Genomic DNA, 52,410 nt, shown 5'->3' on the forward strand with positions numbered 1-52,410 from the left:
ACTTGCCGGTGGTCGGTCGCGTTCCCTTCGATCAGGCCTTCACCCGGGCCATGGTGCAGGGGAAGACGCTGCCGGAATTCGACGGCACCGGGCCGACGGGTGCTCACCTGAAGCAGGTATGGGAACGGATCTTGATGACACCGGCCATGAGGGCCGAACAATGATAACGGAAAGGAGAAAGTGACTGACATGGAAAAAGGAAGAATCGCCATCCCTTCGATGGAAGCGGGTGGTCTCGACGGCAAACGGGCGGGGCATTTTGGCCATTGTGACACCTTTACCCTGGTGGACGTGAAGGATGGCGTCATCGAAAAGATTTCCACCATCCCCAACCAGAATCACGTTCAGGGCGGCTGCATGGTGCCGGTGAACCTGCTGGCGGAAAATCAGGTCAATGCCCTGATCGTGGGCGGCATTGGTATGCGTCCGCTCATGGGATTCCGTCAGGTAGGCATCGATGTCTACCACGACGACCGGCGGCAGGATATCCGGCCGGTGGTGGAAGACCTGATATCGGGACGCCTGACCATGATTGCCGACGATCAGGTCTGTGGTGGCGGCGGACACTGAGTGTACGTCCATGGCAGAGGTCGCCGTTTTTCTTCACACCCGAAACGGTGAATGCTAAACCTACGGACGTAGACGATAAACCCTCAAAGAGGGAGGAAATTCGATGAAAATTGCCGTTACATCCACGGGAAAGGATTTGGATTCCCCCATGGATCCGCGTTTTGGCCGGGCGGCCTATATTCTCATTGTCGACGCCGACACGTTGACGGTCGAGGTCCTGGACAACACCGAAAACGTCAACGCCTTCAAGGGCGCCGGGATTCAAGCCGCCACCATGATCAGTGACAAAAAGGCCGACGTTCTGCTCACCGGTTACTGCGGCCCCAATGCATTCAAGGTTCTAAACGCCGCGCGGATCAAAGTCGGTGGTGATGTGAGCGGTTCGGTTCGTGAAGTGGTGGCGGCCTTTACGGATGGAAAAGTCAAGCTGACGTCCGAACCCAATGCCGAAGGGCATTGGTAGCCCCTGCCACCGCGCCCTACCGGAGGCACCGACCACTTTGGTCTGAAAGCGGCGGATGCCGCCGGCAAGAGTAGGAACTGATCGGCGTGCCCGGCGCCGGCTATGGCCGAGGCCAGGGGGTCGGCCAGGGCGGCACCCTCGACCAACCGGTATATCCGCCTGGTCAATATTCCATCAAACACGCCAATCGGGTTTGCCGGGCGTTCCGTCGACTCTTTTGTGATCCAAGTCAATTTTCCCTGCCATGCTTTTTCCCGCGTTGGAAGACAACTATTTGACGGTAGTGCTTCTTTGCACTATTTTAGTCGATACCGACCCAAAAAATGACCCATGACCAGCGTTTTATAAACCCCTCGTTCCCGGCGGTGGTTTTGTCCGTGGATGGCATGCCCGCTGCCTGTGCGGCCGGATTCGGGGCGATCGATGCGATACCGGAAAAACGGCCGGTCGTCCGTGAGGCGATCCGGGCCACACGAAAGGCGTCACCATGAGTGTCCTGAGAAAGCCCCGACGAACGACCCAGAGCCAGCCGGTGATCGAGGGAGCCGGCGTTCATCTCAAGCGGGCCTTCGGCCACAGCGAAGCTCCCGGATTCGATCCGTTTCTGTTGCTTGACGATTTCCGTTCTTCTCGTCCCGAACATTATCTCAAGGGTTTTCCCTGGCACCCCCACCGGGGCATGGAGACCATTACTTACATGTTTGACGGCTCCGTGGCGCATGGTGACAGCATGGGCAACACGGGAACCATCGGACCGGGAGACGTGCAGTGGATGACTGCCGGCAGCGGCATCGTCCATCAGGAAATGCCCCGGGGCGACGCCATGGGCAAAATGGGAGGATTTCAACTGTGGGCCAATCTTCCTGCTACGCACAAAATGATGGCCCCGCGCTATCAGGAAATTCCGGCCCGTCAGATTCCCGAGGTAATTTTGGACGGCGGAATTCGCGTCAGGGTGGTCTGCGGCCGGGTGGGTGATGTGAAAGGGCCGGTCACCGACATCGTCATCGACCCCCAATATCTGGACGTGTCCATGCCGCCGAACACCCGTTTCAGCCATGCCGTCACTCCGGGATACACGCTTTTTGCGTATGTCGTGGCGGGTCGAGGCGGTTTTGCCGAGACGGTTGACACCCCGGCTCTGGAGAACGGCACCCTGGTGGCCTTTGCAGACGGCGATCGTGTCGCGGCAGCCACCGGCGACGATGCTTTCCGGTTCCTGATGGTCTCCGGCAGGCCCATCGGGGAACCGGTGGCCTGGCAGGGGCCCATTGTCATGAACACCCGGGTGGAACTGGAGCTGGCGTTTCAGGAATACCGGGATGGCTCGTTCATCAGGCACAGCGCCGGGAGCCCCCAATGATCGACGCGTCCGAACGAAGCAACGATGTCCGGGTGGAAAGCTGGTGCGAGCTGTGCGAACGACTCTACGACAACTCCTGGCAGGACGCGCTCTTGCGCTTCCGATCCAACTATGCCTTCAGGGGGCTTTCGGACACGGCCTACGACCTGAAGACCAGTTTCATGCGGCGATGCGGCGCCCACTCGCATTTAGAGTACCACCTGCTGCGTAATTTCAGCAAGTATGCCGAGATGCCCTGGACCGGTGAAAACGCCTCGAACTGGCGCTGGATGACTGTGGCCCAGCACCACGGGCTGCCCACCCGTCTGCTGGACTGGACCTATTCCCCGTTTGTGGCAGCCCATTTCGCCACGGCGGACACGGATCATTTCGACTGCGACGGCGCCATCTGGTTTGCCGACTACGTCAAGATCAACAAGATGCTGCCCCATCCGCTTTCTGACGAACTGGTCAACGTCGGGGCCAATGCCTTCACCCTGGAGATGCTTGAACATGCCTTGGGCGACATCAAGGGTTTCGACGCCCTGGGCGATGATTTGGTGCTGTTTTTCGAGCCGCCGTCCATCGATGCCCGCATCGTCAACCAGTTCGCCTTTTTTTCGGTCATGTCCAGTCCCACCGCGCAGCTGGATCTGTGGCTGGAGCAGCATCCGGATATTTGCGGCCGGATCATCATCCCCAGGGAACTCAAGTGGGAGATCCGCGACAAGCTTGACCAGGCCAACATTACCGAACGCACCCTGTTTCCCGGACTGGACGGCCTGGCTCTGTGGCTTAAGCGCCAGTACACCCCCCGGACCTGAAAGTGTTCACACTTATAGCCAAAGGAGATACGCAGGATGACATCTGAAACCTTCAACGCGTTGGTCGTCGAGGCCGGCGAAGACAAAACCTATGTGCGGCAAATCCAAAAGAGAACGGTCGGTGACCTGCCCGACGGGGATGTGCTCATTCGGGTGAACTACTCCTCTTTGAATTACAAGGACGCCCTGTCGGCCATCGGCAACAAAGGCGTCACCCGCAGCTACCCCCACACGCCGGGCATCGACGCCGCGGGCACGGTTGCCGACAGCCGGGTAGATGCGTTCAAAAAGGGGGACAAGGTGCTGGTGACCGGCTACGACCTGGGCATGAACACCTCGGGCGGATTCGGCCAGTACGTGCGGGTGCCGGCCGGCTGGGTGGTGCCGCTGCCCGAGGGCCTCACCCTGAAAGAGAGCATGATCTTCGGCACGGCCGGTTTTACCGCCGGCATGGGCATTCTTTTTCTCACCGAACGGGTCAAGCCCGAAGACGGCCCGGTGCTGGTCACCGGCGCCACCGGCGGGGTGGGCAGCATTGCCGTGGCCGTGCTGGCCAAGCTGGGATTTACGGTGGCGGCCGTCACCGGCAAGACGGCCGAAGCGGCATTTCTCAGCGGCATCGGCGCGTCGCAGATCGTATCCCGGGAGGAGGCCGCCGACACCAGCGGCCGGCCGCTGCTCAAGGCCCAGTGGGCCGGTGTGGTGGACACCGTGGGCGGGGAGATCCTGGCCACGGCCATCAAATCCACGCAGCCCTGGGGCACCGTCACCTGCTGCGGCAACGTGGCCTCGCCGAACCTTTCGTTGACCGTCTTTCCCTTCATCCTGCGCGGCGTCCGGCTGATCGGCATCGACTCCCAGAACTGCCCCATGGATGTCCGGCTGAACGTGTGGAAACACCTGGCCAGCGCCTGGAAGGTCGAGGGCCTGTCGGACCTGTGCAAGGAGATCGGCCTGAACGGACTGAATGAAAACATCGACCTGATCCTGAAAGGTCTGCAGAAGGGACGCGTGGTGGTCGATCTGGGTGAATGACCTACCCGTTCAGCTCCCCCCATGCCTATATGGGACATTTTTCAAGGCGGAGGCTTTCAATATCCGTTTGACAATCCGTTGATATCGTCATTAAATGAAGTGAATTACCTTTAAGTCCGGCAACCGGTCATCCTATCCATCGATCTCATTTAGCGCCGTTTCCTCTCAATTGCCGGTAAATCAAATTGCAGCTCATCCACAACGAACGATTGCACGCGTCTTCACCCCACAGGAAAAAGGAGGCTCCCATGAGTGTCAAAGTCCTTATCACCCGCACGGTTCCCGGAGACAAAGGCAGGCAAATGCTTCAGCTGTTCAGGGAGATGCGTTCGCTGGCCACGGCCCAGCCCGGCTACATCTCCGGCGAAACGATGAAAAGCAACGACCGTCCCGATGTGTTCCTGGTCATCAGCACCTGGGAATCTGCCTCGGATTGGGAAAAATGGCTGCTGAGCAAGGAGAGACAGGCAATCCAGGAGAAGATGGATGCCTTGCTAGGCGGCAAGACCCACTATGAGATGTTTCACTACGGCTTACGGGAGTGATGGCGGTCTCGACGATTAGGCATCCTTCTCATCCGTCGGTGATTTCTCCGTAGTGACCACATCGATTTCGCTGCGAAGTGTCCGGTGCACCGGGCAGCGGTCGGCAATTTCCATCAGCCGCTGTCGCTGTTTCGCCGTTAGGGACCCGGTCATATCGATCACCCGTTCGATACGATCGAGCTTGCCCGTCCGGGTCTCGCCGTCGCGGCAGTGTACCGCATTGACCTTGCGGTGCACCAGTGATACCGTGACCGTCTCCAGCGGCCATTCTTTCCGATCGGCAACCATCCGCAGGGTGATGGCCGTGCAGGCACCCAGCCCCGCCGCCAGCAGATCGTAGGGCGACGGTCCGGTATCGGTCCCCCCCATATCGGCCGGCTCATCGGCAACCAAACGGTGGCTGCCGGCCGTGATTTCGGTCCGGTAACCGTTCCTGCCGATGCGGGTGACCACCCGGTGCTCACCCGCCGGGGGCCGGTCCGCTGTCTTCTCCCTGGCATCGATATACCTGGCGGCCCATCCGGCAATCACACTGCCCGCATACTCGGCATCCGCCGGCCGGCCCAGCATGTGGTCGGCGGTGTCCAGCGAGATGAAGCTCTTCGGGTGCTTCGCCGCCTGGTAGATCCGGGCCGCATTGTCGATGCCGACCACCTCGTCCACAGGCGAGTGCAGGACCAGCAGGGCACGATTCAGCTTCGGCAGCACCTCCATCATGTCCGCCCGGTCCAGGTCTTCCAGAAACTGGCGCTTGATTCGAAACGGCCGGCCGGCCAGTGTCACCGACGCCTCCCCGCTTTTTTCTATTTCCTCGCGGGCATTGCCCAGCAGATGCTGGACATGCGCCGGGTCGAACGGCGAACCGATGGTCGCCACCGCCTTTACGCCGGGCAGATGACCGGCGGCCTTGAGGCAGGCGGTGCCGCCGAAGGAGTGACCGACAAGGATTTTCGGCGCTGCGTATTGCGCCTCCAGATATCCGGCGGCAGTGATCAGGTCGGCTACGTTGCTGGAGAAGGTCGTATCCGAAAAATCGCCTTCACTGTCTCCCAGGCCGGTAAAGTCGAACCGCAGCACGGCGATACCCCTGCGCGTCAAGGCATGGCTGACAGCCGCCACGGCCTTGGTGTGTTTGCTGCAGGTAAAGCAGTGGGCAAAAATCGCATAGGCGTCCGGGGCTGCCCCCAACGGCAGATCCAGCCGCCCGGAAAGGGTCTCGCCGTCGACATTTTGAAAAGTGAGCGTCTTGAATTTCATAGGTTATCCATTGCCTTGTATTCATGCAGATGAAGCGGGATCAACCTCTGCAAGCCAATTAACAGGAAACAAAACGTTGCCTGAACCAAATCTTAGGCAAATAACAAATTACACAAGGACAGAAGTCAACAGCTGATAGTGATTTTGATTTCCTATTTATAGAACGGACTTCAAAATTAAGCTACCATTGACGAACTCGTAAACACTTGTTTTCCAGACGGATTCGCAAGAAGTCCGAGATCAAGGCTTGCAAATCCCGAGAAATGAGGAGTACTTATGGTACTTTGCAGTGACGAGGGATGAAGCGTAACGCAGATATCGGACTTCTTACGAATCCGTCACTAGTCGCTCTGGATCCATCGGGTCACCTCATCCACCTGCGTCATTTCGAAAAAATCCATGCGGATACCGCTGAACAGGCTGAAAATGCCCACCCATGTATCCTTCCAGAACCGGTCGCACACGACGGCCACCTTGTCGATGGCGTGGTCGTAAATCCTCAGGAATCGCAGGTCATCGTAAAAATCCTCGGCACTATTGAATGAAGGATAGTGACGCATGACCAGCACCAGGCGAACACGGCCCAGTTCATTCACCGCTTGGTCCATATCCTTACAGATTGCCTTGTATCGGGCCGCGCGGATCTCCGACCGGACGTCGAGGGTCAGCACGTTTCCTGCACGGGTAAACGCTGAAAACTGCATGGCGAGTCTCCCTTGTTTCGTTATTACTGCATTATAATCACACTTAATGGCGTTGTAACATCCTCAGCCGTCTTCCGACCGGACGTCGGTGACAGGCAACCCGGTGCTTGCGAATCCTGAAAAAACGGTTACAATGGTTATTTTATAGTGAGTGACTGGCCAGAAACGAGTTAACCTTTATCACAAGGAACCCATTTGATGCCGGATAGCAGCAGCAAAAGCTCGTCCCAACCCGTGGTCCTGCATTTCACACGCACCAACGGCCCGGTGGACGATGCCATCGACGGGTTGATTGCGCAGGTGGGCGACGTCGCCCACCCGGACATCGTGCGCGAAATCATCCTGGCGGGGCTTAAGGCCGGTCAGGAGAACGGCGGTCGCGCCGACCTGAAGCTGATGAACTCATCCATGAAGGAGATGCGCTTTACCGCCAAAGTCTTCAGTCCCTACCGAAAGGTACGCAAAGTGACCGTGTTCGGCTCGGCCCGGACCCGGTCCGATACGCCCTTGTATCGCATGGCCACGGATCTGGGGAAAAAGCTGGCCGATGCCGGGTTCATGGTGATTACCGGCGGCGGTCCCGGGATCATGCAGGCGACCAACGAAGGGGCCGGTCCGGAACACTCCTTCGGCGTCAATATCCGCCTGCCCTTCGAACAGAAGCCCAATCCCGTGCTGGTGGGCAATCCCCGCCACATCACCTACAAATATTTTTTCAACCGCAAGGTGGCCTTTTTAAAGGAGGCCGACGCGGTGGTCCTGTTCCCTGGCGGCTTCGGCACCCTGGATGAGGCCATGGAGTCAATTACCCTGCTGCAGACCGGCAAACTCTATCCACTGCCCCTGTTTTGCATCGACGAACCGGACGGGACGTACTGGGATCATCTGTTCAGTTTCCTTGACAACGAACTCTCCGGCCACGGCTACATCTCACATGACGACTTCGGCCTGATCGAGCGGGTGACCCGTCCCGAGGATGCCGTGGCCCGGATCCGTCATTTTTACTCGCGGTATCACAGCCTGCGCTACGTGGACGACCAGTTGGTCATGCGCATGTCCACGCCGCTGGACCCAGAACATGTGGACGCGCTGGAAAAAGCGTTCGCTGACCTATTAATTCCCGGAGGCAAGATGCATCTGTCCGGCCCCCTTGACGATGAAATCAACGAACCGGAACTGGCTCATCTGTCCCGGTTGGTGGTGGATTTCAACAAGCGGGATTTCGGACGGCTGCGACAGCTGGTGGATGCCATCAACGATTTGTAAGCGGGGAAGAGAGCGCCGGGATGCATATTCCATCTCCGGCCGCAGCGATGGTCAATTCTTGCCGAGACCCCAACTGTTAAAAAATTGCAGCATGAGGAGCGATTCAGGCATGTTCGAGAACACCGTGTGGAAAAGAATGTGGATAACCCTGGCGGTTGGCATGATGCTGGCCGGTTGCGCGTCGGTAAAAGTGGATCGAATGGACGTCGACCAGACCGTGGATCTGAGCGGCCGCTGGAACGACACGGATTCCCGATTGGTGTCCGAAGAGATGATCAGCGACGTCCTTTCCCGGCCCTGGATCGACCGCTACCGGGCCGGCACGGGCAAGGACCCGGTGGTGATCGTGGGTTCGGTGCGCAACCGCAGTGACGAACACATCAACACCCAGACATTCGTCAAGGACCTGGAACGCGCCCTGATCAATGCCGGCGAAGTGGAATTTGTCGCCGGCAGCAGCCAGCGCACAGAGGTTCGCGAGGAAAGAAAGGACCAGGCGGCCAACGCCTCCGAAGCAACAGCCAAAGCGGAGGGCGAAGAGCTCGGTGCCGATTTCATGCTTCAGGGGTCCATCAACACCATCTCCGACCGGGTCGAAGGCAAGGAGGTCAAGTACTACCAGGTCAACCTGGAATTGATCGACATCCAGAGCCAACGCAAGGCGTGGATCGGCGAGAAAAAAATCAAGAAGCTGGTCAAGCGCAGCCGCTTCGGTTTTTGAGTCGGACACCATCTTTGCAGGCCCGTATGCCCTATCTGCTGCCCATCGTCATGATCTGCCTGATCGTCTCCGGCTGTGCTGGCGGCAATGTTTATTCCCGGCTGGACCACAATCTGGCAAGCGGTGACTGCCCGGCGGCGATTGCCCTCATCGACGAAAGCGATGGTGCATACGGCAGCAACCAGCGGCTGATCTACCTGCTGGATGCGGCCATGGTAAACATGCAGTGCGGGAACCTCGATGCAGCCCAAGCCCACTTTCGCAGAGCCGAGGACCTAGCCGAGCGACTATGGACCGAGAGCATCTCCCGCAATGCGCTTTCCCTGGTGACCAACGACAGCCTCCTGGCTTACGCCGGCGAGGATTTCGAGCGGGTGATGATTCACCTGATGTCCGCCATCGGCTTCCTGCAGGCCGGCCAACCTGACGAGGCCCTCGTGGAAGCCCGGCGGTTGGATACGCTGCTGGCGATTTTCAACGACAAATACGAAAAGAAGAACGTTTACAAGGAGGATGCGTTCGCCCGATACCTGAGCGGCATCCTTCACGAGGCGGACGGCGCCTGGGACGAGGCCTTCATCGACTACCGCCGGGCCGTTGCGGTCTACCGGGAGGACTACCGGGCATACGGCACGGCCCTGCCGGAAATGCTGATGGCGGACCTGGTGCGGGCGGCGTGGGCCGTTGACCGCATGGCGGACATCGAAGGCCTGGTTTCCGCCGATCAAAACCGCCAGTCGCGCCGCTTTGACGACGCACCGGACCAGGCCAAGCTGGTGTTCATCACATTCGCCGGGTATGCGCCCCAGAAAGTTCAGGACATGGTGGTGATCCCGACCCCCCATGGCCCCGTCGGCGTTGCCTTTCCGCGAATGGTGGTCACACTGCCCCGCTGCAGCCAGGGTCGCCTGAATCTTTATGGCCCCGACCAATTCTTCGAGTCGGACCTGGTGCTGGTGGAGGACATCAACCGCATCGCCGTCAAGAATCTCGAGGACCGCAAGGGACGAATCCTGGCCAAGGCGATCGCCAGGGCCGCAGCCAAACAGGTGGCCATACACAGCATCGCCCGATCTAGCGACAACCGCAACGATCAGCGGACCATCGAGGCGATCCTGAACCTGGTCAATATCCTGCTGGTGGAACGGGCGGATACCCGCAGCTGGCGAACCCTGCCCGGCCGGATTTACATGACCCGGATGGCTGTCCCCGCCGGCGAGTATACGGTCGAACTCGAGGCATGCGGCGCAACCTGGTCCGACTTCGATGCCCTGATCGTGGAGCCGGGAACCACCCGGTACCTGTTCCGGGACCTTCGCTACCCGGTTCCGCCACGGGTTGAACCGCGATAGCGAGCGCATTCCTCGCCGCTTGCGGCGGGGTCAGCGAGCGAACTGAAAATAGACTTCATTCCTTACGGTGAACCCTCCCTGCGGCTTGCCGCGGGGAGGGTTCAATCGACACAATAGCGGCGCTTTCTCGATCACAGCCGCCCATGGGAGAATACCGATGAAACGACTGCAACGGATGGTCCTTACCCTGGTCATGCTGGCGGCCGCCGGTTGTGCGGGATCGACACCTGACGAAATAAAACCGGAGGCGGAATCGTTTCCCGACGACCGGTTCCTGACCGCCGAGGCTGCCGGGGCCACCGAAGGGGAGGCCAAACGGGCGGCAATGGCCGAACTGGCCGCTATTTTCGAGTCCCGGGTCTATGCCCGGACCGTCCAGCAGGCCACCTCGTGGATGGGGGAGGGCCTGCCGGAGCAGTTTGACAGGCAGGTGGAACAGACGGTTCGCATCCATACCGACGTTCAGTTGAAAGGCGCCCGCATCGGCAGCGTCCGGCCGGATGACGCCGGCGGCGGATTCCGGGCACTTGCCGTATTGGACCGACGGCAGGCGGTGGGTCGGTGGCAGCGTGAGTTGGCGGAAACCCGGCTGACCATTGACGGCCAGATGGAAGCGCTTGCCGGCGTCAAGGGACGGCTTTCGCGGCTGGCGGCCCTGAACCGCATCACCGCACTGATGGTTCGCCAGGCGGTCATCGAAAACCGGCTTTCGGTTCTGGGACGTCCGGTGATGCCTGGCCTCGACGATCGCTCGGACATTATCGCCCAGCGCGAACGCATGGCCCGTGACGTTTCCTTGCATGTTCAGCTGGAAGGCAATCCGGCGCCGCCTTTCACCCGGCGTCTCAATGCCCTGCTGTCCGGCGATGGCTACACGCTTACGCCCTACCGGGATGAAGCGGCCGGCCTGATCACCGGAACGGTCCGTGTGGAGCCCCTGGACCTGGGCAATCCGGATGTACGGTTCATCAGGGCCATGGCCGACGTTCAACTGCTGGATATGGACACCGACGGGCAGATTGCCAGCTTCGACGAAAGCGTCAGAAAAGGCCATGTGAACGAAGGTGAAGCGGCCCGCCGGGCCGTGGAAGGCGTGGCGGAGCAGGTTGAACACAAGCTTGTGCGTGCCCTCAGCACCCTGGGTGTGGCGGCCGAATAACCGCCGGCTCAAGAGCGTCGACAACCGAAATCAAACCTATTTTGCAGGAGGCATCATGAAACGAACACTGATCGTCCTGACTATGCTGTGCCTGGCCCTGGTGCTGGTCCTGGCAGGCTGCGGCAAGAAGGTGAAGAAGATCGACAACGAACGCTTCGAAAAAGAGTACGAGTATGCGCCGGATTGGGTATTGGCTCAGACCAGCGGCAACGGATTTCATGCCGTGGGATCGGCCCGCATCGGCAAGGGCGGCATCCAGTTCGCCCGCACCGAGGCACTGGCCAACGCCCGCAGTGAACTGGCCCGGCAGGTGTCGGTCAAGGTCCGGGGGCTGGTGAATACCTTTGCCCAGCAGACGGGTCTCGGCGACGACCAGACCATGGATGCCTTTTCCAAGCAAGTCTCCAAACTGGTCACCGACGAGACGCTGGCCGGTTCCCGGGAAAAGGACACGTGGATTTCCCCCAGCGAAGATATCTATGTGCTGGCTGTTCTGGAAACCGTGGAGGTAAAGGAGAGCATCCGACGGCAGGTGATCTCCGGCTATCAGCAGGACAGCGCCAAATGGCAGGAGTTCAAAGCCAAAAACGGCAATGAGGAACTCGACGCAGAGATCGAAAAGGCCTTCGGTGGGGGAAAGTGACCGGCCGGATGCCAAATAGCCGTTGGTTTTTTTTGATTAATCGGATAAATCAGCAATTATGACTGCAACCGCCAAACCCATCCTGGTTACCGGCGGCACCGGCTATGTGGGCGGACGGCTCATTCCGCGCCTGCTGGCCGGCGACCACCGGGTGCGCGCCATGGCCCGCTCCCCCGAGCGGCTGCGATGCCGGCCCTGGGGCGGCCATGAAAATTTGGAAATTGCCGCCGGTGACGCCCTGGACCGGAATGCGTTCATCCGGGCCGCCAAGGGCTGCGGGACGGCCTATTACCTGATCCATTCCATGAATGCCCACAAGGGGCGTTTTGCCGACGCGGATCGAACGGCGGCAGAAAACATGGTTGCGGCTGCCCAACAACACCAGTTGTCCCGCATCATCTACCTGGGCGGCCTGGGCGAGCCGGATCACGAGGCCCTGAGTCACCACCTCCAATCGCGGCACGAAGTGGAACGAATCCTTCAATTGGGCCCCGCAACGGTCACCAACCTGCGGGCGGCCATGATCCTGGGCTCGGGCAGTGCTTCCTTCGAAATGCTGCGCTATTTGACGGATCGCCTGCCGGTGATGATCACCCCCCGCTGGGTCCAGACGCCCTGCCAGCCCATCGCCATCGGCAACGTGCTGGATTACCTGGAGGGCTGCCTGGCGGTTCCCGAAACGGCCGGCCAGACCTTCGATATCGGCGGACCGGATGTGCTTAGCTACCGGGACATCATTCAGATGTATGCCCGGGAGGCCGGCTTAGGGCGGCGCCTGATCATTCCCGTTCCCGTGCTGACCCCCTGGCTCAGCGCCAAGTGGGTTCATCTGGTGACCCCGGTGCCGGCTGCCATCGCCCAACCCCTGGCCGAGGGATTGAGCATTCCGGTCGTCTGCCGGGACCATCGCATCCGGGACCTGGTGCCGGTCCATCTCATGGATACCCGGCAGACCATCCGCAAGGCGCTGGACCGGATCCGCCAGGAACAGGTCGACACCTGCTGGTTTGACGGCGGCGGCAGTCTGCCACCCGAGTGGACCACCTGCGGGGATGCCAATTATGCCGGCGGAACGGTGCTGGGCGGCGCCCACCGAATCGTCCTGGCGGGTGACCCGGAAACGGTCTGGCCGACGGTTCAGGCCGTCGGCGGAAAGAATGGCTGGTATTTCGCCGACAGCCTGTGGCGGCTGCGGGGCTTAATGGACCGCCTGGCCGGAGGTCCCGGCCTGCGGCGGGGACGCCGCCACCCCACGGACCTGCGCGTGGGCGACGGACTGGATTTCTGGCGGGTCGTCGCCGTGGACGCACCCCATCGCCTGTTGCTGCTGGCCGAAATGAAGACGCCGGGGGACGCCCTGCTGGAGTTCGTGATTACCTCTCAAGGCCAGGGCCGGGTGGAATTGAAGATGGTGTCGCGCTTCCTGCCCCGCGGTCTGGCCGGCATTCTCTATTGGTACGCCCTGCTGCCTACGCACCGCTGGCTGTTCGAAGGCATGCTGCGCGCCGTTGCCGAAAAAACCGCCCTGCCTGTCATCGATGGCCCTGAAAAAGCCCCTTTGGCCTCCCCCCTGGAATGCCGCCTGTAGCACCCATCTTTCAAAATAGTCGGGTTGTCCATGATGACGTCATGAAACCGCTATGCCCACCCACAACCTGGCGGTATGCGCCTCATTGTCGAGATGGGTGCGAATCAGGCTGACGTTGGCGGCGTGGGGAAAATGCTGAGCAGTTTGCACTGGGTCAGGCGACGGTGAATGCGGAATCCCATTTTGGTATGCATGCGGATGGATGCATGCCAATTGCTGTACATGCCTGCAACCATATGGCTGCCACCCTGATCGCGAACAGCCGCCATCAGCGAACCCAATAAGAACGAACCAACGCCCCGTCCGGCAAATTGGGGATGAACGAAAATGTAGACCAGGTAGGACCATCCGGGAGGCAGTTTGAGGGTATACCAGAGCGCGAGTCTGAAATCGGTGAAGGTTGCCCAGGCAAATGCACAGATGCGCTCGTCCTGCTCTAAAACCAGGCAGCGATCTCCCCTGCGCAGCGAGGCCTCCATGAAATCGGTCTCTTTCACAAACCCCTGCAGGGCGTTGATCGCCATCAGGTCATCCGTGCCGGCCCATCGCATGTGCAGTTCCGCCGGCAGGCTGCCGGTCTGGATCGGTTCGTGCAGATCCCTGACCAGTTCTAGCCACTCCTCGCAGGTTTGCATCTTCTTGGCGAGCTGTCTGATGGATTCCCTGAACGGCATGGGAGCGGCGTCCTCCTTTTCGGTCAACTCATGAAATAGGCTCTCCATCTGGAGAGGTTTCCCCTGAAGCGATCCATTCTCGAAGGGACGGCCGTGGGGTCGCCGGTCGATGGCCAGGCCAGGCTTTTCCAGTATTTTCGATGTACCTGTTTAACCCGCCAAAGGACGTAAGCGGTTTTTTTGGGATTCACGGATGCAATGGCATTTTGAATATCGGTCCTCTGCCGGCCGGCCATCTCTCTTAACACCTCGCGCACCGAATCCCTGAGCGCTTCCAGGTTATATCCACCTTCCAGCGTCATCACCAGTTTTCCTTGGCAGCACGCGTCGGCGATGTCCATAAGGATGCGGGTCATGCCGGCAAAACCTGACGGGGTCACTTTCATCCCCCCGAGGGGGTCGTTAAAATGGATGTCGAAACCGGCGCTGACCAGGATGATATCCGGTTTGAACTCCAGGGCGATGGGCTTTAACAACCGTTCGAAAATCATCAGATACTCGCCGTCGCCGAAGCCGGGCAAAAGCGGGACATTCACGGTAAAACCTTTTCCCTTGCCTTTGCCGATCTCGCGCAGACTTCCGCTGTGGGGATAGGTAAAGGCCTGGTGGGTGGAGAAAAAGAGCACCGTCGGATCGCCTTCGAAGCAGTGCTGGGTGCCGTTGCCGTGATGCAGGTCCCAATCCACGACCAGGACGCGTGCCAATCCCAGTTTACTTTGGGCGAAGTGGGCGGCGACGGCCACATTGTTGTACAGGCAGAAGCCCCTGGCTGCGGTCCGTTCGGCATGGTGCCCCGGAGGACGGACCAGGGCGAAGGCGTTGTCCACCCGCCCGTCATGGACGGCTTCGATCGCCCGGCACAGCCCCCCGGCTGCCAGTTGGGCCACTTCGTTGGATAAGGAGGAGGTGCGGGTGTCCTCGTCCAGGTAGACGGATCCGCGCCCCGACGTGGCTTCCAGGCGACGGATGTAATCCGCCGAATGGACGCGCTGAAGCTCGTCCTTTTCAGCCATTCTCGGCAAGATGTCCATAAAACAGCCGCTCAGATCAGGCTCCAGAAGCAGGGCATTGAGCACATCCAGCCGTTCAGGGCATTCCGGTTCACCCGGCCCCATGCAGTGTCCGGCATAGCGCGGATCTTTGAGGATGCCGGTACGTTTTTTGACCACCGGTCCGCTATTCCTTTTTTCGCTTTCGGCAGCCGCGTCAAATTCAATCATGGTGCAATCGTCCCAATGTGGATAGATTCGAAATGCGCGTATATGACCGGCCAGCTCTTAACAAATGGAACACGGATCTCGTCACATCCTGTTGACAGTACGGGACTAAAATAGGGTTGGCATGGCAAGCCTGTCAATGGCGGATGCGCCGGACAAGGAAAACGGCGCTGGCCGCGCCGATGCCGATTGATCGAAATCGACACTGGCGTTATTGTGGCGTTGTTTTGATTTAACTGTGCGCGCTGAGACCGAAAGCACCGCGATTACCATTTTGGGGGATATCCGCAGCCACTTGTGGTATGTTCATCGAAAAGGAGAAAACATGCAATCGGAAAAAAAACTGAAGGCTCAAAAGAAAATTGATCAGGCGTCGGCCAAACTCAAACAAATCGAAGCCGTGAAGGTTAAGGTCGCCACGGAGAGGGTCAAGGCCACGGAAAGGCTGCAGGATTTCAAAGCAAAACTGCCACGTTTGCTGGCCCGAAGAGCCTTGGCGCAGGCCACCGATGGTGAAATATCGGCCATCAAGCGGGAGATTATGGACCTGGAAGCCCTTTTGGATGACCTCCCCCTAACGCTTCAGGGGCTTGATGAGTTGGAGCGACCCATTCGCAACGGCATGCGGGCGCCTCGCCGGCTGTTGTCGACGGCCGGCGGACAGCAGCATCGTCGTGATGAACTCGAGGTCACTGGATAGTGGTGTTCGTGCTAAAAGGGACACGATTGTCCTTCATACGTGGTTGAGTCTTCAACACGATCATCCTGTAAGCTTGCCAACCGCTCGAATCCCTGCCAAAGAGAAGTCAGCGATATGCCGGGCCAGCCGATCGATCAACTTGGGGTCAATCGTCCGGCCCAGCATGTATTCGACATCGCTGTGCTTGATGGTCACGAACATTCGGCACTGATTGACAATGCTCAACTCGCAGAGCCGAATGGTTAGATCCTCTGCTCCCGGCCCGATGATGTTGCGTAGAATATCGTGAAGCTTGCGCCTGCGGGGCTCGATGGTTTCATGCCACGCACCCTGAATCAATCCGGTGGGATTGACCATTTCCATCAAGTAGAGACGACTGAACCGACCCACATTGCCCGTTGCAGTAAAATTCTTGATAAGTTCATGGATATATTGGCGTAAACGGTCTTGGGAAGAACCGGCAGCGGATTCGAAAAAGAGCGCTACTTCAGCGTTTTCCAGGGCGTGCTGCCAGACCTCCCTGTACAAGCTTTTTTTATTTCCGAAATAATAATTCACCGCTGCCACGTTGGCGCCCGCCCGTTTACAAATATCCGCCACCTTGGCAGCGCGATATCCCTTTTCCGCGAACACCTCACCGGCCGCGTTCAACAGCCTCAATCGCGTTTCCTTGCCGTCTTCTCTTTTAGCCATCCCGTTTTCCCCGGTTCCATGCAAAAAGGCTGTCAGTTAAATTGATCTGGCCTTATGGCAAGGGTTATGTAAACGATTGAATTAATCCTTCGCTTGTGGTATTTTCTCGAACTTAAAAAATGATTTAAAATATACATTTTAACTTGTCAAATTCTAATTGTACAGCGCTAAGGAGATCATTCATGCATACGCACCAGAAAGAAGGATCGAATAGAGTGCGCCCGCTACCTATGAATAAAGATGCCAATCCAACAGACGCTGAGCGACGAGCGTCCACTGCACGCCTGTATACAAAACCGATGCTGACCGGTGCTCACAGCCATATATTATTTATATTGCTTACGATTATTTTACTTTCATCTATGATTTCATTCGTTGCCCTTGCCGCTTCACCAGGTTCTGGAAGTGGGCTGCTCCCGATGGTGACCGTAGTGCCGGTTGCCATTCAGGATATCAATCCGCCGACTGAATACATCGGTCACGTCGAGGCGATTCAGGCGGTGGACTTGAGGGCCCGGGTCGTTGGATTCCTGGAGCAGATAAATTTCAAGGAAGGCGACAAGGTGCCTTCCGGAAAATTGCTTTTCGCGATTGAACAGGCGCCTTATCTGGCCCAGGTGGCTGTCGACAAAGCCCAGCTGGCCCAAGCCGAGGCGGAACTGACCCGAGCCGACCAGCATTTGAAGCGTCTTCGGTCGGCGCTTTCGGCGAGCGTTCCGGCCATGGACCTTGACGATGCCGTCGCCGCTCAACTGCGTGCCGAGGCTCAGATAGCAATGGCTCAGGCAAGCTTGAACCGCTCGCTGCTCGACCTGGGCTATACCACCATTAAAGCACCCATCAGCGGACGCATCGGACGGACCGCCTATACCCGCGGCAACTTGGTCGGACCGACATCCAATCCATTGGCGCGGATCGTTCAGGTGGATCCTATCCGCGTGGTTTACTCGATCAGTGACAACAATCTTGCCGCCATCCAAATGGCCATGAACGATGCGGATGAAGGCCGGCAGAGCCCCGCCCTGGTTCCCCGGATCCGTCTGGCCAACGGCACCATTCTCGATACGACAGGCCGAATCGATTTTGTAGACAACGAGATGGATCCCGCCACCGGCACCATTGCGATACGGGCTGAATTCGACAATCCGAAGGGGCATTTGATTCCCGGCCAGTATGTCAGCGTACTGGTCACCTTGACCGAACCCAAGCTGCTTCCGGTAGTACCCCAGGCGGCCGTCTTGGTAAACCAGCAAGGACGCTACGTGCTGGTTGTCGACAGTGAGAACATCGCCCGTGTCCGCCCGATTGTCATCGGTCAAGCTGTCGGATCGATGTGGGCGGTGGAATCCGGTTTGAAAGCCGATGAACGGGTGGTTGTTGAGGGGATTCAGAAGGTAAAACCGGATGCGCCGGTGCAAATCAGTCCCGGCGGGGCACAGGAGAGCTAAGCGATGATTTCGAGTATTTTTATCAACCGGCCCCGCCTGGCGGCAGTCGTGTCGATTTTTATTACGCTGGCCGGACTGATTGCCTTGCTGAACATCCCTGTCGCCCAGTATCCCCAGATCACGCCACCGGAGATCAGGGTTACGGCCACCTATCCCGGCGCCAGCGCCGAAGTCCTGGCCGATACCGTGGGTGCACCCATCGAAAAGGAAGTCAACGGCGTTGAAAACATGCTCTATATGTCATCCTCTTGTTCCAATGCCGGTACTTATACCCTGAGCGTTACCTTCGCAGTGGGCACCGACCCCGATATCGACCAGGTCAACCTGCAAAACCGGGTGCAGCTGGCGACTGCAAAACTTCCACAAGCAGTGGTGGAGCAGGGCGTCAATGTCCGCAGGCGGTCTGCCGATATGATGGCGGCAATCAGTTTCTATTCGCCGGGCAAGAGCCAGGATATGCTCTTTCTGAGCAATTATGTCAGCAATAACGTTAAGGACAGCCTGGTGCGGCTGGAAGGCGTCAGCGATGTCTTTGTCTTCGGAGAGAAGGAGTACAGCCTGCGTATCTGGATGGACCCCGCGCGCCTGACGGCCTTGGGATTGACTGCAGAGGACGTGATGGATGCCGTTCGCAGCCAGAACACTCAGGCCTCGGTGGGTGCTGTCGGGAAAGAACCGGTGGACCTCGGTCAGCAGGTTCAATTTACCCTTCGCGCCAAGGGTCGGCTGACTGACGTTGAAGAGTTCGAAGATATCGTCATCCGCGGCAACAGGCAGGGAGGTATTGTGCGGGTGAAGGACATCGCCCGGGTTGAACTGGCCTCGAAAGACTACGGCAGCCAGTCGGCTTTAAACGGTGCCCCTGCAGTGACCATAGCCGTCTACCAGTCCACCGAAGCCAATGCCCTGGATACAATGGCGGCGGTGAAAGCCGAACTCAATCGGCTTGAAGAACGGATGCCCCAAGATATGGAATACCGGGTGATCCTCGATACCACCAAATACGTCTCGGCGGCCATCGATGAGATCGTCATGACCCTGGGGCTTGTGTCTGTTCTGGTCATTGGTGTCGTCTTTGTCTTTCTGCAGAACTGGCGGGCGACCCTGATTCCGGCGCTGACCATACCGGTGTCCCTGATCGGGACCTTTGCGGTATTACTGGTATTGGGATACAGTGCCAACACCATTTCTCTGTTTGCCCTGATCATGGCCATCGGCCTGGTGGTGGATGACGCCATCCTGGTGGTTGAGAATGTGTATCGCGTCATGCATGAAGAAGGCCTTGACGCCAAACCGGCGGCCATCAAGGCCATGAGACAGGTCACCGGACCGATAATCGCAACGACGCTGGTGCTCTTCGCTGTCTTTATCCCTGTCGGGTTCATGCCCGGCATCACCGGACAGCTTTATCGGCAGTTCGCGGTGACCATGTGCACATCGGTTCTGCTCTCGGCGATCTGTGCCCTGACGCTGAGTCCGGCGATGTGTGCCACGGTGCTCCTTCCGCCCAGACCCCATCTTCGCGGCCCGTTCGCCTGGTTCAACCGCACGCTCGATCTGGCCAGGCGAGGTTATGTCGCCGGCTCCGCCCTGCTAATCCGGCGGCTTACGATAGCCCTGCTGCTTCTTATGGCCATTTTCGGCAGTACCGGGTTTCTTTTTACCCATAGCCCGAACAGTTTTCTGCCGGAGGAGGACCAGGGCTATTTCTTCATGAACATCCAGCTGCCTGAAGCCGCCTCGCTTTTTCGTACCAATACGGTGATGCAACGGGCAACCGACGATATCAAAGGGATCGACGGGGTTGAAAACGTTATTGGTGTTTCGGGTTTCAGTCTGCTGAGCGGTAACGCCGACAATGTGGGATTCGCCATCGCCATCCTCAAGCCCTGGGAAGATCGAAAACGCCCCGACCTGCAGCTGGATTCGATCGTCGGGCAGGCTCAAGGGAAATTATCCGCCATTTCAACCGCCAGCAGCTTTGCATTCGCACCGCCCCCCATTCGTGGACTGGGCAGCAGCGGCGGTTTTGATTTCCGTCTTCAGGCCCGGGAGGGGCAGAGTCCTCAGGACCTGTTCGGTGTGGCCATGTCCATGATGATAGCGGCCAATCAGGACCCGGTGCTGAAACGTGTTTTCACCACCTACACGGCCAACACGCCGCAGATATTTCTGAATATCGATCGAACCCGGGCCGAATACATGGGCGTGCCGGTCGGCAGGATTTTTTCCACCTTGCGCGCCCAACTGGGTTCAGCCTATGTGAATGATTTCAACCTGAAGGGCAGAACCTACCAGGTCAAGGTCCAGGCAGAAGCCCCTTTCCGTGATTCGACAGCAGATATCGAGCGTCTTTACGTGCGCAGCAACAATGGAAAAATGGTTCCCCTCAAGGCCCTGCTGACCATGGAACAGATTCTCGGCCCTCAGCTCGTCAGCCGTTACAACCAATTTCCCAGCGCCCAATTCAACGGCAATGCGGCGCCGGGTTTTTCCTCCAGCCAGGCCATGGCAGCCATGGAGCAAGTGGCTTCCACGACCCTGCCGCCTGGCTTCAGTTACGACTGGTCATCCATGTCTTTTCAGGAGCGCGAAGCGGGCGGCCAGGTGGTTTGGCTGTTTGCCCTGGCATTGATTTTTTCCTACCTTTTCCTGGTCGGCCAGTACGAGAGCTGGAATCTTCCCCTTGCAATCATCGTCTCCATTCCGGTGGCGACCATGGGGGCCTTGGCCGGGCTTTGGTTTTTGCATATGCCGCTTTCCATCTATGCCCAGATCGGCCTGGTGCTGCTGGTTGGGCTGGCCGCTAAAAATGCCATTTTGATCGTCGAGTTTGCCCATGATCGCCGAAGGGAGGGGCTTTCGGTGGTTGATGCCGCCGTGGATGGCGGTCGAATCCGTTTCCGGCCCGTCCTGATGACATCGTTAACCTTCATTCTCGGCGTCGTCCCCATGATTATCGCCACGGGCGCCGGAGCAGGCAGCCGTCGGGCGATCGGCACAACCGTCTTCTCCGGCATGCTGGCTTCAACCGTGCTCGGAATATTTCTGATACCGGTGCTGTATTATGTCTTTCAGTCATTGCGCGAAAAGGGCAATGCCTGGCGGCAACGGCACAGGAAAAAAGAGGCAACCGAATCGATCGAAAAATACGAGCAACCGACCACATAGGGCGAGAAAATCATGAAGGATCCCAATCGAAACAGCGCCGAACCAGCCATGATCGCCAAACGCTCCAGAAGGATGCGTTGGCCGTCGATTGCCATGGGACTGATCTTGATCGGTTGTGCGGCGGTGGGTCCGGACTATACACCGATCAAACCCGATGGGCCGGAAACATGGAATGCCGAAATGGCCGGCGGGCTCACCTCCAACCCACCGGATCCCGACACGCTTGCCGGCTGGTGGACGATATTTAACGACCCTGAACTGTCCAGCCTCGAAGAACGGGCGGTCAACGGAAATCTTGAATTACAGACCGCACGATCCCGTATCCGGGAGGCCAGGGCGTTAAGGGGTGTCAGCCAGGCCAGGCTGTTCCCTACCGTGGGAGCCAATGCAGCGGTGTCAAAAATACGCAGCAATGAATCCGGTGGCACCGGGTCCGAGTTCGAATATTACTCAGCCGGTTTCGATGCCGGTTGGGAACTGGATATCTTCGGTGGGCTGAGACGATCCATCGAAGCATCCCAGGCCGATCTAGAAGCCAGCCAGGTGAATTTGCACAACGTGATGATCAGCCTCATGGCTGAAGTGGCTTTGAACTACGTGGATGTGCGCATCTACCAGGCCCAGCTGACACTCACCCGAGCCAATATCAAAACGCAGGAAGAAACCTATTCCCTCAACCAGTCACGAAACCAGGCAGGTATCATCGATGAGCTTGCCGTTCAGGAATCCCTTCGCATCCTGGAGAGTTCCCGGTCCCAGATCCCATCCATAGAGACGAGGTTGTCAGCGGCAAAAAATCGCCTGGCCGTGCTGCTGGGCAAGCAACCCGGTGAATTCGCCCAAGAGCTGGCCGGGGAGAAGGCAATACCGGCCCTTCCGGCAACCCTTGCTGTTGGGATACCGGCCGAGACCCTGAGGCGTCGTCCGGATATCCGTTTCGCTGAGCGACGTGTTGCGGCCCAGACTGCAAGGATCGGCGCGGCCACGGCAGATCTGTATCCCAAATTCTACCTGGCCGGCACCATCGGCATTGAATCGATCGATAGTGGCGATTTACTGGATTGGAGCAGTCGGGTCTGGAGCATCGGCCCGCGAGCCTCGTGGCAGATATTCGATGCCGGGTCAATCCGCCAAAACATTGAGGTGCAGAACGCCCGTCACGAACAGGCCTTGATTCAATACCAGGCAACCGTTCTCAAGGCCCAGGAGGAGGTGGAAAACGCTTTGGTCGCATATGCCAAGGAACAGCACCGTAGGGATTCCCTGGAGAAGGCCGCCACTGCCGCTCAGCGGGCGGAACTGCTGGCCAGGGATAAATACCAGGCGGGACTGGTGGATTTCAATAATGTCCTGGACGCACAGCGTTCACTGCTTCTTCTACAGAATGAATTGAACCAGAGCACCGGCGCCGCAACAACCAATTTGGTGCGCCTCTACAAATCTTTAGGCGGTGGCTGGAAATATGCGGCGTCGGTGGAAGGTCGGTCAACCCATTAAATTGATTGAAACGTCAAGCGTCCATGCCGGCGCCAAAACCGGGTATGTATTGATGGCCTCCCCTTTCAATCTGACAGGGTTGTGACATAAGCCTTATCCGCCGAAGATGAAAGTAGCTGCTTGAACGGTATTTTTGGTTCGAGGCGACCTTAACGGAAGTACAGTCATTGTCAAAGGATTGCTGATTTCCATATCGATCGGTCGCGGCGGCTGTCAATCACCCGGACATGGCTGCCGGGGCCTCGGCCACAACCCGGTCGGGCGGACCGGTGAGCCGTGCCTTGAGGACCCGGCCGATAAAGATCGGATGGCCGCCGGCATCCACGGGGAGTTGATCCTCGGTTTCGATGGTGACCGTTCGGGTGCTGGTGCCGGCCTCCATGGCCAGGGTCCTGACCATGCCGGCCAGTTCGTTTTTGGCAAATTGGTCGGCCTCTTCGAAGACGTTGAAGCGTCGGGCGCCGGCAAGGCCCTCGATGAGAAACCCGCTGCCGCCGCCGGGAATGATACGCACCTGGCGTTCGATGACGACGTTGCTGGTGATGGCCCCGATGGCGTTGGCCACGTCGGCATGCTCGGGAAGCACAGCCCGGGCGCCGATCATGGCCGCGGCCCGGGGAAGGAAAAAGGCGATGGGCGCACCGATGCCGATCACCGGCCGCTTGAAATCGATGTGCAGGCGATAGTGGCTGTTCCCGCCGGAAAAAACGTTGTTCATCAGGGCTTTGCAGACCGGGCAGCTGTGCAGGGCTTCGGGGTCGACCTCGTCGTCCAGTTGGCGCTTCAAAATTTCCAGGGCCAGGTTTCGCGACACGGTTTCCAGTAGTTCAATCCGCAGCGCCGTTTCATCCTTTTTGCTCAAGGCCGCGATCAGTTTAAAAAACTGCCCAGCCGCCGCCGTGTTCCAGCGTTGGAATTCACCGGCGACATGCAGCAGGTCGGTCGGGGTCAGGCCGCAGCGTTGGACGACAAAGTTTTCTTCCAGCCGCTCCAGGGGGAGGTGGCGGTCAATAAGAACGCCGGTATGGCGGGCCAGTTCGTCGATGGATCGCGGCCGCTTTTCAAGCAGGGACAGGATCCTTTTTTCCATTTCCGTGGGGTGGAGATGATCCGCGGCCCCGGTAAGGGCGAGGATCTGCATATTGCGGGTGGAGGTTTCAAAGCTGCGCAGGCGCGTGCTCAGGTAATCGATGGCTTCATCGGCACCGGTGAAACTGGATCCCAGCCAGGCAATGGGTGCCACCCGGCGGGGGCCGATGGAAAAGATGCCCTTCTCCCGGTCGATCAGGCTGTCCCCACCTAATCCGGCGGTGCGGATGTCCAGGGCCCGCACATGGGTTCGCCGACCGGCCACGGTGGACCCGGTGCTGCAGACGCGCACGCTGCCATGAGCCACCACCGCCGTGTCCGTGGTGGTGCCGCCCACATCCACCACCAGGGCATCCTCGATACCGGTGAGGTGCCTGGCGCCGGCCACGCTGGCCGCCGGCCCGGAGAAGATGGTCTCCACCGGACGGACTTTGGCCATTGCCGCCCGCATCAGGGTGCCGTCTCCTTTGACCACCACGATGGGCGCCCGGATGCCTATGGCCTGCAATGCTTTTTCGAGGTTGGCGATGAGCTTGCCCAATCGGGGGACGATCCGGGCATTCAACACGGCCGTCGTCGCCCGGATCTTGAAATCGAGGATGCTGGACAATTCATGACCGCAGGTAACGAACAGGCCCGTCTCCGAGCGGATGATGCGCCTGACGGTGTTTTCGTGGTCCGGATTGATGGCACCGGCAAAACCGGAAACGGCAAAGGCATTGACCCGGTCCTTCTCCACCATGCGCCTGACGGTTTCCCGCACCCGGCTGGTGTCGACGGGTTCGATTTCCTCGCCGGATATAGACAGGCGGCCGGGAACCTGCGCCTTGGGTTCATGGGGGTAATCCGCAGGATCGTAAACACCATAAGGCGGCATGAGTAACAGGCCCACCTTCTGTCCGTCGCCCTCCACGATGGCGTTGGTGGCCAGGGTCGTGGACAGGGCCACCATCTCCACCTGTTTCAGCTGGCTCGGATCCAGTTTTTCAAGGGCCCGGCCGATACCGATGGTAAAATCCCAGCGGGTGGTCAGCGCCTTGCCCTTGCATGGCGTCGTTCCGGTTTTAAAATCGTAGATGACGGCATCCGTATAGGTGCCGCCGGCATCGATGCCCAATCCGATGGCGGCGGTGTGCGGCAAGGATGGGGGATCGTCGGCGAAAATAACCGTGCCCGAGTCATCGGCGGGTCTGCCTTCCCACAAGGGATGCGATGAGAGGGTGCCCGTCACGGCATCGAAGTCGATCGCATGGTGGGGTTCGACAAAGAGGACCTCATCCGTGGTCCGGGTGCCGACCAGCATTTTTTCGATCAGATCCCGGCTGCCGGCGATTTTCTCATACGTCCATCCATAAGCCTCGGCCATCTCCCTGGCGTGGGCCTCGCTTGTCGATCCACTTCGGGAACCGGTGTCGATATAGGCGGCCCGCTGATAATTTTTCTGCCATGAGTTGAGAAACGCGATCGTGCGGTCCGCCGCCTGGTCGCCGTACCGGCGGGCGATGTCGTCAAAATGCACCCGCTTGTCGCCATACCAGGCCTGCAGCTTGCGTTGGGAGACCGGGACGGCCTTTTCCTCGTGCCATCCGGCGGAAATATAGTAGGTCCCGGGGAATTTGTTGAACTCCCTGCGGTAGGACGCTGCACCGCCCAGGAACATGGCGATGCAGTCATGCACTTTGGGGATGCTCAAGGGAATGTCGCGGGACTGGATGCCGACAGTGCCCCTGCCGCAGACGCCGTAACCGATGACGATCCGCCCGGCTTCGCCGGCAGCCGACACCTCATCGATGGCGTTCTGGAGTTTCTGCTTCAATAAATCCGGCCGTTCATGAAGGCCGGCTTCCAGAAATTTAAAATCGACCGCCAACCCCAACTGCCTGGCGGCGTATTTCATGTCCACACCCAGAACCGCACATCCGATGACGACTATTTTGGTTGGTCTCACTGCATCTCCTTCTGGTTATCCGCACACACCGATGCCGCCTGTAATGATTTTAAGGTTATTTGGCAACCTTTTTCCAACAGTAATGTGGAATTTCAGCAGGTGCAATGCCTGTAAGACCTCCCTGCCCCCTTTTTTATCTTTCGTGGAGGCCATCAGTTAGTGTATCGTGCTGGCCATCAACCAATTGTCAACCCGCTTAACAGTCAATCCGATCAGGGGCAGCAGCCATGTTTAAAAAGAAAATCCGTGTCTCCTCGGGCGTCGACCGGCTCGACCGTCAATTGGGCGGCCTGTTTATCGGCGATAACGTGGTCTGGTACGACAATGCCGGCAGCCTGGCCTCGATCTTCAGCCTCAATTTCATCCAGGAATCCCAGCGTCAGAACAAGTCATTGATCTACATCACCTTTGACCGATCCCCCAGGACCCTGCTTGAAGATCTGGGGCCGCTGGCGGAAAATCAGCATCTGACCATCCTGGACTGTTTTACCCACGGTAAAGGGGACGGCAGCGAGGTGTTCAGCAAATTTTATCAAAAAGACGGTGCGCAGTGGCCTTACCAGATCGTGCGGATCAATGAGCCAGGAAACCCGCATGTGGTCTCCGAGGCCTTCTACAAGCTCCACGGGACCCTGACAGGGGACGTCCGGTTCGTCTTCGATTCGCTCACCGGCATGCAGGACTTGTGGGGCGGGGAAGAAGCGATCCGGAAATTTTACTCACATGCCTGTCCGCGCCTCTATGAACTGGACACCATCGCCTACTGGATCATGGAAAAAGGCGCCCATTCGGAACGCCTGAGGGCCAGCATCAACCAGATTGCCCAGGTGGCCATCGACCTTTCCCTGAACCGCGGGAAGTCGGCCCTGACCATCCTCAAGGCGGACAAGCGCAAACCCGATGCGTTGAACCGCCCGCTGGTGTACTGGAACGACGGCCTGGACGTGGTCTTCGAAACCGAAACGGGCAAAGGCGGAAATATCGATCTGGGCGGACGGGTGAAGCAGCTTCGAAATCGTCAGGCCATGCCCCAGAAGGAGCTGGCCGCCCTGGTGGGCGTGACCCCCAGCACCATCTCCCAGATTGAAAGCGGCACCATTTATCCCTCACTGCCGGCATTGTTTAAAATCGCCCAGGTGTTGAACCTGCCGGTGTCAGCTTTCTTCCAGGATCGACCAACGGCGGCCGACCAGGTGGTCTTTTCCGGCGGCGGCACCCGAATCGACCTTTCCGATCTGCCGAAACGGGATGTAACGGGCTACCGTCTGAGTCCGGCGGATTTCGATGCGGACGCCGAACCCTACCTGATAGAGATCGTTGCCGGGAAAAGGCTGTCCGCCCATTTTTTTATCCATAAAGGCCAGGAGATGGGGTATCTTCTTGAAGGCCGGCTGGAACTGAAAATCGGCAATCGGTTGCACCAGGCCGGGCCGGGGGACGTCATCTACCTGACCAGTGATTTGCCCTCCCAGTGGAAAAACACGGGCAAGGACATGGCCAGGTTGTTATGGGTGAAAATAAAAAAATGAGGGTTCGAGGATCCAAGGGGGCATGGAAATGCGCAACGATGTCGCGGGTTATACTATTGGCTGCCACCGAGGAAATCTTTTTATCCATGAACAGGTCAACTGATGGCTTCCCTGTAAACTGGAACCTGCAGCCCGGCCCAATGGCTAAACGATTGACTGCATTCACTCGACCCCGGGCCCCCTCGAATACTTGAACCCTTCAGAAAACGGAGTTTTCCCATGAATGATATCCGCCGCCGAACCGCCGCCGGGCTTCATGCCGGCGACACATTCACCCTTACCCGGACGTTCACCGAAAAGGATGTCGAGGCCTTTACCGAAGTGACCCGGGATCATAACCCCATTCATTTCAGCAAACGGTTCGTCGACCTCAAAGGGTTCAGCGGCCGGATCTGTCACGGCCTTCTGGTGGGCGGCATGATCACCGAGGTGGGCGGCCAGATGGGGTGGCTGGCCTCGGGCATGAATTTCCGTTTCATCAAACCAGTCTACTTCAACGATACCATCACCTGCCGCTGTACCCTCACTGCCGTAGATGAGAAGAACCGGGCGCAGGCCGACGCCGTCTTTACCAACCAGCACCAGGAGATCGTCCTTGAGGCCAGCCTGTTCGGTGTCCTGCCCAACAGCCGGGAACGCCAGGTGCTTCAGGATCTGCTCGATAGCGGATCCTGACTTCCGATGCATGTCTCGCGACTTGCGCCGCAAGGGGTCCGGATGCGGGCATGCGGTCGTCTGACTGCGATCTTAAAAAGCGTTTGTCACCATGTCATCCATTCTGATACCAAGGGTACGGTGCTCCACCCGTGCTTCCCGTATTGCCTGCTCCAAAATAGATCCCATTGATACCCATAATGCCATCGCCGGTCGATCCTTGCGCCGGCGGCAGGCGGCATGACGACAACCCTTTAGATGGAGGAATTGACGGATGGCGACCTACGAGGATGTGAGAGACGACCTGGACACCGGTGACATCGTGCTGTTTTCGGGAAAAGGCCTGATCAGCATGGGGCTGAAGATCGGTGCGCTGTGCTCCTGGTCCCATGTGGCCATGGTGGTCAGGGTCAGGGAACCGGACGTGGCATTGCTGTACCAGACCACACCGGTATGCAAGGCCAAGGATTTTTTTGAAGGAACCCTGAAAAACGGTGTACAGATCAACGTGATGAGTGAAGCGGTCAACGGGTACAACGGAAAGGTGGCCGTCCGGCATCTCAGTGTCACCCGCACCCCTGAAATGCTGGATGCCCTCTCCCGTTTTCGCCAGGAGGTGAGAGACCGCCCTTATGAGGAGCACATCATCCAGATGGTCAAGGCCGTGTGGGAAGGGCCGCTGGGCCATGTGGAAGAGGACCTGTCCAGCCTGTTCTGCAGCGAACTGGTGGCCGAGGCGTACCAGCGCATGGGATTGCTCGAGTCCAATGAATGCGGCGGCGCCCCCTGTACGGAATACACCCCCAAAGATTTTTCATCCGAAGGCGGTAACATCGAACTGCTGCTGGATGCCACGCTTGGCGAGGAGATGGTGATCAAGAACGGGTAGCCGGATAGCCCCGACCGCCATTTTTTCTAAAGCGCGATCTTTTTTCGACAGGCGGTTTCCGGGTTCGTGGAGCGCGTGGCCCATCTACCCGGCCTGCATGGATGTCAGTTGGTCCGCCCATTCCACGGCGTCTTTGAATGCCGCGGTTACTTTGCCCCGGTTCAGGTTGAGCCGCTGCATCATGCCGTCGGCATCCTCCCAGCGGTTCTCTTCGAGGCACTGGGCAAGCTGGACCAGGGGCAGATACTCATTGTTGGCATCCCGGCGCAGGGCATCCTTGAGCTTGTCCTCGATGGGCAGAAACGTGACGATTTCGTCCATGGGCGTGCCCAGCATGGTGTCCAGCAGGGAGAACAGGCCCAGCAGGTGCAGGCTTTCCGGATCGAACCCCCAGAAATCATGACGCCGGGACACCAGCTCCAGGAATTTTCCGCGCTGAGCCGAGAGCTGGAGCAGATCCGGGGCCGCCGCTGACTCGCTCATGTCGTTGAGCAGGACGACCCGCAGCCAGTTCTTCAGCTTCGACCACCCTAAGAGCCGTATGGCGTGATGGATGGATTTGATTTTCTGGGAGAAACCGAAAGCCGCCGAATTCAGGTAGGTGAGCAGGCGGAAGCTGATGGCGGCATCGGATTGAATGGTTTCCGCCAGTGCGTCGATGTCCGGGTCCCGCTGCTCGATACGCTGCAGCAGCTTGAGGCGCGATGCCGCGCTGGAGGTCATCTTATGGACCGTGATGGTGTCCGGTTGCTTGAAAAAGGCCCCTTCGAACAGGGTGACGCCAACTTCCCGGCACATGGCGAACCCGGCGGCGTCATCTACCTGCCGGGCCAGCAGCCGGGCATCCACATCGTGAACGCTTGCCAAAAGGGTCGCCACCTCCGCCCTCTGCCTGCCGATCACCGGCACGGCGATGATATCCGCCAGCCCATAAAGCCCATCGAACTGTGGATCCCCGCTGAATCCGCGAACGGCAATGAGATAGCCGTTGGACTTGAGGCGTTCCAGCATCCCCGGCATATCGGGCCGCAGAAAAACCCGCTCATCCACCTGAACGGCGGCATGCACCGGAGGCAGGGCATAGGGCATGTCGTCAAGGATGCCCATTTCATCAAAGTTGAGCATGATTTTCTGTCCCTGTTTCAGGATCTGCTGGAGCCCCATATAGGCGCTGGCCGCAACGCTGATCGCCGTAGTTTCCCGCTCGAGATCCGGCCCTGCCAACGATTCTTCACCCACACAAAACAATTCATATCCCCACAGTCGGCGGTTCTCATCAAATATGGGCTGCCGGGCGATGGATACCGACGTGGAAGGGGATGACGGTGTTGATTCTTCGGGCATGCGCGTGACCTCCTAGTCAACATCAGGTGAATTGGCTGAAGGTGGAAGGTATTTAGCGGGAGCGTTCGATTGCTGCCGCTGCCTTCTGGCTTCAGTCTGAAATGTTATTCTTCTTTTTCCACCGCCGCCAGCGGCTTGAGCCCCCAGATGTTATCGGCGTATTCCATGACCGACCGGTCGCTGGAAAATTTTCCCATGCGGGCGGTGTTGAGGATCGATTTTCTGGCCCATTCATCCTTGTCCAGGAAGAGCCGGCTGACGGCTTCCTGGGCGGTCACGTAGGCCCGGAAGTCGGCCAGCAGCATATAGTAATCCCCCCTGTACAACAGTGATTCCATAATGGGTGAAAAGAGATACGGATCTTCCGGCGAAAAGTCACCCCGGCTGATGCTGTCAAGGGTCTGCCGCAGTTCGGCGTCGCTGTCGTAGTAGGTCTGCGGGTTATAGCCCCCCTTGCGAAGGGCCGTGACCTGGTTCGCTGTCAGGCCGAAGATAAAGATGTTTTCCTCGCCGACCTCTTCCATGATTTCGATATTGGCGCCGTCCAGAGTGCCGATGGTCAATGCCCCGTTCAGCGACATCTTCATGTTGCCCGTTCCCGAGGCCTCCAGGCCGGCGGTGGAAATCTGTTCGGACAGGTCCGCCGCCGGGATGATCTTTTCAGCCTGGGAGACACAATAGTTGGGCAGAAACACCACGCGCAGTTTTCCCTGGACGTCCGGGTCGCTGTTGGTTCTTGCGGCCACCGCATTGATCAACTTGATGATGCGTTTGGCCTGATGGTAAGCCGGGGCGGCCTTGCCGGCAAAAATGACGGTTCGCGGCACCATGGGTGCATCGGGGTTCGCGCGGATACGGTGATACAGGGCGATCACATGCAGGACATTGAGCAGCTGGCGCTTGTACTCATGGATGCGCTTGACCTGCACGGAAAACAAGGTGTCCGGATCGACGCCCACACCGATTTTTCTCAGGATATAGCGTGCCAGCCGCTTTTTGTTGTCCCGCTTGGTTTTGATCCAGTGCTGGCGGAAGGCGGCATCCTCGGCCAGGGGTTCCAGTCTTCGAAGTTGGGCCAGGTCGGTGATCCACCCGGGGCCAATGGTGTCGTTGATCAGCTTGGCCAGCGGCGGGTTGGCCTGGGCCAGCCAGCGGCGGGGCGTGATGCCGTTGGTGACATTGGCAAGACGGCCGGGAAACAGGATGTCGAAGTCCTTGAACAGCTCTTCCTTGATGATTTTGCTGTGAAGTTCGGCCACGCCATTGACGGTGTGGCTGCCCACGATAGCCAGGTGGGCCATGCGGACCCGCTGCTGTCCCCCTTCGACAATCAGGGAAACCCGTTGCGCAAGGCTGCTGTCACCTATTTTTTGGGAGTCGACCATGGCCAGGAAACGGCGGTTGATCTCAAAGATGATCTCCATGTGCCGGGGCAGGATCCGTCGGATGAGGTCAACGGGCCAGCTTTCCAGCGCTTCGGGCAGTACCGTGTGGTTGGTGTAAGCGAAGGTTTTTTCGCAGATGGGCCATGCCTCGGCCCATCGCAGGCCCTCCTCGTCCATGAGCAGGCGCATGAGTTCGGGAATGGCGATAGCCGGGTGGGTGTCGTTGAGCTGGATGGCGACGAAATCGGGCAGTTCGGAAAACGCCCGGTTCATTTTCCTGTGCCGCCGCAGAATATCGGCCAGGGTGGCGGCCACGAAAAAGTACTGCTGTTTCAGACGAAGCTCCCGGCCCTGTTCCATCTCGTCACTGGGATAGAGCACACCTGAGATATTTTCACTGAGGACCTTGGCTTCGACGGCGCCGATGTAGTCTCCCTGGTTGAATTCGTCCAGGTTGAACTCACGGCTCGACTGGGCCCGCCATAAACGCATGTTGGTGACGAAATCATCTCCGTAGCCGGGGACGAGAATGTCGCAGGCCATGGCCATGACCGTTTCGCCGTCGACCCAACGGTGGCATTGGCGGCCGGACGCATCGGCGTAGGTCTCGGTACGGCCGAAAAACCGCACGGGTCTTAAATATTCTCCCCGTCGGATTTCCCAGGGAGTCCCTTTACGGGACCAGTTGTCGCACTGTTCCCGCTGCCAGCCGTTTTCGATCGTCTGGTGGAAGATGCCGTAGTCGTAGCGGATGCCGTAGCCGTAGCCGGGAAGGTCCAAGCAGGCCAGGGAGTCCATGTAGCACGACGCCAGGCGTCCCAGGCCGCCGTTTCCCAGACCCGCATCCCACTCCTCCTCTTCCAGTTCGTCCAGATCGAATCCCATCTCCTCAACCGTTTGGCGGGCTTCGTCCACCATCTTCAGGCTGATCAGATAGTTCATCAGAAAACGGCCCGGCAGGAATTCCAGGGAAAGAAAGTAGACCCGTTTGGCCAGGGTGTCGTACTGGGAGCGCTGCGTGCGGATCCATCGGTCGATGAGACGGTCGCGAATGCTGTAGGCCAACCCCATGAAACAAGCATGGCGGTTGGGTTTTTGCGGATCCCTGGCCATGGTGAAGCGGATGTGACGTTGAATTTCGTCTTTCAGCGTCATGGCTGAATTCAAGCCAGCATGGCTGGCGCTGCTCGCTTCCGGATTCGTTGGCATGGGGTTAGCCTCCTGAGATGAATTAAAACGACTGTCTGCAAGGTTTGTCGACATACGAAGGATAGTCATCGTCTACCCTGATTGGGCTGAAAGGAGAGCTATTCAGACAGGAAAACAGCATCATACACGCGGTGCCTGTTTTGCCCCGGGGCGGTCAGGCGAGTGGGCGAACAGGGAAGACGTTGATAAAGTTAACCCAATGCGGCCGTTAAATCAACGCCAATTCCACCTTCAGGCCGGCGCAAGGGCTCCAAAACCGGCGGTTTTCTCATTTTTCATTGTGGCCGAACGCGACCGACTGCAGCACGTCTTTCCAATGCTCCGTTCTGGAAAGGACATAGTCCTTGCTTACCTTCAAATCGCAGATTTCGAGAATCGAAAACTGGAAATTGAACTGGTAGTCACCCACCTCGCGGCTCAGCAGCCGTTGAAGGGATTTGACATCCCCGTGACCGTTGATGGCAAAAGAGACCCACTGGTGCCATATGGTGTCTCCGCCATGGGCACTGCCGACAAAATGTTTGCCGGTGTGCTTATCCGTAACCAGATAAACCCCGCTCACATTGCTCAATGCGCCTTTCCACTGCGGCATGTTCTTTCTCACGACGGTGCGCAGCAGCCGGTAGGGCAGGATCACGGCATTGTAGCCCGGAAAGTCCGACATCCGCATCCGTTTTTCGCGGATTTCAGACACCAGCAGCTTGTCAATGTACTTGGTGCCGATCAGGTGGGAGGCGATAAAACGCTTGCGGAACTGGATGACCAGGCGGCCGGTGAGATGCTCGACGCCGGGCATCTCCTTGGTGCCATATTCGAACCAGCTATTCTCTCCCTCTTTGCGGTGCTTGACGCCAAGCACCGCAAAGAGGCCGGCAAAAAGCCATTTGTCGTCCTGCAGATGAATCAGGGAGATAATTTCATCGCATCGAAAATTCTGCTGGTTCTGATGCTCCTGCCAGGCCTTGAAGCGGCCTTCGAAGAAGGCCTCCAATGGGGAATCATCCCTGCCCGCCGCACAGTGGATTTTGTAGCTGTTCAAGTACACGCCGGCAATCTTAAGCAGATCGATGAGTTTGATCATTTTGAGGCTCCAATCGTACTCGGTTAATCGTAGCAACCCGTAGCGTAAGCTGGCATGGCTGAGAAAGAATCTTCACCGGCAATCGTCCCTGCCGAGGAAGGCCGCGATATTCCAGCCGTCAACGACATGTCGCATGTTTAACCAAAAACGGCAAGTCCAGGTCACCGGGCGCCAGCGTGCGTACCCACCCCCGGCAAGGGAGCGGCAACATTCCGGTGCCGCAGCGATCTGGCGATTGCCTGCCAGGGCAACCATAACACGCCAATATGCGCTAACCATGCCGCATTTGCTGCTTATCGATCGGCGTCGCCGGTGTGTGCCCGTTGACACCTTCGGTCCGGTTGACATAGGCTGGTGGAGACAAAACCCTAAGGACGACATTTGCCCTATGACCATTTATCGTACCAACACGATTCTATACTGTAACCGATGGAATGACGCGGTCAAGTTCTATCGTGACGGGGTCAAACTTCGGGTGCTTCTGCAAAAGGCATGGTTCGTTGAATTTGAGCTGACCGGAGACAGCTGCCTGAGCGTGGCCGATGCGGCACGCACATCTGTCGGCAGCGCCGGCGGAGACGGTATTACATTGTCCTGGCAGGTGGCAGACATCGCCGCCGAGCATGCTCGAATGCTTGCAGGCGGCATCGAGGTCAGTCCTATTACGGTCACGTGGGGTGCACGAAACTTCTTCGTGTTCGACCCCGAGGGCAACCGCATTGAATTTTGGGCGTGGACCACCTCGCAGACCCCACCATCGACCCCAGCGATCTGAACCCCCGTCTGTGCACTTCATTTTTCCTGATCCATTCTTTTATATTCCGTCTTGGAGATCTGGTAACGGGTCATGAGCCGATTGAGATGGCGCGGGGTGATGCCGGCCGCTTTGGCGGACAGGTGGATCTTCCCCCGGTTGCGGGCCACCAGATTAACAACATAGCGACGCTCGAATTCCGCATTGGCGATGCTTCTGGCCGCTGCCAGCGTCAGTTCCTGTCCTTGACCGCCAGACACGACAGCGGCGTCAGAAGGGATGAGTTCTGAAGGGAATCCTTGGGGGCTAAGGATGTCTGAGCGTTCAAGAATGTACGCCCGCTCCACCAGGTTTTCCAGTTCCCGGATGTTTCCGGGCCAGGGATAGGCACAAAACGCCTCCATCACGTCCGGGTGGAGTCCTCGTATGTTTTTCCCGTACTGAGTATTGAGATTTTTCAGGCATACATCCACCACCTGGGGAATGTCTTCCCGCCGATTTCTCAGCGGGGGTGCCTCGATGGGAAACACATTGAGCCGGTAAAACAGATCCCTCCGAAATCTGCCTTCATTCGTGAGCTGTTTCAGGTCCGCATTGGTGGCGGCAATCACCCGCACATCGCATTTCACAACTTCATTCCCGCCCACACGGCTGAAGGTGCCCTCCTGGAGGACCTGCAGCAGTTTGATCTGGGCAGCGGGTGAAAGGGTCCCGATTTCATCCAGAAAAATGGTTCCGCCCTGGGCCATTTCGAATTTTCCGGGCTTTTCTCGCACGGCACCGGTAAAGGCCCCTTTTTCATGGCCGTACAACTCACTGTCCAGCAGGGTTTCCGCCATGGCGCCGCAATGAACAGCGATAAACGGCCGGCCACTTCTCAAGCTGTGCAGGTGAATCAGGCGTGCCAGCAGGCTCTTTCCGGTTCCGGTTTCGCCAAGCAGGAGCACCGTTGCAATGGTCGGGGCCACAGACCGCAGGGCTTCCAATACTCGCAGCATCCCAGGGTTGCAGGTTTTGGTAAAATCGAGCCAATCCGTCTTCCAGAACTGGTTCCGCAGGTAATCCAGTTCGAGCCTTTTTACCGCTGCTCTCCTGGCAGAGGCCACCACCAATCGGACTTCCTGCGCATCGCAAGGATAGGTCAGATAATCATTGGCGCCGGATTGGACGGCCCTTACCGCGTTGCGAAGGGTCCGTCGTGAAGTGAGAACGACGAACTGAACCCCGGGATGCCGGCGTTTAAAGGGCCTGACAGCTTCGGTGAAGCCGATTCCCGAAGCCGCTGCGGTCAGGCCCAAATCGGTGAAAATGATGTCGAAAGGGTGTTTCTCGTGCAGGCCCAGGGCAATTTCGACGGTATTCGCTATTTCGACAATAATGGTTTCATCGAAGGCGCTGCGGATGAGCCCCGCCAGTGTTGCGTCGGTGCATAGGATCAGTAAACGGTTCATGCTTTATCGTTGATGCGTTCAATCCGCTTTTACCGGATTGGAGACCGCATTCCGGATTTCGATTGAAAAGGACGTCAATCACGTTTCTTGGAACAAAAAAGTATCGATGGTGTGCAGGGGTTTGTCAAGAATGAAGCGATTCCTTCTGGCAGGTGTAATGGCAGGGCACCTCATATAGATTGCAGCAAGCCCTGAGCTAGTAAAGAACGAACCGGCAGCCGACGGCTCACTTCTTTTCCGATAGCGGGTGGGGGCGGCCCTGCAGACAGGCGAGAGGGTGTCTTGCGCCACTATCTTTCGAGGTCGCTGCAGGGGAAGATGCGGGCTGCAGTTACCCGGAAGAGGGTGCTTCATGTCACGGCATCCATGCGTCCGTTTACGAGCCGGTGATGCCGGACGCGAATGGCAGGCGCCTGCCCCTGGAACGAAAGCACCCCGTCTACGGACACCCGCATACGTATATGATTTTTCAGCATTTGTCCCCGTTCGTCATCGATGACCCGGATTCTCTCTTCCTGATAGGTGAAGACGGCTACTGAAAGGACATTGCCCATCTCGTCCCAGGCATCCGGGATGACGATTCCCTGGATCGTTGTCGCTTTGGCTTGGTTCATGGTGCCTGTTCCGGCAGAGTTGTGATGCCATGATGAGGCGCTCTCAGCCGTTCACCGCAAGGAAAGTGCCAACGTTGCAGGGCACAGCCGGCCTCCTGGCCGTCAACACCCGCCGGCCCAGTGATTGGATGCCCTTTCATTTCCCTTCGGACCTGAACGGGATGCTTCGGGTTTAAAAGGATCCGAATTGCGGAGTAACCGGCGTTGGTAAAACCGGTCTTTTTATTTCCGATGATCCGAAGAATGGGACGCAAGATGTCCGAATTTAATTGTCCCAGCATGCATGGCTCATCGATCCCCCTGCCTATCCGCCATTGGTACCGACAATCAGGAATTTGCCTATTTTTCGGTTCGTTAGACACTATCCTGCGGGTAGGGTATCGCCCGAACAGCCATCCTTAGGAGACCGGTGGGTGATTTCTCATGGTTGTTTATGTTTGGCACACGGGTTGCCATATCGATTGCCGGGGAGACCTGGCAATCACATTTCTCATCAACAAGGAGCGGCATCATGAGCGAATCATCATCTCAAAGACCCAATCAGGAAAACCTGGCCATCGACATCGCCAAGAGTTCGTTTTCGGATCTCTGGAAAAAGGAGGATTACCTGGCCATCTGGCTGGGATTCATTATACTGGTTGTCGGTCTGGTCATCTTTCTTCCCCGACCACCGGCTAACATGAACGACGATTTTGCCAAGGTCAACGCGATACTGAAGCAGGAAGCATCCCGGGCGCCCTTCAAGACCATCGCCTGGCATGAGGCCTCCGAGGCAAAAAAGAAGATCCGGGTGTCCGATCAGCCCTTTGCCAAGTCGATCAAAGATTTTTTTGCGGCGCCCGGCGATTGGAACATCAACCCGGTGGATGCCCTGTACATGGGCCAGGCCGCCGCCGAGGAGAAAAACCAGAGGGGTCTGCCCCCGTTCAATGAACTTAAAGCCTCTGCCGCCGGGGCGCTGGCAACGGCACGGGCTTCCGAAGAGGCGGCCGCCGCCGCCGGATTCTCCGATGCAGCTTTGAACGACAAGGCTCAAACGGACATCGCTGCCTGGCAGAAGGTCGCGGCCAAGGCGTCCAAGGCCAAGGCAAAAACTTCAAACAAAGCATACAACCGATTTGGGTCACTTGCCGGACTGGCTGTCATTCTGGCTCTGTTTTTCGGCATCGGCATGCGGATCATGGGCAAATCCTTCGGCAAATTTTTCGTGGGGTTCTTCTTCGTTTTCATCATCGCCGTGCTAGCCTATACGGCCGAAGTCCAGCAGACCATGAAAACATACGGGTTCGGATTCCCGTTGTGGGCCATCGTATTCGGCATGCTGATCAGCAACACCATCGGCACCCCGGAGTGGGTCAAGCCGGCGGTGCAGACGGAATACTACATCAAGACCGGCCTCGTATTGCTGGGCGCCGAAGTGCTGTTTGGCAAAATCCTGGCCATCGGGCTGCCGGGCATCTTCGTGGCCTGGGTGGTGACGCCAATCGTGCTGATGACTACCTACTGGTTTGGTCAGCGGGTTCTCAAGTTCCCCTCCAAGACCCTGAACATCACCATTTCGGCGGACATGAGCGTTTGCGGCGTGTCGGCAGCCATCGCCACCGCTTCGGCCTGTCGGGCCAAGAAGGAGGAGTTGACCCTGGCCGTAGGTCTCTCCATGGTTTTTACTGCCATCATGATGGTGGCCATGCCGGCCTTTATCAAAGCCGTCGGCATGCCTGAAGTGCTGGGCGGCGCCTGGATCGGCGGCACCATCGATGCCACCGGGGCCGTGGCTGCTGCCGGGGCTTTCCTGGGAGATCGCGCCTTGTACGTGGCCGCCACCGTCAAGATGATCCAGAACGTGCTTATCGGCATCATCGCCTTTGCCGTCGCGGTATACTGGTGCGCCCGGGTCGACTGTACGCCGGGAACGCGGGTGAGTTGGATGGAGATTTGGCACCGGTTCCCCAAGTTTGTGCTTGGGTTCATCGCCGCCTCTATCATTTTCTCCATCCTGGATGGGAAATTGGGTAAGGATGTGAGCGGGGCCATGATGGACCAGGGCGTGATCAGGAGCTTCAGCCGTCTGCTGCGCGAGTGGTTCTTTGCACTTGCCTTTGCCTCCATCGGGCTGGCGACCAATTTCCGTGAACTGGCCAAATATTTCAAGGGCGGTAAACCGTTGATCCTTTACGTCTGCGGCCAGAGCTTCAACCTGGCCCTGACGCTGCTCATGGCCTATATCATGTTCTATCTGGTGTTCCCGGAGATTACCGCACGGATTTGATGAGGAAAAACACTATGTCGAGTGCTGCGAAACGGATCCTGATGCCCGTCGGTGGGCGCTTTCGACCGGCAGAGAAGATGATTCCCTGGCTGAAGCTCTGCGCCGGTATCGTCGTCATCCTGACGGTCATGTTCGGAATCGGGCCCCTGCTGCTTCATCTGCCCTGGTACAAGGAAATGGGCCGCTTTATCGAGGCGGAAGGCATCCGGTCTACCGCCATCTACTATACGGATCTGCAGACCTTCAGCAATGCCGAGTTTGCTCTTCGTCAGAACCTGGAATACGGACCGAAAGCCAGGCTCAACGGCCCCTGAAGCGGTTGGTTGAAAGGCGTGGGCGGGTTCTCCGACCCTATGCGGCCCCCGGAAATTTGGAAACCGGGGGTCGAACCGGGGGCAGCGGATACTCATAGCATTGCCGCAAAAAAGCCTCGTGGTGCCGGGGCCGCATTCACCGATCAATTTTCAGGACACTAACGCTCGAACTGCACATCCATCTGGTTCAGGTCCTCCGGGTCGAAATCCGCGATGCCCTGGGTTCTTTCCAAAAAGGCTTCGATGGCGCCAGCCGCACCGGCATACGTGTCCATCGCCGATGCCATCCGGGCCGTGACCGGGTCATCCTCCCCCAGTTGGGCGATCATTTTTTCCAGCAGTTGCGTGCCCTTGTTCAAATGCTGCTGGATGCCGGAAAATGCCGCTTTGCGCATTTCGTACTTTTTCTGTTCATTGTCGATCACCGGCAACAGCCGCCGTACCGAAAACTCAACCAGGACATCGCGAGGCGCGTTGAAGGCCCTCGAGATCTCATCCAGCAGGGAGAGGGATCTCCTGCTGATTACGTAGGTCTTCTGGACCCGGTTTTCCGCCCCGACCCTTGCATTCCGGACCTCCTTTGCGATGGCGTTGAGGGAGTCGCTGTCCTGGGCCAGGTGGTCGAACAGGGATTTTTGTTTGATGCCCAGCTGCGCGGCGACGATGCTGATGGCTTCGATACAGCCGGAGGAAAGCTTGAAGGTCGCCCGTACCGATTGTCTGCCCCGAAGCCCCGAACTGGTAATAAAGGTAAATGAGCCACTGTTATCCGTCGTATTTTTACGAGTCATTTCAGATCTCCACAGGTGTCCATATCAGTTGAATTACCGAATTTTAATATATATGAAAAATAATGCAACAAAATAATTGTTCAATTATATTGACAACGTCGAATCCATAAATATTGTTTGGTCGAAACAAAAGGGCGGTTTTGAACCATAACATAAGGAGGCTTGGCAATGATCTACAGAACACTTTTCGGTGCCCCCAGTCGGCGTTTCGGTTCTTCCTTTGCAGACCTGGAAGGAATGCGGCGTCAGATGGAACGTCTTTTTGAGACATACAGCGACCGGCCCCTCGGGCGTGCCGGCGCCGGTGTGTTTCCGGCGGTCAACATCACGGAAGATACGGATGCCTACTACGTCAGTGCGGAACTGCCAGGCGTGAATTCAGCGGATCTGGATCTCAACGTAACCGCCAACCAGTTGACCCTGGCCGGCGAACGCAAGATCTCTGAAGAGGCTGCAGATGCCCGGTATCACCGTCGCGAGCGCGAAGCCGGACGCTTCTCACGGGCCGTGGCCCTGCCCGGCGATATCGATCCGGACAATGTCAAGGCCAGGCTGGTGGACGGCGTACTGACCGTGACCATTGCCAAGGCGGAAAAGGCCAAACCCAGGCAGATTTCGGTTCAATAAAACCGACGATGAAAGGAGGAGCCGATCATGTCAGATTCCAAGGAAATGAAAGTCATCGAAAAACAGGCCTTGGCCTCAGCTGCCGAACAGACCAAGCCCGGCCCGGTATTCACGCCCAACGTGGATATCTTCGAAACGGAAAAAGCCATCACCCTGCTGGTGGATATGCCCGGGGTGAAGGCGAATGAACTCAATGTGGATCTTCGGGACGACACCCTGACCCTGACGGGAGATGTGCTTCCGAACGTGGGAACGCCCGGTGAAAAGGTATACGTGGAATATGAAACCGGACGCTACTACCGCCAGTTCTCCCTCTCCGAAGTCATCGCCCAGGAAAAGATCGATGCCAAGCTCAGCGACGGGGTGCTGCGCCTGACTCTGCCCAAGGTGGAAAAAGCGACGCCGCGACGGATTGCGGTTCAGGCCGGTTAAATTGCCGAACCTGCCGGATACTATGAATACCTCCGGCAGGACGGTCTATCTCCGTAATAATCCCATTTCCCCTGCCCCCATCTCCACGAGTCGACAACGCATGGTGCGCATGATGCCGCACCATGCTCTATTTTCAACCGGTGCCGGCGTGTCATCTGGAGGAGCTTCGGCTGCCGGGATGATTATGATCCCCATTCGATTGTCTTGTCCGGCCGGGCATGTTATTGAGCGCCGAGCCGAATCCGTAGCCGTTTGATTATCGCAGACGAACCGAAATGACGTTTTCTGTCAGGAGGTGGCCGTGATCATTGACTCTGCATTTGTCGGGACTAAACTCTTGCCCCACCAAACCGTTGTGGCGGCCCGGCAGACAACCAACTACGCCGCCGCCATCGGTGAACGTGCCGACTGCTATTTTGATGACACCCTGCCGGAAGGGGTGGCCGCCCACCCTGTTTTTCCCGTGGCCCTGACCTGGCCCGTCACCAGCCACCTGGACCGATTCATTCAGGACAGTCGGTTCCCCCTTGAATTAATGGCCATGCAGGTCCATCATACCGAACACATCGCCCTGCATCATCCTGTCCGGCCGGGCCAGGCACTGACCGTGGCGGGCACCGTGGCGGCCATTCTGCCCCACCGGGCCGGCACCCGTGTATTGATGCGCTATGAGGCCGCGGACAACGGCGGGCGACCGATATTCACCGAACATATCGGCGCCCTGCTGCGGGGGGTGAGATGCACCGATGGCGGCCGACGCCTTTCAGGACTGCCCGATGATCCCCCGCCTGACCCGCCCGGTGACGGGTTGTGGCGGCAGGACATAGATATCGATCCGGCGTTGCCCTACATCTACGACGGGTGCAGCGATATCGTTTTTCCCATCCACACCTCACCGGCCTTTGCCCGCGGCGTGGGGCTTCCCGGTATCATCCTCCAGGGAACCGCCACCCTGGCCCTGGCGGTTCGGGCGGTGCTCGACCGGGAGTCCGGGATCCATCCGTCAGCGGTCACTGAAGTCGCCTGCCGCTTCACCGGCATGGTTTTTCCCGGAAGTCGCATTACCGCGCGTCTGCGGCATCGATCAGCAGAAGGTGAGCGGGTCACTTTGACCTTCGACGTCATCGATGCCAGGCAGCAGCCCGTGTTGCGCAAAGGCCAACTCGTCTTCCGCACCCCAACGGCAGCCGGAAAGGAATAACCATGAGCGATCGCTTCATTCGCCTCCCGCGACTCGGCGACTACGTGGATCATTGGGCCGACCAACTGCCCCACCGCGCGGCTATGATTCAGCACGAAGACGGCAAGACCGTCACCTACGCACGCTTTAAGACCCTTATCGACTTCTTCGCCCTGCGCCTGCTGGCCTTGGGCATTCAACCGGGAGACCGCGTGGCCAGCCTGTTGGTGCTGGTTCCCGAACACATCGTCCTGATGTACGCCTGTTTCCGCATCGGCGCCATTTTCGCCCCCCTGGACGTCCGTCTGAAGGACGAAGAGGTGGTCCGGGACATCAACAAAATCGAACCAAGCGCCTTCTTTTTCCTGGGCGATACACCGGTCCGCGATTTTCGGACAGCGGCGGCCGCCGTAATGGCAAGCTGTCCGTCCGTCAGGCACCTGGTTCAGTTCACCGCCGATCCCCGGCCCGGGGACATCCTCGAAGGCGCCGTGAGCATTGTCCGGCTGATGGATAAGAAGCTTCTGTTGGCGCTGAAAATAAAGGATCTGTTTACGCGTCATCTCAAGAAAATGGTTACCACGGTCAAGGCCGACACCCCGGCCCTGATCATATTCACCACCGGGACCACCGGTGCGCCCAAGCCGGCGGTGCTGACCCATCGAAACATCATCATTCAGAACGAAGTGTTGGCCCGGGGGCTCGGGGTCACTTCCAGCGACGATATGCGGATTCTGGTCAACCTGCCGCCCAGTCATGTGGGCTGCGTCACCGAATGTTTCATGACCAGTATGGCCGTTGCCGGAACGGCAGTGATGCTGCGTATCTTCGACCCCAAAGGATCGCTGGAAGCCATTCAGGCCCACCGGGTCAATGCCCTGGGCATGATCCCTACCCAGTACCGGATGCTCTGGGCACGTCCCGATTACGACCGATACGATCTTTCCAGTTTAAAAAATGCCGTTTATGCGGGATCGGCGGGAGACCTGCCCTTTCTCCGGCGTCTGCAGACCATGGCGCCCCGGATTTTTACCGGCATCGGCATGACCGAAAACGCCGGTTTCGCCACGATAACGCCGCCGGATATCCCCCCCGAGGAGATGGTTGGCCAGGTGGGACGGGCCTTTCCGGATCTGGCTGAAGTGACTATCCGGGAGCCCATGCAGCCGGACGGCAGTGCCGGAGCCGAACTCCCAACCGGTGAAATCGGTGAAATTTGCTACCATCCCCCCATTGTTTTCGCCGGTTATTACAACATGCCCGAAGAAACCGCCAACGCCGTTTCACGGGAAGGCATCCTGTACACCGGGGACCTGGGTCGATTCGAGGATAAGGGAGATTATCGGGCGTTGTATTTGAGCGGCCGAAGAAAATTCATGATCAAACAAAAAGGCTACAATGTTTTCCCCGATGAAGTGGAGGACCACATTGCGCGGATGGATGGCGTCGCTTCGGTCGAAGTCGTGGGCATGCCGCATGACATTTTCGATGAGGGCATTTTTGCCTTCGTCCAACCAGTGGCCGGTGCCACCGTTACCGCCGACCAGGTCATGTCTCATTGCAGGCAGATCGCTGCCTACAAACGACCCCAACATGTCGTGATCGGTGAGGCTGACGACGCTTTCCCACTCACCCGTACGGCCAAGGTGGACAAGCTGGCGCTCAAGGATCGGGCTGCGGACATGATAACGATGTTGAGGCGTGACGGCGGGTGGGACCGGCAGGCGTGAAGATCGTGGGCGAATCGGATAAACGTCGCCCATCTATCATAAAACGGGGATCACCCCGCACGGTTCAGGTCAGGGGCGCCTCCCAAAGCGCTGTCCGTTCCAAGGGGCCGGAAGATTGGCGATCTCAGTGATGTCATTCCCCGATGCCTGATAGCGTTCAATTAAAAACGGCGCACCGGTCGGTGCGCCGGTTGAGATCGCTTCGTGTGGATACGAAGCGATTAGACCTTGAAACTTCCCACAATGCTGTTCAGTTCCGCTGCCATGCGCTTAAGATCGTCGCCGCTGACTTTGACCTGGTCGCTGCTGTTGGCGATTTCGCCGGAACTCTGATTGACCACGTTAATGTCGCGGGTGATCTCGGCGGCCACCGTGGAACTCTGGCTGACGTTCTCGTTGACCTCCTGGATTCCCTGGGACGCCTGGGCGATGTTGCCGGCGATCTCTTTGGTTGCCGCGGACTGCTCTTCCACGGCAGTGGCGATGGTGCCGACGATCTCATTGACGCTTTTGATGACTTCCGAGATCTCGTTGATTCCCTTGACCGTGCCGTCGGTGCTGCCCTGGATGTTGCCGATCTTCTCCTTGATTTCCAAGGTGGCCGCCGAGGTTTGCTTGGCCAGCTCCTTGATCTCGTTAGCCACCACGGCAAAGCCCTTGCCCGCCTCGCCGGCTCGGGCCGCTTCGATGGTGGCGTTCAAGGCCAGCAGGTTGACCTGCTCGGAAATTTCGGTGATGGTTTCGACCACCTTGCCGATGCCCAAAGCGGCCTGGCCCAGCCCTTCCATCTGGCCGGAGGTCTCGCCGGCTTTCTGGACGGCCTGGTCGGATATGGCCCTGGCCTTTTCCGCATTCTGGGCGATCTCGTTGATCGTGGCGGTCATCTCCTCGGCGGCGGTGGCCACCATGGAAGTATTGGTGGAGGACTGCTCCATGGCGGCGGCCACGTTGTTCAGGTTGGCGCTCATCTCTTCGGCAGCGGTGGCCACGTTATTGGCCCGGCTGGAGGTCTCGCCGGCGCCGTGAGACATCTGCACCGCGATTTCGGACAGTTCCGCTGACGACCGGTCCACATCCTTGGAATTGACGGCGATTTTTTTGATCATGGCCTGCAGTTTTTCCAAAAAAGTGTTGAACCAGCCGGCCAGTTCGGCAATTTCATCCTTGGAGTCGATTTTGATGCGTTTGGTCAGATCCCCTTCACCTTCGGCGATGTCCTGGAAGCTGACGATCATCTCTTTCAGCGTTCGGACGATGCCGAAGGCGATGAACAGGCACAGGGCGATGATGGCCGTAAAAATGGCGCCAGAGACCAGCACCATGGTGGTGGTGCGCTTGGAGACCATGGATCCGATCTCTTCGGCCATATGTGCCTGGTAGGCGTCGATGTTGTCCAGGTAGACGCCGGTGCCGATCCACATCTGCGTTCCGGGGATCATCTCCGCGTAAGATAGTTTGGGCTGGTCGCCGGCACCCGGTTTGGGCCAGATGTACTGAACGAAGCCGCCGCCGGCTTTGGCCGCATCCCGCAAGGCCTGGGCCACTTTTACGCCGTTTTTATCGCTCACGCCTCCAAGATCCTTGCCGACGTTTTCCTTTTTTACCGGAAAGGCCACGGCCACAGTCCCCTCATACACAAAAAAATAACCGGAGCGGTCTTTCTCATAGATGATTTTATCGACCAGATTGCGAATGATGGTTTTTATCTGCTCCTTGTCCGTGGTCCCCTTGATGGCCGCTTCGGCCATCAGCGCCGCGCTGTGCGTGGCCAGATAGATTCTGGCTTTCTGGTCTTCCAGCATCACTTCGCCGGTGCTTTCAATGCCCAGATCCTTGACCCCGTTGCTGTTGCGCACGGAAAACATGACCATGGTGGCAAACAGCACCAAGATGGAGACGTTGATAATATACATTCGGCCTTTTACGGATAGTCGGTTGAGCATGGTGGATTTCCTCTCCATTAAAAAGTGGTGACACTGGATGGTATCGAATTTAAGATATTATTGGTTGTCCTTTCGAAACCTTTAGGTTTTTCGATGCGATTTTTCAAAATAGCGGTGCTGGATTGACGGCAGGAAAATCGTCGAATTCGAACCCTGTGCAAGATCCGATGGCAGCGGCAAGAAGGCAAGCCAAGCGATGAGAAAGTGCAGTAAAGCAAACCCTCCCGGCAATGGGACTTGTCAATTTCCCGTTAACCCGATAGGCTCTTGTATCGCATCTGCGGGAGGCATCGACTCGATGGTCAACGCGATCTAAAACCGTTCCATAGACTGGCAACCCTTTAATTTTGAGGCAACCATGGCAAACCTATCATACGGAATTGAAGGAAGCGTGGTGGTGGTCACCGGCGGCAGCCGGGGCATCGGCCTGGCCCTGGCAAAAATGCTGCTGGCGCAAAAGGCCGACGTGGTGATTTGCGGCAGAAAGCAGGACGGCCTGGATGCGGCGGTGGCCGAATTGGATGGCGGTGAGCATGTGCTGGCCGTCACGGCGCACATCGCCAGGCAAGCGGAGGTGGAGCGGCTCTTCGACCAGACGGTGGAACGCTTCGGCCGCGTCGATGCCCTGGTGAACAATGTGGGCATGAACCTGATCACGGGAGTGGTGGACGCCGAACCGGCCCTGTTCAACAAGATCGTCGAATCCAACCTGACCGGCACCTGGCTCTGTTCCCGCAAGGCGGCGCAGCTCATGCGGGGGCAAAAGGCTGGCAGGATCGTCAGCATCACCTCCATTGCCGCCCGTCGGGCCGCCCCGTTCATGGGTATTTACGGCATCGCCAAGGCGGCCATCGAGATGATGACCAAGACGCTGGCCCAGGAACTGGCGCCATTCAACGTCCAGGTCAATGCCGTGGCGCCGTGCATGGTGCGCACCGGATTTTCCCAACCCTTCTGGTCCAACGACGACCTGCTCAAGGAGATCGTCAAGACCATCCCCATGGGCAGGATCGCCGAGACCGCCGATGTGGTTCACCCGGTGCTGTTCCTGTGCTCGGAGGGGGCCGGATTCATCACCGGCCAGACCATCATGGTGGATGGCGGGGCCAGTGCGGTGTAATAACCGAGGCGATGAGAATACGGCAAGAATGGGAAAAACCGTATATTGTTGAATTGTTGAAAAATTGAAGCCGCTTGGACAAGGGTGTGACGCCAGGTCTGCTTGACCCGGCATCCAAGAATGATGGTGCCTGTAATTGCATAAGGCCTGCCGTTGACCATTACGAATAGGCCTTTTTTCGCCTTAGAAAATTGTATTTTTTTCAAACCACCCGAATTGGCTCTTGACCGATGGAGACAATCCATTCTATCGGTAAACATCAGCAACTTTTCATAGTCTCTTGAGTTCCAAGATTATTGCGACCGACGATTAACGGGTCGAACATGAGCCGCCAATCGTTGAACAGTGCTGGCCGGTTTTCAGGAATCAACGCTCAATTCGCAGACCGTCTTAAACGGTGCATGTTTTCAGCTATTTCTCAAACCCGGCAACCCAATTTCGCATTCACGACAGTCAGATGTGAGGATTGATATTTTTTCAATCGTAAAAAGTGACTCGTGATCCCGGACAGCCTTCGCGTATCGGATAATCCTTCCTCTCGCTCACAGATACCAGTGGCAAGGATGGTTTACCGCTGGCAACCATTCCGGCTCAATCAGCCGGCGCCAAATTGGCTACGTTTTCTGCGAATTGGGTCAGGAATGGGAAGCCTTCGGCACGATCCGGATGCATTTTTTGGTTATCATATTAATTCCTTTTAAATGAGGAGGGTGAAATGACGTATAGAAAGATGGTTGGGCCTGTCCTGGGGGCAGTGTTACTGATCGCGATGCCGGTCTTGGCCGGTGAAGGCCTGGTCAAGACAGTGGCCGATGGCTGCAAGACTGAACTCGAAACCTTCTGCAAGGATGTCACCCCCGGAGATGGCCGGGTTTTGGCCTGCCTTTATGCCCATGGCGACAAGCTTTCCGGAAAGTGCGAGTATGCCCTTTACGATGCAGCCGCGCAGTTGGAGCGGGCGGTGGCTGCGTTAGCGTATGTGGTCAACGAGTGTGCCGATGATCTCGAACGATACTGCAGTGACGTCCCTGCCGGACAGGGACGACTCTTGGAGTGTATCAAAAAAAATGACACCAAGGTCAGTGCGCGCTGCAAGGATGCAATCAAGGAGGTCGGATTGGGAGAGTGACCCATGTTCGCTGTCGCGGTTCAAATCAGGAATCAAACGCAAGGAGGCAAGCATGGACAAGTCAAGGCTGTTAACGATTGGAGTGTTGGTTACCCTTATTGTTCTCCCACTTCTCTCGATGGCCGAAGCAACGAGTGCGGAACCATCTGGATTGGATGAGGCGTTGGCCATCGCGTACTTGGAGAAAAGGGTTCCCCAGGATACAGGCTCATGTCTGGTAGACCAGATGAAAATCGATATTATCGGCATCAGCGACCTCGTACCAGGCCATCAGACGGAGGTATTTTATAAGTTCGACTATAATTTACGGTGCAATAGAGGTTCCGAGGCCAAAAAAGGTCAAGGCGTTCTGCGGGCTTCTCGATTAAGAGATGGGAATTGGATCGATCGGGAGACGTTTACGTTGATCTCGAAATAGTCATTTGCTGATAAAATAAAAATCCGTTTGTCCTCAAATTACAGAAGGGCCCGTTTCCAGATGGAGCGCACACGGTAGCGGAACCGCTGTTTATTTTCGCGACCCGGAAGGCAACCTTGTTGAGTTGCGTTATTACGATCGACACCACCGTTCAGACAAGTGTCTCCTGGGGTCCTGATAACGCCTTGATTTTTTTGTTTTTGGGGACGGACCAGTCTGGCATCCGTCAATATATCAGCCATCGATGCAGGTCACCGATTCCCTTTCAATCCGATTCCACCCTGAAGAACCCTTCCTCGAATTCCGGTCGGTTCTGGTAGCGGGCCATGAAAAAGCCGGGCAACTGGTCAATGTTGTCGAACAGGCCCGGATCGGCTTCGATGCCGGCCCGGTGAAGGGCCTTGACGATATCTGACGGTCGCGGCGGGCAGCCTTTGACGGCGATCATCTCGTTGATCTCCGGGTTGTGTTTGTGCTTCTGATACATGCATTTGCCTAAAAGGATGGTTTTCTGCATCCCCGGCGTCGGTTCCATCCGTTTGCCCGTGAGGACTTCCAGACGGTCCCATGCCTGCCCTCTCCAGGCAAAGCGAATGGCCGTCAGCGTCAGGCCGTTGAGCTGGCTGCAGTAGGTGCACATGGTGTCGTCATACTTGCGGTAGAACACGCCCTGGATGCCCTGTTTGGCCAGGGCCAGGGGCAGTTCGCCGGTTTCGTCGCTGGCGTATGGAAAGTCAAAGCGGTGGCTGCTGGCCAGACGTTCGATTTGCTCGCCCACCACCTCGACGTCGGAAAGATCCGTCGGACGGCCGCGGTTGGCGGCAGCCATGGCCAGGTGGGGCACCTGGTCCGGTTCGTGGCCGAGGAGTTTGGCGCCCACCATGTCGGCCGACAGGATATCCGTCGAGGCCACCAGGATGTCGCTTCTGCGCATGCTGCCGTCGGGGCCGGGGCCGCGTTCCAGGGTATAGATGCCGTCGATGAGGGTAAAGACCGGCGGAAGGCGGTCGGCCAGGCGGGCGACCATGAAATCGAGGTTCTTCACCGGATCCGGATTGTGGCAGCGTTTGCGTGAAGGGATGTCGATGGTGCCTTTGAGGTTTTTTATGCCCAGGCTCACCACCGTCTGGTTATGGGCCTTCATGGCCGGCAGGTCCACCACCAGGTCGCTGTGCAGAATGTCCGTGTTGAAGTTCAGGGCGATGCCGTCTCCCAGGTCGACCGTTTCGAACGGCCGCTGGAAGATGTTGATGGTCTTGACCCCGTATCGCCGTTTCAGGGTGTGGTAACCCAAGGTCTCGAAAGCGTGGGCCGGCGTCTCGACATCTTTGGGATTGTGGGTGACCATGCCTTCGCCGATGGTAATATCGTCCACCCCCTTCTCCTTGAGCAGGATGACCATGTCTTCGACCACCCGTGAGGTGGTGATGACCCCCCATTTGGGGAAGGCCACCGCCTTGGTCCAGAAGACGATGTTGGGTTTGATGAAAACCCGCATGCCGGGCTTGACCTGCGCCAGGCCACGGCAGCGGTCCACCGCCTGTCTTACCGACTCCAGGGGTGACTGATAGCGAACAACGGCAACGATAGATGACATCTTGTATGATCCTTTGGGGCTTTAGCAGGCCGTTGAAAAAAGGTCATGCGCACAGGCAAGACAAGGCAAAATCCGGCGAAAAAGCGCAGTTTATGGGTGATAAATGAGCATTTTGAGTCGAATTTTAACGCCATATGGCCAAGCGCAATCGTTATTCAACAGCCTGTTAGAGGGTAGCATGAAAGAACAGACGCCATCCTATTTCGCCTTTGCGGGATGTACAAGGGAAAATGAATGGTTGTCCAATATCCTTGACGATCGCGATGGGGATAGTATAGATTCCCTCAAAATTAAATGTGAATGCCGGGCGGCCTCGGGCCTTCGACCCGGTTTCGACACACTCGCCAGTGAAACCGGACTGCATTTCGCTGCCTTCCCATTCTTCTGATGGCTCTCCGGTCGATGTCATCCAACGCAATCCGGCAACCACGGCAACAACAAGAAGGTGTTCAGATGATTGAATTATACTTTGTCCGGCATGGCCAGGCGTCCTTCGGCCAACCGGCGTACGATCGCCTGTCCCCATTGGGAGAACGGCAGGCGGCGCTCTTGGGCAGGCATTTTCATAAAAACGGGATCCGCTTCGATGCCGTCTACTCCGGTGCACTGCGGCGGCATATCCAGACAGCCACGATCGCCATGCGCCAGGGCAATGGCGACGGGCCACCGGAGATAACCATAGACGCGGACTTCAACGAGTTCGACAGCTCTGACCAGATGATGAACCGGCTGTTCAGCGTAATCCAGGAAGACCCCCTGCTGTCCGAGCAGATGAAACAGATTCATACCGACCATGGTGCGATCGGGCGCATCTTCGACATCGCTGAAAAATCGGAAATGATGCCTGTCGAGGTCGCTGCGCGCCTACGCCTGGCCCAGCAGTTCAGGGAGCGGATCAGCGGCGCCATCGACAACCTGGTGAAAAAGGTGGGGGACAATAAAAAGGTGGTGGTGTTCACCTCCGGCGGGCCCACCGCCGTAGCGCTGCGGCAGACGCTGGACACCTCCAGGGAGCAGACGATCCGCCTGGGGTGGGAATTGCGCAACACCTCCATTACCGTTCTGCGCCACCATCAGGACCAGCTGTGGCTGGTGCTCTTCAACTGTGTGGCCCACCTGGAGGCCCAAAACGATCCGGACCTGATCACCTATATCTAACCGCCTGTCCGCTTCAGCCGGCCAACCAATGGGGCGAGGACAAAGCGGCGTCGTGTGGCCGCCTGTCCATGGATGCTTGCCGCCAGGAACGCTTTCATCTGTCGGTCGATCTGCTCCCGGATCCCTGATGCAGCTGCCCGCTTTTTTCTTTTAAACCTCGTTTCCTGAGCTGAAGCACGCAAAAAATTGATCATATGAGCCAGAAAAGGAAAAACGGAATAAAAGCACCCGCTTTTTCTTGACAAGGCCCCTGTCGAGCTTCTAAGAGGGGCACGATTTTAAGGCGGCGGTTTGAGCATGCGGCCGCGCACGAGCGTTGAACCCACGTTGGGGGAAGATTCATGGCAAAAGCAAAATTGAAGGACCACCGGATCAACCGGGACTGGTGCAAGGGCTGCGGGATCTGCGTGGCGTTTTGTCCGAAGACGGTGCTGGAGCTGGACGACAAGGACAAGGCGGTGGCGCCGCGGCTTTCGGACTGCATCGCCTGCCGGCTGTGCGAACTGCGCTGTCCGGACCTGGCCATCGAGGTGGAGACGGAGGACGGAGGTCAGAAGACAGAGGACGGATGACAGATGTCAGAGGACAGCGGACGGAAGTCGGACCTCGGATCTCGGATCTCGGACTTCAGACCTCGGCCCTCAGGTCCATGAAGCCCTTTTAGCATAATCAAAACGACCAAACAGCAATAGGCAAACCCATGACCAGACAAGTCAAGTTCATCCAAGGCAACGAGGCCTGCGTGGAAGGGGCCCTTTACGCGGGCCTGGAGTTTTTCGCGGGCTACCCGATCACGCCGTCGACGGAGATCGCCGAGCATCTATCCAGACGGCTGCCGCAAAAGGGCGATCATCGGCGCGTCGCTGACGGGCAAAAAGGTGCTCAC

At 57.8% G+C, this 52,410-nt stretch carries 45 protein-coding genes and 1 pseudogene; 32 read left to right on the forward strand and 14 right to left on the reverse strand.

Translation table 11 applies throughout. From position 1 onward, the window contains the following. Nucleotides 1-189 precede the first annotated feature (189 nt). The 6 genes from ACZCED_RS16585 (at nt 190) to ACZCED_RS16610 (ending at nt 4,779) form a co-directional block, all read left to right on the forward strand. The gene (locus ACZCED_RS16585; RefSeq protein WP_462969394.1) at nt 190-570 is read left to right on the forward strand and encodes a NifB/NifX family molybdenum-iron cluster-binding protein; all 381 of its coding nucleotides are present in this window, start codon (nt 190-192) and stop codon (nt 568-570) included. A 103-nt stretch (nt 571-673) separates the two neighbouring features. Then, nucleotides 674-1,033, forward strand: a complete 360-nt coding sequence (locus tag ACZCED_RS16590; protein WP_462969393.1) for a NifB/NifX family molybdenum-iron cluster-binding protein — start codon at nt 674-676, stop codon at nt 1,031-1,033. A 487-nt stretch (nt 1,034-1,520) separates the two neighbouring features. Further along, nucleotides 1,521-2,396, forward strand: coding sequence for a pirin family protein (locus ACZCED_RS16595; protein WP_464861229.1), 876 nt, complete (start codon nt 1,521-1,523; stop codon nt 2,394-2,396). After that, complete coding sequence (locus tag ACZCED_RS16600; RefSeq protein ID WP_464861230.1) at nt 2,393-3,199, forward strand: FRG domain-containing protein; 807 nt, start codon at nt 2,393-2,395, stop codon at nt 3,197-3,199. Before ACZCED_RS16595 ends, ACZCED_RS16600 begins: the two co-directional genes overlap by 4 nt. Nucleotides 3,200-3,235: 36 nt before the next feature. Continuing rightward, nucleotides 3,236-4,234, forward strand: a complete 999-nt coding sequence (locus ACZCED_RS16605) for a YhdH/YhfP family quinone oxidoreductase (protein ID WP_464861231.1) — start codon at nt 3,236-3,238, stop codon at nt 4,232-4,234. A 248-nt stretch (nt 4,235-4,482) separates the two neighbouring features. Continuing rightward, on the forward strand, nt 4,483-4,779 hold the full coding sequence (locus tag ACZCED_RS16610; RefSeq protein WP_462968559.1) for an antibiotic biosynthesis monooxygenase family protein: 297 nt from the start codon (nt 4,483-4,485) through the stop codon (nt 4,777-4,779). Between the two features lie 15 nt (nt 4,780-4,794). Here ACZCED_RS16610 and ACZCED_RS16615 read toward each other — a convergent pair whose 3' ends face one another. After that, nucleotides 4,795-6,036, reverse strand: coding sequence for a bifunctional alpha/beta hydrolase/OsmC family protein (locus ACZCED_RS16615; protein WP_464861232.1), 1,242 nt, complete (start codon nt 6,034-6,036; stop codon nt 4,795-4,797). 341 nt (nt 6,037-6,377) lie between these two features. After that, the gene (locus ACZCED_RS16620; protein ID WP_462968557.1) at nt 6,378-6,740 is read right to left on the reverse strand and encodes a SpoIIAA family protein; all 363 of its coding nucleotides are present in this window, start codon (nt 6,738-6,740) and stop codon (nt 6,378-6,380) included. Nucleotides 6,741-6,938: 198 nt separating this feature from the next. Between ACZCED_RS16620 and ACZCED_RS16625 the strand changes: the two genes are divergently transcribed. From ACZCED_RS16625 to ACZCED_RS16650, 6 genes are all read left to right on the forward strand, one after another. Then, nucleotides 6,939-8,006 (forward strand): LOG family protein, encoded by a 1,068-nt coding sequence (locus ACZCED_RS16625; RefSeq protein ID WP_464861233.1) that lies wholly within the window; start codon nt 6,939-6,941, stop codon nt 8,004-8,006. A gap of 109 nt (nt 8,007-8,115) precedes the next feature. Further along, a complete protein-coding gene (locus tag ACZCED_RS16630; protein WP_462968555.1) occupies nt 8,116-8,727 on the forward strand; it encodes a penicillin-binding protein activator LpoB in 612 nt (203 codons plus the stop codon). Nucleotides 8,728-8,753: 26 nt separating this feature from the next. Further along, nucleotides 8,754-10,079, forward strand: a complete 1,326-nt coding sequence (locus ACZCED_RS16635) for a COG3014 family protein (RefSeq protein ID WP_462968554.1) — start codon at nt 8,754-8,756, stop codon at nt 10,077-10,079. 157 nt (nt 10,080-10,236) lie between these two features. Then, nucleotides 10,237-11,238 (forward strand): hypothetical protein, encoded by a 1,002-nt coding sequence (locus ACZCED_RS16640; protein WP_462968553.1) that lies wholly within the window; start codon nt 10,237-10,239, stop codon nt 11,236-11,238. 55 nt (nt 11,239-11,293) lie between these two features. Then, nucleotides 11,294-11,881: an LPP20 family lipoprotein gene (locus ACZCED_RS16645; protein ID WP_462968552.1), complete on the forward strand. Its 588-nt coding sequence runs from the start codon at nt 11,294-11,296 to the stop codon at nt 11,879-11,881. A gap of 58 nt (nt 11,882-11,939) precedes the next feature. Further along, nucleotides 11,940-13,469, forward strand: coding sequence for an SDR family oxidoreductase (locus ACZCED_RS16650; protein WP_464861234.1), 1,530 nt, complete (start codon nt 11,940-11,942; stop codon nt 13,467-13,469). A 104-nt stretch (nt 13,470-13,573) separates the two neighbouring features. Here ACZCED_RS16650 and ACZCED_RS16655 read toward each other — a convergent pair whose 3' ends face one another. Then, nucleotides 13,574-14,191 (reverse strand): N-acetyltransferase family protein, encoded by a 618-nt coding sequence (locus tag ACZCED_RS16655; protein WP_462968550.1) that lies wholly within the window; start codon nt 14,189-14,191, stop codon nt 13,574-13,576. Continuing rightward, nucleotides 14,167-15,363: a histone deacetylase family protein gene (locus ACZCED_RS16660; protein ID WP_464861235.1), complete on the reverse strand. Its 1,197-nt coding sequence runs from the start codon at nt 15,361-15,363 to the stop codon at nt 14,167-14,169. Before ACZCED_RS16660 ends, ACZCED_RS16655 begins: the two co-directional genes overlap by 25 nt. A gap of 322 nt (nt 15,364-15,685) precedes the next feature. On the opposite strand from ACZCED_RS16660, the gene ACZCED_RS16665 reads away from it, so the two are divergent. Continuing rightward, a complete protein-coding gene (locus tag ACZCED_RS16665; RefSeq protein WP_464861236.1) occupies nt 15,686-16,060 on the forward strand; it encodes a hypothetical protein in 375 nt (124 codons plus the stop codon). 60 nt (nt 16,061-16,120) lie between these two features. On the opposite strand, the gene ACZCED_RS16670 is transcribed toward ACZCED_RS16665, so the two are convergent. Next, complete coding sequence (locus ACZCED_RS16670; protein WP_462968547.1) at nt 16,121-16,753, reverse strand: TetR/AcrR family transcriptional regulator; 633 nt, start codon at nt 16,751-16,753, stop codon at nt 16,121-16,123. A gap of 419 nt (nt 16,754-17,172) precedes the next feature. On the opposite strand from ACZCED_RS16670, the gene ACZCED_RS16675 reads away from it, so the two are divergent. The 3 genes from ACZCED_RS16675 to ACZCED_RS16685 are packed head-to-tail and all read left to right on the forward strand — an operon-like array spanning nt 17,173 to nt 22,869. Beyond that, nucleotides 17,173-18,201 carry an efflux RND transporter periplasmic adaptor subunit gene (locus ACZCED_RS16675; protein WP_462968546.1) on the forward strand — a complete coding sequence of 343 codons (1,029 nt, stop codon included), beginning with the start codon at nt 17,173-17,175 and terminating at the stop codon, nt 18,199-18,201. A gap of 3 nt (nt 18,202-18,204) precedes the next feature. Continuing rightward, a complete protein-coding gene (locus tag ACZCED_RS16680) occupies nt 18,205-21,372 on the forward strand; it encodes an efflux RND transporter permease subunit (protein WP_464861237.1) in 3,168 nt (1,055 codons plus the stop codon). 12 nt (nt 21,373-21,384) lie between these two features. Beyond that, nucleotides 21,385-22,869, forward strand: a complete 1,485-nt coding sequence (locus tag ACZCED_RS16685; RefSeq protein ID WP_462968544.1) for an efflux transporter outer membrane subunit — start codon at nt 21,385-21,387, stop codon at nt 22,867-22,869. 217 nt (nt 22,870-23,086) lie between these two features. On the opposite strand, the gene ACZCED_RS16690 is transcribed toward ACZCED_RS16685, so the two are convergent. Continuing rightward, nucleotides 23,087-25,906 (reverse strand): DUF1638 domain-containing protein, encoded by a 2,820-nt coding sequence (locus tag ACZCED_RS16690; protein WP_464861238.1) that lies wholly within the window; start codon nt 25,904-25,906, stop codon nt 23,087-23,089. 227 nt (nt 25,907-26,133) lie between these two features. On the opposite strand from ACZCED_RS16690, the gene ACZCED_RS16695 reads away from it, so the two are divergent. The 3 genes from ACZCED_RS16695 to ACZCED_RS16705 all read left to right on the forward strand — a co-directional run bounded on the left by ACZCED_RS16695 (nt 26,134) and on the right by ACZCED_RS16705 (nt 28,978). Next, nucleotides 26,134-27,435, forward strand: coding sequence for a helix-turn-helix domain-containing protein (locus ACZCED_RS16695; protein WP_462968542.1), 1,302 nt, complete (start codon nt 26,134-26,136; stop codon nt 27,433-27,435). A gap of 219 nt (nt 27,436-27,654) precedes the next feature. After that, entirely contained in the window at nt 27,655-28,110 is a 456-nt protein-coding gene (locus ACZCED_RS16700) for a MaoC family dehydratase (RefSeq protein ID WP_462968541.1), read from the forward strand. A gap of 253 nt (nt 28,111-28,363) precedes the next feature. After that, nucleotides 28,364-28,978, forward strand: a complete 615-nt coding sequence (locus tag ACZCED_RS16705; protein ID WP_462968540.1) for a C40 family peptidase — start codon at nt 28,364-28,366, stop codon at nt 28,976-28,978. 84 nt (nt 28,979-29,062) lie between these two features. On the opposite strand, the gene ACZCED_RS16710 is transcribed toward ACZCED_RS16705, so the two are convergent. From ACZCED_RS16710 to ACZCED_RS16720, 3 genes are all read right to left on the reverse strand, one after another. Continuing rightward, nucleotides 29,063-30,322, reverse strand: a complete 1,260-nt coding sequence (locus tag ACZCED_RS16710; RefSeq protein WP_464861239.1) for an EAL and HDOD domain-containing protein — start codon at nt 30,320-30,322, stop codon at nt 29,063-29,065. Between the two features lie 104 nt (nt 30,323-30,426). After that, entirely contained in the window at nt 30,427-32,916 is a 2,490-nt protein-coding gene (locus ACZCED_RS16715) for a glycogen/starch/alpha-glucan phosphorylase (protein WP_464861240.1), read from the reverse strand. Nucleotides 32,917-33,184: 268 nt separating this feature from the next. Beyond that, nucleotides 33,185-33,997 (reverse strand): GIY-YIG nuclease family protein, encoded by an 813-nt coding sequence (locus ACZCED_RS16720; RefSeq protein ID WP_462968537.1) that lies wholly within the window; start codon nt 33,995-33,997, stop codon nt 33,185-33,187. A 388-nt stretch (nt 33,998-34,385) separates the two neighbouring features. On the opposite strand from ACZCED_RS16720, the gene ACZCED_RS16725 reads away from it, so the two are divergent. Beyond that, on the forward strand, nt 34,386-34,772 hold the full coding sequence (locus tag ACZCED_RS16725; protein WP_464861241.1) for a VOC family protein: 387 nt from the start codon (nt 34,386-34,388) through the stop codon (nt 34,770-34,772). 17 nt (nt 34,773-34,789) lie between these two features. Here the strand turns inward: ACZCED_RS16725 and ACZCED_RS16730 are convergent, their stop codons facing one another. Further along, nucleotides 34,790-36,202, reverse strand: coding sequence for a sigma-54-dependent transcriptional regulator (locus tag ACZCED_RS16730; protein ID WP_462968535.1), 1,413 nt, complete (start codon nt 36,200-36,202; stop codon nt 34,790-34,792). 350 nt (nt 36,203-36,552) lie between these two features. Further along, on the reverse strand, nt 36,553-36,816 hold the full coding sequence (locus ACZCED_RS16735; RefSeq protein ID WP_464861242.1) for a hypothetical protein: 264 nt from the start codon (nt 36,814-36,816) through the stop codon (nt 36,553-36,555). A gap of 511 nt (nt 36,817-37,327) precedes the next feature. Here ACZCED_RS16735 and ACZCED_RS16740 point away from each other — a divergent pair. Beyond that, complete coding sequence (locus ACZCED_RS16740) at nt 37,328-39,085, forward strand: YeiH family protein (RefSeq protein WP_464861243.1); 1,758 nt, start codon at nt 37,328-37,330, stop codon at nt 39,083-39,085. Nucleotides 39,086-39,099: 14 nt separating this feature from the next. Then, nucleotides 39,100-39,399: a hypothetical protein gene (locus ACZCED_RS16745; protein WP_462968532.1), complete on the forward strand. Its 300-nt coding sequence runs from the start codon at nt 39,100-39,102 to the stop codon at nt 39,397-39,399. A 158-nt stretch (nt 39,400-39,557) separates the two neighbouring features. Here ACZCED_RS16745 and ACZCED_RS16750 read toward each other — a convergent pair whose 3' ends face one another. Further along, the gene (locus tag ACZCED_RS16750) at nt 39,558-40,190 is read right to left on the reverse strand and encodes a hypothetical protein (protein WP_462968531.1); all 633 of its coding nucleotides are present in this window, start codon (nt 40,188-40,190) and stop codon (nt 39,558-39,560) included. 168 nt (nt 40,191-40,358) lie between these two features. Between ACZCED_RS16750 and ACZCED_RS16755 the strand changes: the two genes are divergently transcribed. The 4 genes from ACZCED_RS16755 to ACZCED_RS16770 all read left to right on the forward strand — a co-directional run bounded on the left by ACZCED_RS16755 (nt 40,359) and on the right by ACZCED_RS16770 (nt 44,159). Then, nucleotides 40,359-40,817 carry an Hsp20/alpha crystallin family protein gene (locus ACZCED_RS16755; protein ID WP_462968530.1) on the forward strand — a complete coding sequence of 153 codons (459 nt, stop codon included), beginning with the start codon at nt 40,359-40,361 and terminating at the stop codon, nt 40,815-40,817. 27 nt (nt 40,818-40,844) lie between these two features. Beyond that, nucleotides 40,845-41,249 (forward strand): Hsp20/alpha crystallin family protein, encoded by a 405-nt coding sequence (locus tag ACZCED_RS16760; RefSeq protein ID WP_462968529.1) that lies wholly within the window; start codon nt 40,845-40,847, stop codon nt 41,247-41,249. Nucleotides 41,250-41,550: 301 nt separating this feature from the next. After that, nucleotides 41,551-42,450: a MaoC family dehydratase gene (locus ACZCED_RS16765; protein WP_464861244.1), complete on the forward strand. Its 900-nt coding sequence runs from the start codon at nt 41,551-41,553 to the stop codon at nt 42,448-42,450. A gap of 2 nt (nt 42,451-42,452) precedes the next feature. After that, nucleotides 42,453-44,159, forward strand: coding sequence for a class I adenylate-forming enzyme family protein (locus ACZCED_RS16770; RefSeq protein WP_462968527.1), 1,707 nt, complete (start codon nt 42,453-42,455; stop codon nt 44,157-44,159). Between the two features lie 221 nt (nt 44,160-44,380). On the opposite strand, the gene ACZCED_RS16775 is transcribed toward ACZCED_RS16770, so the two are convergent. Continuing rightward, on the reverse strand, nt 44,381-46,102 hold the full coding sequence (locus ACZCED_RS16775) for a methyl-accepting chemotaxis protein (RefSeq protein WP_462968526.1): 1,722 nt from the start codon (nt 46,100-46,102) through the stop codon (nt 44,381-44,383). A gap of 358 nt (nt 46,103-46,460) precedes the next feature. Between ACZCED_RS16775 and ACZCED_RS16780 the strand changes: the two genes are divergently transcribed. The 3 genes from ACZCED_RS16780 to ACZCED_RS16790 all read left to right on the forward strand — a co-directional run bounded on the left by ACZCED_RS16780 (nt 46,461) and on the right by ACZCED_RS16790 (nt 48,769). Further along, nucleotides 46,461-47,222 (forward strand): SDR family NAD(P)-dependent oxidoreductase, encoded by a 762-nt coding sequence (locus tag ACZCED_RS16780; RefSeq protein WP_462968525.1) that lies wholly within the window; start codon nt 46,461-46,463, stop codon nt 47,220-47,222. A 715-nt stretch (nt 47,223-47,937) separates the two neighbouring features. Beyond that, on the forward strand, nt 47,938-48,351 hold the full coding sequence (locus tag ACZCED_RS16785) for a cysteine rich repeat-containing protein (RefSeq protein ID WP_462968524.1): 414 nt from the start codon (nt 47,938-47,940) through the stop codon (nt 48,349-48,351). A 52-nt stretch (nt 48,352-48,403) separates the two neighbouring features. After that, nucleotides 48,404-48,769, forward strand: coding sequence for a hypothetical protein (locus tag ACZCED_RS16790; protein ID WP_462968523.1), 366 nt, complete (start codon nt 48,404-48,406; stop codon nt 48,767-48,769). 265 nt (nt 48,770-49,034) lie between these two features. Here ACZCED_RS16790 and ACZCED_RS16795 read toward each other — a convergent pair whose 3' ends face one another. Next, entirely contained in the window at nt 49,035-50,366 is a 1,332-nt protein-coding gene (locus tag ACZCED_RS16795; protein WP_464861245.1) for a DUF362 domain-containing protein, read from the reverse strand. 453 nt (nt 50,367-50,819) lie between these two features. Between ACZCED_RS16795 and ACZCED_RS16800 the strand changes: the two genes are divergently transcribed. From ACZCED_RS16800 to ACZCED_RS16810, 3 genes and pseudogenes are all read left to right on the forward strand, one after another. Continuing rightward, nucleotides 50,820-51,524: a histidine phosphatase family protein gene (locus tag ACZCED_RS16800; RefSeq protein WP_462968521.1), complete on the forward strand. Its 705-nt coding sequence runs from the start codon at nt 50,820-50,822 to the stop codon at nt 51,522-51,524. A 341-nt stretch (nt 51,525-51,865) separates the two neighbouring features. Continuing rightward, the gene (locus ACZCED_RS16805; RefSeq protein WP_464861246.1) at nt 51,866-52,096 is read left to right on the forward strand and encodes a 4Fe-4S dicluster domain-containing protein; all 231 of its coding nucleotides are present in this window, start codon (nt 51,866-51,868) and stop codon (nt 52,094-52,096) included. A gap of 128 nt (nt 52,097-52,224) precedes the next feature. Further along, nucleotides 52,225-52,410 (forward strand): annotated as a pseudogene (locus ACZCED_RS16810) (hypothetical protein); the annotation flags it as partial.

The organism is Desulfosarcina sp. (assembly GCF_055467485.1).

Bases quoted from the DNA above. Each gene is read 5' to 3' on its own strand.
- ACZCED_RS16585 (WP_462969394.1), top strand. From the start codon at position 190: ATGGAAAAAGGAAGAATCGCCATCCCTTCGATGGAAGCGGGTGGTCTC.
- ACZCED_RS16590 (WP_462969393.1), top strand. From the start codon at position 674: ATGAAAATTGCCGTTACATCCACGGGAAAGGATTTGGATTCCCCCATG.
- ACZCED_RS16595 (WP_464861229.1), top strand. From the start codon at position 1,521: ATGAGTGTCCTGAGAAAGCCCCGACGAACGACCCAGAGCCAGCCGGTG.
- ACZCED_RS16600 (WP_464861230.1), top strand. From the start codon at position 2,393: ATGATCGACGCGTCCGAACGAAGCAACGATGTCCGGGTGGAAAGCTGG.
- ACZCED_RS16605 (WP_464861231.1), top strand. From the start codon at position 3,236: ATGACATCTGAAACCTTCAACGCGTTGGTCGTCGAGGCCGGCGAAGAC.
- ACZCED_RS16610 (WP_462968559.1), top strand. From the start codon at position 4,483: ATGAGTGTCAAAGTCCTTATCACCCGCACGGTTCCCGGAGACAAAGGC.
- ACZCED_RS16615 (WP_464861232.1), bottom strand. From the start codon at position 6,036: ATGAAATTCAAGACGCTCACTTTTCAAAATGTCGACGGCGAGACCCTT.
- ACZCED_RS16620 (WP_462968557.1), bottom strand. From the start codon at position 6,740: ATGCAGTTTTCAGCGTTTACCCGTGCAGGAAACGTGCTGACCCTCGAC.
- ACZCED_RS16625 (WP_464861233.1), top strand. From the start codon at position 6,939: ATGCCGGATAGCAGCAGCAAAAGCTCGTCCCAACCCGTGGTCCTGCAT.
- ACZCED_RS16630 (WP_462968555.1), top strand. From the start codon at position 8,116: ATGTTCGAGAACACCGTGTGGAAAAGAATGTGGATAACCCTGGCGGTT.
- ACZCED_RS16635 (WP_462968554.1), top strand. From the start codon at position 8,754: ATGCCCTATCTGCTGCCCATCGTCATGATCTGCCTGATCGTCTCCGGC.
- ACZCED_RS16640 (WP_462968553.1), top strand. From the start codon at position 10,237: ATGAAACGACTGCAACGGATGGTCCTTACCCTGGTCATGCTGGCGGCC.
- ACZCED_RS16645 (WP_462968552.1), top strand. From the start codon at position 11,294: ATGAAACGAACACTGATCGTCCTGACTATGCTGTGCCTGGCCCTGGTG.
- ACZCED_RS16650 (WP_464861234.1), top strand. From the start codon at position 11,940: ATGACTGCAACCGCCAAACCCATCCTGGTTACCGGCGGCACCGGCTAT.
- ACZCED_RS16655 (WP_462968550.1), bottom strand. From the start codon at position 14,191: ATGGAGAGCCTATTTCATGAGTTGACCGAAAAGGAGGACGCCGCTCCC.
- ACZCED_RS16660 (WP_464861235.1), bottom strand. From the start codon at position 15,363: ATGATTGAATTTGACGCGGCTGCCGAAAGCGAAAAAAGGAATAGCGGA.
- ACZCED_RS16665 (WP_464861236.1), top strand. From the start codon at position 15,686: ATGCAATCGGAAAAAAAACTGAAGGCTCAAAAGAAAATTGATCAGGCG.
- ACZCED_RS16670 (WP_462968547.1), bottom strand. From the start codon at position 16,753: ATGGCTAAAAGAGAAGACGGCAAGGAAACGCGATTGAGGCTGTTGAAC.
- ACZCED_RS16675 (WP_462968546.1), top strand. From the start codon at position 17,173: ATGGTGACCGTAGTGCCGGTTGCCATTCAGGATATCAATCCGCCGACT.
- ACZCED_RS16680 (WP_464861237.1), top strand. From the start codon at position 18,205: ATGATTTCGAGTATTTTTATCAACCGGCCCCGCCTGGCGGCAGTCGTG.
- ACZCED_RS16685 (WP_462968544.1), top strand. From the start codon at position 21,385: ATGAAGGATCCCAATCGAAACAGCGCCGAACCAGCCATGATCGCCAAA.
- ACZCED_RS16695 (WP_462968542.1), top strand. From the start codon at position 26,134: ATGTTTAAAAAGAAAATCCGTGTCTCCTCGGGCGTCGACCGGCTCGAC.
- ACZCED_RS16700 (WP_462968541.1), top strand. From the start codon at position 27,655: ATGAATGATATCCGCCGCCGAACCGCCGCCGGGCTTCATGCCGGCGAC.
- ACZCED_RS16705 (WP_462968540.1), top strand. From the start codon at position 28,364: ATGGCGACCTACGAGGATGTGAGAGACGACCTGGACACCGGTGACATC.
- ACZCED_RS16710 (WP_464861239.1), bottom strand. From the start codon at position 30,322: ATGCCCGAAGAATCAACACCGTCATCCCCTTCCACGTCGGTATCCATC.
- ACZCED_RS16715 (WP_464861240.1), bottom strand. From the start codon at position 32,916: ATGCCAACGAATCCGGAAGCGAGCAGCGCCAGCCATGCTGGCTTGAAT.
- ACZCED_RS16720 (WP_462968537.1), bottom strand. From the start codon at position 33,997: ATGATCAAACTCATCGATCTGCTTAAGATTGCCGGCGTGTACTTGAAC.
- ACZCED_RS16725 (WP_464861241.1), top strand. From the start codon at position 34,386: ATGACCATTTATCGTACCAACACGATTCTATACTGTAACCGATGGAAT.
- ACZCED_RS16730 (WP_462968535.1), bottom strand. From the start codon at position 36,202: ATGAACCGTTTACTGATCCTATGCACCGACGCAACACTGGCGGGGCTC.
- ACZCED_RS16735 (WP_464861242.1), bottom strand. From the start codon at position 36,816: ATGAACCAAGCCAAAGCGACAACGATCCAGGGAATCGTCATCCCGGAT.
- ACZCED_RS16740 (WP_464861243.1), top strand. From the start codon at position 37,328: ATGAGCGAATCATCATCTCAAAGACCCAATCAGGAAAACCTGGCCATC.
- ACZCED_RS16745 (WP_462968532.1), top strand. From the start codon at position 39,100: ATGTCGAGTGCTGCGAAACGGATCCTGATGCCCGTCGGTGGGCGCTTT.
- ACZCED_RS16750 (WP_462968531.1), bottom strand. From the start codon at position 40,190: ATGACTCGTAAAAATACGACGGATAACAGTGGCTCATTTACCTTTATT.
- ACZCED_RS16755 (WP_462968530.1), top strand. From the start codon at position 40,359: ATGATCTACAGAACACTTTTCGGTGCCCCCAGTCGGCGTTTCGGTTCT.
- ACZCED_RS16760 (WP_462968529.1), top strand. From the start codon at position 40,845: ATGTCAGATTCCAAGGAAATGAAAGTCATCGAAAAACAGGCCTTGGCC.
- ACZCED_RS16770 (WP_462968527.1), top strand. From the start codon at position 42,453: ATGAGCGATCGCTTCATTCGCCTCCCGCGACTCGGCGACTACGTGGAT.
- ACZCED_RS16775 (WP_462968526.1), bottom strand. From the start codon at position 46,102: ATGCTCAACCGACTATCCGTAAAAGGCCGAATGTATATTATCAACGTC.
- ACZCED_RS16780 (WP_462968525.1), top strand. From the start codon at position 46,461: ATGGCAAACCTATCATACGGAATTGAAGGAAGCGTGGTGGTGGTCACC.
- ACZCED_RS16785 (WP_462968524.1), top strand. From the start codon at position 47,938: ATGACGTATAGAAAGATGGTTGGGCCTGTCCTGGGGGCAGTGTTACTG.
- ACZCED_RS16790 (WP_462968523.1), top strand. From the start codon at position 48,404: ATGGACAAGTCAAGGCTGTTAACGATTGGAGTGTTGGTTACCCTTATT.
- ACZCED_RS16795 (WP_464861245.1), bottom strand. From the start codon at position 50,366: ATGTCATCTATCGTTGCCGTTGTTCGCTATCAGTCACCCCTGGAGTCG.
- ACZCED_RS16800 (WP_462968521.1), top strand. From the start codon at position 50,820: ATGATTGAATTATACTTTGTCCGGCATGGCCAGGCGTCCTTCGGCCAA.
- ACZCED_RS16805 (WP_464861246.1), top strand. From the start codon at position 51,866: ATGGCAAAAGCAAAATTGAAGGACCACCGGATCAACCGGGACTGGTGC.